This window comes from Pseudarthrobacter sp. HLT1-3, assembly GCF_059383535.1.
This window is the reverse complement of the sequence record NZ_JBWZCJ010000013.1, coordinates 56,001-113,671: the sequence shown is the minus strand read 5'-3', so window position 1 is coordinate 113,671 and position 57,671 is coordinate 56,001. Positions and strand designations below refer to the sequence as shown.

Annotated in this window: 44 protein-coding genes (2 of these 44 cut by a window edge); 29 read left to right on the top strand and 15 right to left on the bottom strand. The window is 68.3% G+C overall.

Going from position 1 to position 57,671, the window contains the following annotated elements; all coding sequences use genetic code 11:
• From AC50X9_RS12840 to AC50X9_RS12825, 4 genes are all read left to right on the top strand, one after another.
• Positions 1 to 391 carry the 3' portion of a proteasome assembly chaperone family protein gene (locus AC50X9_RS12840; protein WP_494894146.1) on the top strand. The gene continues 545 nt to the left of window position 1, outside the view, so the window shows 391 of its 936 coding nt (coding positions 546-936); its start codon lies off the left edge, out of view; it ends in the stop codon at positions 389 to 391.
• A 34-nt stretch (positions 392 to 425) separates the two neighbouring features.
• Positions 426 to 1,757: an MFS transporter gene (locus AC50X9_RS12835; RefSeq protein WP_494894145.1), complete on the top strand. Its 1,332-nt coding sequence runs from the start codon at positions 426 to 428 to the stop codon at positions 1,755 to 1,757.
• A 106-nt stretch (positions 1,758 to 1,863) separates the two neighbouring features.
• Complete coding sequence (locus AC50X9_RS12830; RefSeq protein ID WP_494894144.1) at positions 1,864 to 3,162, top strand: DUF4192 family protein; 1,299 nt, start codon at positions 1,864 to 1,866, stop codon at positions 3,160 to 3,162.
• Between the two features lie 394 nt (positions 3,163 to 3,556).
• Complete coding sequence (locus tag AC50X9_RS12825) at positions 3,557 to 4,891, top strand: RNA polymerase sigma factor (RefSeq protein WP_494894143.1); 1,335 nt, start codon at positions 3,557 to 3,559, stop codon at positions 4,889 to 4,891.
• 260 nt (positions 4,892 to 5,151) lie between these two features.
• Here the strand turns inward: AC50X9_RS12825 and AC50X9_RS12820 are convergent, their stop codons facing one another.
• Complete coding sequence (locus AC50X9_RS12820; RefSeq protein WP_494894142.1) at positions 5,152 to 5,373, bottom strand: DUF7455 domain-containing protein; 222 nt, start codon at positions 5,371 to 5,373, stop codon at positions 5,152 to 5,154.
• 237 nt (positions 5,374 to 5,610) lie between these two features.
• Between AC50X9_RS12820 and AC50X9_RS12815 the strand changes: the two genes are divergently transcribed.
• Entirely contained in the window at positions 5,611 to 7,719 is a 2,109-nt protein-coding gene (locus tag AC50X9_RS12815) for a DNA gyrase/topoisomerase IV subunit B (RefSeq protein ID WP_494894141.1), read from the top strand.
• Between the two features lie 162 nt (positions 7,720 to 7,881).
• Positions 7,882 to 9,399 (top strand): M28 family peptidase, encoded by a 1,518-nt coding sequence (locus AC50X9_RS12810; protein ID WP_494894140.1) that lies wholly within the window; start codon positions 7,882 to 7,884, stop codon positions 9,397 to 9,399.
• Positions 9,400 to 9,553: 154 nt separating this feature from the next.
• On the opposite strand, the gene AC50X9_RS12805 is transcribed toward AC50X9_RS12810, so the two are convergent.
• Positions 9,554 to 10,543 carry a M56 family metallopeptidase gene (locus AC50X9_RS12805; protein ID WP_494894139.1) on the bottom strand — a complete coding sequence of 330 codons (990 nt, stop codon included), beginning with the start codon at positions 10,541 to 10,543 and terminating at the stop codon, positions 9,554 to 9,556.
• A 6-nt stretch (positions 10,544 to 10,549) separates the two neighbouring features.
• The gene (locus AC50X9_RS12800; protein WP_494894138.1) at positions 10,550 to 10,936 is read right to left on the bottom strand and encodes a BlaI/MecI/CopY family transcriptional regulator; all 387 of its coding nucleotides are present in this window, start codon (positions 10,934 to 10,936) and stop codon (positions 10,550 to 10,552) included.
• Between the two features lie 336 nt (positions 10,937 to 11,272).
• Here AC50X9_RS12800 and AC50X9_RS12795 point away from each other — a divergent pair, with 336 nt between their 5' ends.
• From AC50X9_RS12795 to AC50X9_RS12780, 4 genes are read left to right on the top strand one after another with little or no spacing between them, the layout of a single operon-like run.
• The gene (locus AC50X9_RS12795) at positions 11,273 to 12,874 is read left to right on the top strand and encodes a cytochrome ubiquinol oxidase subunit I (protein WP_494894137.1); all 1,602 of its coding nucleotides are present in this window, start codon (positions 11,273 to 11,275) and stop codon (positions 12,872 to 12,874) included.
• Positions 12,875 to 12,905: 31 nt separating this feature from the next.
• Positions 12,906 to 13,955: a cytochrome d ubiquinol oxidase subunit II gene (gene cydB / locus AC50X9_RS12790; protein WP_494894136.1), complete on the top strand. Its 1,050-nt coding sequence runs from the start codon at positions 12,906 to 12,908 to the stop codon at positions 13,953 to 13,955.
• A 6-nt stretch (positions 13,956 to 13,961) separates the two neighbouring features.
• Entirely contained in the window at positions 13,962 to 17,552 is a 3,591-nt protein-coding gene (cydD, locus tag AC50X9_RS12785) for a thiol reductant ABC exporter subunit CydD (RefSeq protein WP_494894135.1), read from the top strand.
• Between the two features lie 21 nt (positions 17,553 to 17,573).
• Positions 17,574 to 18,566, top strand: a complete 993-nt coding sequence (locus AC50X9_RS12780; RefSeq protein ID WP_494894134.1) for a GNAT family N-acetyltransferase — start codon at positions 17,574 to 17,576, stop codon at positions 18,564 to 18,566.
• 88 nt (positions 18,567 to 18,654) lie between these two features.
• On the opposite strand, the gene AC50X9_RS12775 is transcribed toward AC50X9_RS12780, so the two are convergent.
• Both AC50X9_RS12775 and AC50X9_RS12770 read right to left on the bottom strand, forming a co-directional pair.
• On the bottom strand, positions 18,655 to 19,173 hold the full coding sequence (locus AC50X9_RS12775; protein ID WP_494894133.1) for a DinB family protein: 519 nt from the start codon (positions 19,171 to 19,173) through the stop codon (positions 18,655 to 18,657).
• A gap of 693 nt (positions 19,174 to 19,866) precedes the next feature.
• Positions 19,867 to 22,389, bottom strand: coding sequence for a DNA gyrase/topoisomerase IV subunit A (locus AC50X9_RS12770; protein ID WP_494894132.1), 2,523 nt, complete (start codon positions 22,387 to 22,389; stop codon positions 19,867 to 19,869).
• A 67-nt stretch (positions 22,390 to 22,456) separates the two neighbouring features.
• Here AC50X9_RS12770 and AC50X9_RS12765 point away from each other — a divergent pair, with 67 nt between their 5' ends.
• The 3 genes from AC50X9_RS12765 to AC50X9_RS12755 all read left to right on the top strand — a co-directional run bounded on the left by AC50X9_RS12765 (position 22,457) and on the right by AC50X9_RS12755 (position 27,204).
• On the top strand, positions 22,457 to 25,147 hold the full coding sequence (locus AC50X9_RS12765) for a bifunctional acetate--CoA ligase family protein/GNAT family N-acetyltransferase (protein WP_494894131.1): 2,691 nt from the start codon (positions 22,457 to 22,459) through the stop codon (positions 25,145 to 25,147).
• Between the two features lie 88 nt (positions 25,148 to 25,235).
• The gene (locus AC50X9_RS12760) at positions 25,236 to 25,982 is read left to right on the top strand and encodes a DUF5998 family protein (protein WP_494894130.1); all 747 of its coding nucleotides are present in this window, start codon (positions 25,236 to 25,238) and stop codon (positions 25,980 to 25,982) included.
• A gap of 1 nt (position 25,983) precedes the next feature.
• Positions 25,984 to 27,204 (top strand): alkaline phosphatase family protein, encoded by a 1,221-nt coding sequence (locus AC50X9_RS12755; RefSeq protein ID WP_494894161.1) that lies wholly within the window; start codon positions 25,984 to 25,986, stop codon positions 27,202 to 27,204.
• Positions 27,205 to 27,237: 33 nt separating this feature from the next.
• Here the strand turns inward: AC50X9_RS12755 and sepH are convergent, their stop codons facing one another.
• Complete coding sequence (gene sepH / locus AC50X9_RS12750) at positions 27,238 to 28,611, bottom strand: septation protein SepH (RefSeq protein ID WP_494894129.1); 1,374 nt, start codon at positions 28,609 to 28,611, stop codon at positions 27,238 to 27,240.
• Between the two features lie 320 nt (positions 28,612 to 28,931).
• On the opposite strand from sepH, the gene AC50X9_RS12745 reads away from it, so the two are divergent.
• Positions 28,932 to 29,231: a DUF4193 domain-containing protein gene (locus tag AC50X9_RS12745; protein ID WP_018772415.1), complete on the top strand. Its 300-nt coding sequence runs from the start codon at positions 28,932 to 28,934 to the stop codon at positions 29,229 to 29,231.
• 39 nt (positions 29,232 to 29,270) lie between these two features.
• Here AC50X9_RS12745 and AC50X9_RS12740 read toward each other — a convergent pair whose 3' ends face one another.
• The gene (locus AC50X9_RS12740) at positions 29,271 to 29,756 is read right to left on the bottom strand and encodes a DUF3093 domain-containing protein (RefSeq protein ID WP_494894128.1); all 486 of its coding nucleotides are present in this window, start codon (positions 29,754 to 29,756) and stop codon (positions 29,271 to 29,273) included.
• 122 nt (positions 29,757 to 29,878) lie between these two features.
• On the opposite strand from AC50X9_RS12740, the gene dut reads away from it, so the two are divergent.
• The 4 genes from dut to AC50X9_RS12720 all read left to right on the top strand — a co-directional run bounded on the left by dut (position 29,879) and on the right by AC50X9_RS12720 (position 32,334).
• On the top strand, positions 29,879 to 30,421 hold the full coding sequence (gene dut / locus AC50X9_RS12735; RefSeq protein WP_494894127.1) for a dUTP diphosphatase: 543 nt from the start codon (positions 29,879 to 29,881) through the stop codon (positions 30,419 to 30,421).
• Positions 30,422 to 30,504: 83 nt separating this feature from the next.
• Positions 30,505 to 31,224 (top strand): DUF3710 domain-containing protein, encoded by a 720-nt coding sequence (locus AC50X9_RS12730; protein WP_494894126.1) that lies wholly within the window; start codon positions 30,505 to 30,507, stop codon positions 31,222 to 31,224.
• Positions 31,217 to 31,633, top strand: coding sequence for a single stranded DNA-binding domain-containing protein (locus tag AC50X9_RS12725; protein ID WP_494894125.1), 417 nt, complete (start codon positions 31,217 to 31,219; stop codon positions 31,631 to 31,633). Before AC50X9_RS12730 ends, AC50X9_RS12725 begins: the two co-directional genes overlap by 8 nt.
• Positions 31,630 to 32,334 (top strand): DUF3159 domain-containing protein, encoded by a 705-nt coding sequence (locus tag AC50X9_RS12720; RefSeq protein ID WP_494894124.1) that lies wholly within the window; start codon positions 31,630 to 31,632, stop codon positions 32,332 to 32,334. The genes AC50X9_RS12725 and AC50X9_RS12720 overlap by 4 nt, the downstream gene beginning before the upstream one ends.
• A 17-nt stretch (positions 32,335 to 32,351) precedes the next feature.
• On the opposite strand, the gene AC50X9_RS12715 is transcribed toward AC50X9_RS12720, so the two are convergent.
• Positions 32,352 to 33,110, bottom strand: coding sequence for a potassium channel family protein (locus AC50X9_RS12715; RefSeq protein ID WP_494894123.1), 759 nt, complete (start codon positions 33,108 to 33,110; stop codon positions 32,352 to 32,354).
• Positions 33,111 to 33,782 carry a potassium channel family protein gene (locus tag AC50X9_RS12710; protein WP_494894122.1) on the bottom strand — a complete coding sequence of 224 codons (672 nt, stop codon included), beginning with the start codon at positions 33,780 to 33,782 and terminating at the stop codon, positions 33,111 to 33,113.
• Between the two features lie 315 nt (positions 33,783 to 34,097).
• Between AC50X9_RS12710 and AC50X9_RS12705 the strand changes: the two genes are divergently transcribed.
• The 8 genes from AC50X9_RS12705 to AC50X9_RS12670 all read left to right on the top strand — a co-directional run bounded on the left by AC50X9_RS12705 (position 34,098) and on the right by AC50X9_RS12670 (position 44,918).
• On the top strand, positions 34,098 to 36,074 hold the full coding sequence (locus tag AC50X9_RS12705) for an APC family permease (RefSeq protein WP_494894121.1): 1,977 nt from the start codon (positions 34,098 to 34,100) through the stop codon (positions 36,072 to 36,074).
• Complete coding sequence (locus AC50X9_RS12700) at positions 36,071 to 37,474, top strand: class I SAM-dependent RNA methyltransferase (RefSeq protein WP_494894120.1); 1,404 nt, start codon at positions 36,071 to 36,073, stop codon at positions 37,472 to 37,474. The genes AC50X9_RS12705 and AC50X9_RS12700 overlap by 4 nt, the downstream gene beginning before the upstream one ends.
• Positions 37,475 to 37,643: 169 nt before the next feature.
• Positions 37,644 to 40,457, top strand: coding sequence for an aconitate hydratase (locus AC50X9_RS12695; protein ID WP_494894119.1), 2,814 nt, complete (start codon positions 37,644 to 37,646; stop codon positions 40,455 to 40,457).
• A 230-nt stretch (positions 40,458 to 40,687) separates the two neighbouring features.
• Entirely contained in the window at positions 40,688 to 42,661 is a 1,974-nt protein-coding gene (gene dxs, locus AC50X9_RS12690) for a 1-deoxy-D-xylulose-5-phosphate synthase (protein WP_494894118.1), read from the top strand.
• 8 nt (positions 42,662 to 42,669) lie between these two features.
• Positions 42,670 to 43,215 carry a DUF402 domain-containing protein gene (locus AC50X9_RS12685; RefSeq protein ID WP_494894117.1) on the top strand — a complete coding sequence of 182 codons (546 nt, stop codon included), beginning with the start codon at positions 42,670 to 42,672 and terminating at the stop codon, positions 43,213 to 43,215.
• Complete coding sequence (locus AC50X9_RS12680) at positions 43,212 to 43,769, top strand: hypothetical protein (protein ID WP_494894116.1); 558 nt, start codon at positions 43,212 to 43,214, stop codon at positions 43,767 to 43,769. The genes AC50X9_RS12685 and AC50X9_RS12680 overlap by 4 nt, the downstream gene beginning before the upstream one ends.
• 68 nt (positions 43,770 to 43,837) lie before the next feature.
• Positions 43,838 to 44,056 (top strand): helix-hairpin-helix domain-containing protein, encoded by a 219-nt coding sequence (locus AC50X9_RS12675; protein ID WP_494894115.1) that lies wholly within the window; start codon positions 43,838 to 43,840, stop codon positions 44,054 to 44,056.
• A gap of 52 nt (positions 44,057 to 44,108) precedes the next feature.
• The gene (locus tag AC50X9_RS12670; RefSeq protein ID WP_494894114.1) at positions 44,109 to 44,918 is read left to right on the top strand and encodes a PaaX family transcriptional regulator; all 810 of its coding nucleotides are present in this window, start codon (positions 44,109 to 44,111) and stop codon (positions 44,916 to 44,918) included.
• Here the strand turns inward: AC50X9_RS12670 and AC50X9_RS12665 are convergent.
• The 4 genes from AC50X9_RS12665 to AC50X9_RS12650 form a co-directional block, all read right to left on the bottom strand.
• Positions 44,915 to 46,588: a (2,3-dihydroxybenzoyl)adenylate synthase gene (locus AC50X9_RS12665; RefSeq protein WP_494894113.1), complete on the bottom strand. Its 1,674-nt coding sequence runs from the start codon at positions 46,586 to 46,588 to the stop codon at positions 44,915 to 44,917. The two genes, AC50X9_RS12670 and AC50X9_RS12665, sit on opposite strands and share 4 nt — an antisense overlap.
• On the bottom strand, positions 46,585 to 48,621 hold the full coding sequence (locus tag AC50X9_RS12660) for an acetate--CoA ligase family protein (RefSeq protein ID WP_494894112.1): 2,037 nt from the start codon (positions 48,619 to 48,621) through the stop codon (positions 46,585 to 46,587). The genes AC50X9_RS12665 and AC50X9_RS12660 overlap by 4 nt, the downstream gene beginning before the upstream one ends.
• A complete protein-coding gene (locus AC50X9_RS12655; protein WP_494894111.1) occupies positions 48,614 to 50,185 on the bottom strand; it encodes an FAD-dependent monooxygenase in 1,572 nt (523 codons plus the stop codon). The genes AC50X9_RS12660 and AC50X9_RS12655 overlap by 8 nt, the downstream gene beginning before the upstream one ends.
• A gap of 88 nt (positions 50,186 to 50,273) precedes the next feature.
• On the bottom strand, positions 50,274 to 51,107 hold the full coding sequence (locus AC50X9_RS12650; RefSeq protein WP_494894110.1) for a PaaX family transcriptional regulator: 834 nt from the start codon (positions 51,105 to 51,107) through the stop codon (positions 50,274 to 50,276).
• A 164-nt stretch (positions 51,108 to 51,271) separates the two neighbouring features.
• Here AC50X9_RS12650 and AC50X9_RS12645 point away from each other — a divergent pair, with 164 nt between their 5' ends.
• The 3 genes from AC50X9_RS12645 (at position 51,272) to AC50X9_RS12635 (ending at position 54,867) form a co-directional block, all read left to right on the top strand.
• Positions 51,272 to 52,621 carry an MFS transporter gene (locus AC50X9_RS12645; protein WP_494894109.1) on the top strand — a complete coding sequence of 450 codons (1,350 nt, stop codon included), beginning with the start codon at positions 51,272 to 51,274 and terminating at the stop codon, positions 52,619 to 52,621.
• A 133-nt stretch (positions 52,622 to 52,754) separates the two neighbouring features.
• Entirely contained in the window at positions 52,755 to 53,732 is a 978-nt protein-coding gene (locus AC50X9_RS12640; RefSeq protein WP_494894108.1) for an aldo/keto reductase, read from the top strand.
• A gap of 112 nt (positions 53,733 to 53,844) precedes the next feature.
• Positions 53,845 to 54,867, top strand: coding sequence for a hypothetical protein (locus tag AC50X9_RS12635; RefSeq protein WP_494894107.1), 1,023 nt, complete (start codon positions 53,845 to 53,847; stop codon positions 54,865 to 54,867).
• Positions 54,868 to 54,920: 53 nt separating this feature from the next.
• Here the strand turns inward: AC50X9_RS12635 and AC50X9_RS12630 are convergent, their stop codons facing one another.
• Both AC50X9_RS12630 and AC50X9_RS12625 read right to left on the bottom strand, forming a co-directional pair.
• Positions 54,921 to 57,101, bottom strand: coding sequence for a 3-hydroxyacyl-CoA dehydrogenase NAD-binding domain-containing protein (locus AC50X9_RS12630; protein WP_494894106.1), 2,181 nt, complete (start codon positions 57,099 to 57,101; stop codon positions 54,921 to 54,923).
• Positions 57,098 to 57,671, bottom strand: the end of a protein-coding gene (locus AC50X9_RS12625; protein ID WP_494894105.1) for a thiolase family protein. 794 nt of this gene lie beyond the right edge of the window; only the last 574 of its 1,368 coding nucleotides appear in the window; its start codon lies off the right edge, out of view; the stop codon is at positions 57,098 to 57,100. Before AC50X9_RS12625 ends, AC50X9_RS12630 begins: the two co-directional genes overlap by 4 nt.

Here is a 57,671-nt window from a genome sequence, read left to right as displayed (position 1 = left end):
CGCCGTCGGACACATCCTCGAATTGCGGCTCACGGAAGCCGGGCGCAATGTTGCCGGCTATGTCATGCACGTGCCGCACTACCTGGCCGACGCCGAATACCCGACGGCCGCCGTCGCCGGCCTCGAATACCTCGGGGCGGCCACCTCGCTGATGCTGCCCACCGACCGGCTCCGCGAAGCCGGCCGGGAAGTCGGGCGCCAGATCGCCGAACAGATTGACGCCTCGGAAGAGGTGCAGCAGGTGGTTTCCCGGCTCGAGACCCGCTACGACGAGAACGCCGAAGGCACCGTACGCCGGTCGCTGCTCGCCGACGCGAACGACCAGCTGCCCAACGCGGACGCCCTGGGCGCCGCGGTGGAAGCGTACCTCCGCACGGAACCCCGGGAATAAGTAGTATTTGTCCGTCCGCTGGCATACTGGGCTGGTGACCTCACCCCGCGCCTGGCTGATCTGGATCATCGGGATCTTCGCGTACCTCGTGGCGGTCAGCCAGCGGACGTCGTTCGGTGTGGTGGGAATCGAAGCCACGGAACGCTTCCAGGCCAGCGCCGCGGAAATTTCCTTCTTCACCGTGCTGCAGCTGCTCGTCTACGCGGCCCTGCAGATTCCCGTCGGCATCCTCGTGGACCGCTTCGGCTCCCGGGCGATGATCGCCGGCGGGGGACTGCTGATGGGACTGGGCCAGCTCCAGCTCGCATTCGCCGACACCATCCCCGGAGGCGTGCTGGGCCGGGTGCTGGTGGGCGCCGGCGACGCCATGACCTTTATCGCCGTGATCCGGCTGATCCCGCTCTGGTTCGCCCCGGCCCGCGTCCCGCTGCTCACCCAGCTCACCGGGATGTCCGGCCAGCTGGGCCAGCTCATCAGCGTGGTGCCGTTCGCCATGGTCCTGCACCTCGCCGGCTGGACCCCCGCCTTCCTCACGCTGGCGGCCCTGTCCGCCCTTGCCCTGGTCCTCGTGCTGGTCCTGCTGCAGGACCGTCCACCCGGGCACCCAGCACCCGGACCGGCCCCGGGGCTGCGCGCCACCGGGGTCACGCTGGCCCAGGCCTGGCGGCAGCCCGGCACCAGGCTGGGACTGTGGAGCCACTTCACCGTCCAGTTCAGCGGCACCGTCTTCGCGATGACCTGGGGCTACCCGTTCCTGATTTCCGCCCAGGGCCTGGACACCGCAACCGTTTCGGCGCTGATGGCGCTGTATGTGGCCACGGCGATCGCTTCCGGGCCCCTGATGGGCAGCTTCGTCGCCCGGCATCCGCTGCGGCGTTCCACCATGGTGCTGCTGATCGCTGCCGCCACCGCCGCGGCCTGGGCGGCGGTTCTGCTGATCCCTGGCCGTTCGCCGCTGTGGCTGCTGGCCGGGCTCGTGGTGGTACTCGCCATCGGCGGGCCCGGATCCATGATCGGCTTCGACTTCGCCCGTACCTTTAACCCGGCGCACCGGATCGGCACCGCCACCGGCATCGTGAACGTTGGCGGCTTTATCGCCTCGCTCATCGCCATTTACCTGATCGGCCTGGTCCTGGACGTCCTGTACGCCACCGGCTTTTCCCAGGGCGTGCTCTACGGGCTGGATCCGTTCCGGATCGCCCTGAGTGTGCAGCTTCTGCTGCTGGCCGGGGGAGCGGGCGCCGTCATGGTCATCCGCCGGAAAGTGCGGAGGCAGATGGCGGCCCAAGGCGTCGTGGTGCCTCCGCTGCTGGCGACGCTTGCCGAACGGCGGCGGCTCAGCGCGGAGCGGCGCCGCACGCCCTGACCCCGGCGCCCCACACCCTGTGCTGGGCGCGGGCCGCCGGCCGGGGTTATCCACATAGCAGGAGCCGGCCCTGACGCGGGTCCGCACGGACCGGGAAGCTTGCTTCATGACAGCCCCCGAACATCTGAGAATCACCGGCCCGGAGGACATCCTCGGGTTCATCCCACATTCCCTGGGGTACTGGCCCGCCCACAGCCTCGTGGCCATGACCCTGCAGGGCAAACGGCTCGGAGCCACGCTCAGGGTCGACCTTCCCGGCGAAGGCGGCAATACGGACCCTCCCAGCCCCGCCGGACTCCCCGACTTTGCCCAGTCCATTGCGTCCTACCTGGAAGCCGACGAGGACGCGGACGGTTCGCTGCTTGCCCTGTTCACCGAAACTGACGGGGACGGCACGACGTGGGCGGGGCTCCTGTCCGAGCTTGAAAGCGCGCTTGCCGAGGCTGGGATGCCGGTGCGGGACGTCTGGCTCGTGGGGGCCGAGTACTGGCGCAATGCCCATTGCATCGACCCGTCGTGCTGCGCACCGCCGGGGCGCCCGATCGAGGAAATCAGGAACAGCAGGCTCAACGCTGAGATGGTCTTCCGCGGCAGCACCATCGGGGCGCCCCCGGGAACGACACCACTTACGCCGCCGGGGGCCGCGGATCCTGAGGTTCTGGAGGCCGAGCGTGACTGGGCCGAGCTGTTCGCCTCGTGCACGTGCGACAGGAACCAGTTTGGCCAGGTCATGGACGTCTGGGCCAGGGTCCTGCACGCCCCGACGCCGGAGCAGAAGTTTACGGCCGCACTGACGGGCTATCTGCGCGCGTCCCTGTGTGTGCCACCGTGGCGCGACGCGGTCCTCGTGATGGCGGCCGCCGGGGCGGAGGCAGCGGAGCGGGGAGCCGAGGACTTCGGCGTTTTCGACGGAAAGACTCCGATGGAGTCATGGTTCGGTTCGCTGCCTGACTCCGCGAGGCACTGGAGGTCTCTGGCGCCGTTGCCGCCGCTGGAAGGCTTCCCGCCACTGTCCCCGCCGCCGAAGCTTGGCTATGGCTCGGAGGGCAACAGCGGCCGCGCCGGCGACGCCCCGCCTCCAGAGGTGCCCGGCTATGGCGAAGTACTGCTGGGGCTGGCACCCCCGCTGCCGGACTGGACCTCATTGGCACGTCTGGAGCGGGTACTGGAGCAGTTGGGTGCCGGCGGCGAGGCAGCAGCCGCCGCGCTGACCGGGCGGGGCTGGATTGAGTGGTGCCGCGGCAAGGGATCCTTCGCACACGCATTGTTCAGCCGCGCCAGTGAGGAGCAGCCGGGCTACCGGCTGGCCGAGCTGCTCGGTGAGCTGGTCCGCCGCGGGACGCTCTGCGGCTGGGCGGGCAGAAGGGAGGCCGCCTGGCAACGGTTCGAACCGGACGTGGCCTGAGGCCTGCTGGCGCTGACCTGCATGCGCTGACCTGCATGCGCTGACCTGCCGCGGCGACTCCCCGGAAAAGGATGCCCGGCGGGAACACTCCGCCGGGCCGCGGCACGGACCACGGCAGCGGGGCGCGCCACCGGCGGCACGAGATTGCCGCCGGTGCCGCGGTTCGATGCCATTACCGAAAACCGTGAGACAATGGTTGCCGAGACCCGGTTGGGTCCGTGTATTAAGTGCTCGCAGTGGACCTTGGAAACAGGGAACATTTCGGTCGCGCCAGGAGTTCTACTTAGTGGCTCTGCTGGTCGTGATTGCACCTGATGTGAAACACGGACTTGACAGGGTCATAGTGGTGTTGCCCGTATGGTGATTCCACAGACCGCCGCTAGAAAGGTTTTCTGTGACCCCGTCTTCCGCGAAGAAGGAACCCGCCGACCAGGCCGTATTGTCCCCCGAGGAGAAGAAGGCGGCGACGAGCGCCAAGCGTGCTGCCACGCGTGCAGCCAACAAGGCTGTCAAAGACGCAGCCTTAGCCGAAGGTGGCGACACCGCATCGACGGCCGGCAAGCCCGAGCCCAAGAAGCGTGGGCCCAAGCCCGGCGCCAAGGCTGCGGCACAAGCCGCGGGCAAAGCCGCCAACGGTGACGACGACAACGACGATGACGTCGAGGTTGACCTCGACGATGTCGTAATCGAGGCCGTTGAGATCGGTGAAGACGGCGAGGAGATCCCCAAGGCCGCCGCCGCCACCACCGGCTCCGGTTTTGTCTACTCCGACGCCGACGATGACGACGCCCCCGTCCAGCAGGTGATGTCCGCCGGCGCCACCGCAGACCCCGTCAAGGACTACCTGAAGCAGATCGGCAAGGTCGCCCTGCTGAATGCCGAGCAGGAAGTCGACCTCGCCCTCCGCATCGAGGCTGGCCTCTTTGCCGAGGAAAAGATCAACGCCGACGACGGATCCATGGACCCGAAGCTCAAGCGTGAGCTCGAATTCGTCATCCACGACGGCAAGCGTGCCAAGAACCATCTGCTGGAGGCCAACCTCCGACTCGTGGTCTCCCTCGCCAAGCGCTACACCGGGCGCGGCATGCTGTTCCTGGACCTTATCCAGGAAGGAAACCTGGGCCTGATCCGTGCGGTCGAGAAGTTCGACTACACCAAGGGCTTCAAGTTCTCCACCTACGCCACCTGGTGGATCCGCCAGGCCATCACCCGGGCCATGGCTGACCAGGCACGCACCATCCGCATCCCGGTGCACATGGTGGAAGTCATCAACAAGCTCGCGCGCGTGCAGCGCCAGATGCTCCAGGACCTCGGCCGCGAACCCACCCCGGAAGAGCTGGCCCTCGAACTGGACATGACGCCCGAAAAGGTTGTCGAGGTCCAGAAGTACGGCCGAGAGCCGATCTCCCTGCACACCCCGCTGGGCGAGGACGGCGACTCCGAATTCGGTGACCTCATTGAGGACTCCGAGGCCGTGGTTCCGGCCGACGCGGTGAGCTTCACCCTGCTGCAGGAACAGCTGCACTCGGTGCTGGACACCCTCTCCGAACGCGAAGCCGGAGTCGTCGCGATGCGTTTCGGCCTGACCGACGGACAGCCGAAGACTTTAGACGAAATCGGCAAGGTCTACGGCGTCACGCGTGAGCGGATCCGCCAGATCGAATCCAAGACCATGTCCAAGCTGCGGCACCCGTCGCGCTCCCAGGTCCTGCGCGACTACCTGGACTAAACGCAGCACCAACCAACGCGGGGTCACTTCCGGCCCATTCCTCCGATGAGGATGGGCCGGAAGTGACCTCGCGTTGTTTGTTAATCACGGTGGTTAGCGGCGGTCTGGAACCGCGGTGCTACTACGGGTCTGGAACCGCGGTGCTACTGCGGGTTAGGTTCCCGGCTTGTGGGTTGGTTGCCCGCTCTGATCGTTAACGCCGAAAGGGTCCCTTCCGGATTCGGAAGGGACCCTTTCGCAGTGGTCTTGTACTTAGTGGTCTAGTCGACGGCAACCGGCGGCTTCTCGTGAAGCCGGCCCGTCTCGTCGTGCCAGTCAGAGCTGAGCGGCCGTAGCGTCGGTTCGACGGCGCGGGCATGGTGGCCGCAGAAAAGAAGCTCACCCCCGGAGGCGCCGAGAACAACCCGGACATATGCCTGTGCTCCGCAACGATCGCACCGGTCGACGGTGTTGAGTGTGCGGTCCGCAACTGCTGTTGTCATGTTCGGCCTCCTTAGTAGATCGGTATACCTATATAACCAGCATTCGCGGCAAAACCATGGCTTGGATGGCCCACTTTCGCTGTCCGCGTATCACGTCTCGGTAACGGGTTCCGGTGTGGCGGCGGCCGGGGAGTGGCAGCACACCGGAGGGCGGCACTCCGACTAGGCTAGGAAGAGCGCCAAATAGCTGTGCCCGTCTATTGCAGACGGCCCCGTTCCTGAAGGAGTTTCCGCCCCGTGGCACCAAGTTCTGATTACACTGCCCGGCATCTCTCCGTACTGGAAGGCCTCGAGGCCGTCCGAAAGCGGCCGGGCATGTACATCGGTTCCACCGACTCCCGCGGCCTCATGCACTGCCTCTGGGAAATCATCGACAACTCGGTCGACGAGGCCCTCGCCGGCTTTGGCCACGACATCAAAATCATCCTGCACGCGGACAACTCGGTGGAGATCCACGACGACGGCCGCGGCGTTCCGGTGGACATCGAACCGAAAACCGGGCTGAGCGGCGTCGAAGTCGTCTTCACGAAACTCCATGCCGGCGGCAAATTCGGCGGCGGTTCCTACACCGCCTCCGGCGGGCTGCACGGCGTCGGCGCGTCCGTTGTGAACGCCCTGTCCGCCCGGCTGGACGTCGAGGTGGACCGAGGCGGCAAGACCTACAAGATGTCCTTCCGCCGCGGTGAGCCCGGCCGCTTCAAGGACACCGGCCCCCGGCCCGACCCGGCCTCGGTCTTCGAGCCCTTCGTCGACGGTTCCGTTCTGGACATCGTGGGCAAGGCCAAACGTGGCGTCACCGGCACGCGGATCCGCTACTGGGCGGACCGGCAGATCTTCACCCCGGACGCCAAGTTCTCCCACGACGAACTTGCCGCCCGGGCCCGCCAGACCTCCTTTCTGGTCCCCGGACTGAAGCTCACCGTCCGGGACGAGCGCAAGGTCCCCGGCACCCCGGGCGAGTCCGGCCCGCACGAGGAAGTGTTCCACCACGACGGCGGCATCTCCGAGTTTGTCGAATACCTCGCCGCGGATCCGGCAGTCACGGACGTCTGGCGCCTGCACGGCGCGGGAAAATTCAAGGAGACCGTCCCGGTCCTGGACGACAAGGGGCACAGCCAGTTGACCGAGGTCGAGCGGGACTGCGAGGTCGACGTCGCCCTGCGCTGGGGCATCGGCTACGACAGTACGGTGCGCACCTTCGTCAACATTATTTCCACCCCCAAGGGCGGGACCCACCAGACCGGCTTCGAACAGGCGCTCCTCAAGACCTTCCGGAAAGCGGTCGAAACGAATGCCCGCAAGCTGAAGGCCGGCAACGACAAGATCGAGAAGGACGACATCTTCGCGGGACTCACCGCCGTTCTAACCGTCAGGCTCGCGGAACCACAGTTCGAGGGCCAGACCAAGGAAATCCTTGGCACGTCGGCCGTGCGGGCCATCGTCGCGAAGGTCGTGGAGCAGGAGATCAACGCGAAGCTGACGTCTTCCCACCGCAACGACAAGGCGCAGTCGGCGCTGCTGCTGGAAAAGGTCGTCAGCGAGATGAAGTCGCGCATCTCCGCCCGCGTCCACAAGGAGACCCAGCGCCGCAAGAACGCCCTCGAGACCTCCTCCATGCCCACCAAGCTCGCGGACTGCCGCACGGACGACGTCGCGCGTTCAGAGTTGTTCATCGTGGAAGGCGACTCGGCGCTCGGCACCGCCAAGCTGGCGCGATCTTCCGACTTCCAGGCGCTGCTGCCCATCCGCGGCAAGATCCTCAACGTGCAGAAGGCCTCGGTGGGTGACATGCTCTCGAACGCCGAATGCGCTGCCCTCATCCAGGTGGTGGGCGCCGGTTCCGGGCGGAGCTTCGACATCAGCGCCGCCCGGTACGGCAAGGTCATCCTGATGACCGACGCCGACGTCGACGGCGCCCACATCCGCACGCTCCTGCTGACGCTGTTCTTCCGCTATATGCGGCCAATGATCGAACAGGGCCGCGTGTTCGCCGCCGTCCCGCCGCTGCACCGTGTGGAGGTCATCAACGCCGGCCAGAAGGCCAACGAAATGATCTACACCTACTCCGAGGTGGAGCTGCATGTCCTGCTGGCCCGGCTCGCCAAGGACGGCAAAAGATACAAGGAACCGATCCAGCGCTACAAGGGCCTGGGCGAGATGGACGCGGAGCAGCTGGCCGAGACCACGATGGACCCGCGGCACCGCACCCTGCGCAAGGTCGGCATAGACAACGCAAAGCAGGCCGAAGAAACCTTTGACCTGTTAATGGGCTCCGACGTGGCGCCGCGCAAGGATTTCATCATCGCCGGAGCGGCGGGCCTGGACCGGGAACGCATCGACGCGTAGCCTCCCGGGGCTCTGCGGGGTGCATTTTTACCGACGCGACGGATTGCCGCCAGTGCCCAAGTACCCTCTGACCCGGTATCCCTCATTCCGATAGTGTCGTCTCACGGCCCCGGGCAATGACGCCCGGGGCCGCATTCCGCAGCATGAATCCAGGAGATCCCTATGAGGCAAACTCGGAATATCCAGCGCGCGGCCATCGCCGCCACGATCGGGCTGGCGGTCAGCTTTGCGCCGCCGGCCCTTGCAGCAACCGGAATCAGCTCAGCCACCCTGCGCTCCGCGGTGTCCGCGGGCAACATCATGAACCACCTCGAAGCTCTCCAGGAGATCGCCGACGCCAACGACGGCAACCGCGCGGCCGGGACCACAGGCTATGAAGCGTCCCTCCTGTACATCGAGGGACAGTTGGAGGCAGCCGGCTACGACGCGGTCCGCCAGCCCTTCACCTACGACCGCTACGACCTCTTGTCGGCGTCGCTGGAACGTATATCACCCAATCCGACGAGCTACACCTATGGCGAAGCCTTCCTGGACATGTCCTATTCGGGCGCGGGCGACGTCACCGCCCCGCTGACCGCCGTCGACCTTAACCTGACCGGTGACCACGCCTCAACCAGCGGCTGCGAAGCAGGCGATTTCGCCGGCTTCACGCCGGGAAACATCGCCCTGATCCAACGCGGCACCTGCACCTTCCGGATCAAGGCCGACAATGCCGCCGCCGCGGGGGCGTCGGGCGTCATCATCTTCAACCAGGGCAACGTCCTCGCGGGTGATGACCGCCTCGGCCTGTTCGGCGGCACCCTCGACCTGCCCCAGGCCACCATTCCCGTGGTCAGCACCAGCTACGCCAGCGGAGCCGAACTGGCCGGGCTGGGCAGCGTTTTGATGCATCTCGTAGTCGATGCCGGCGTGACTTCGATCGAGTCGTACAACCTCCTCGTCGATACACCTGCCGGACGTGCTGACCGCACCGTGGTGGTGGGCGCACACCTGGACTCTGTGGGTGTCGGTCCCGGCATCAATGACAACGGTTCGGGATCAGCAGCGATCCTGGAGACTGCAATCCAGCTGAAGGACGCTGCGCTGACCAACCGGATCCGTTTCGCCTTCTGGGGCGGGGAAGAGGACGGCCTGATCGGCTCCGAGTACTACGTCTCCCAGCTGACGGCGAAGCAGGTCAAGGAGCACGCTGTCAACCTCAACTTCGACATGGTCGGTTCGCCCAACTTCGTTCGCTACGTCTTCGACGGCGACGGCTCGGCATTCGGCGAAAAGGGCCCCAACGGCTCGGCACTGGTGGAGAAGGTCTTCCTGGACTACTTCAAGTCGCAAAACCTTCCTGTTGTGTCGACGGCGTTCGACGGGCGGTCCGACTACTTCGGCTTTATCAACAACGGCATTCCGGCCGGAGGACTGTTCACCGGTGCCGAAGACCTGAAGACCGCAGCAGAAGCGGCAGTCTTCGGCGGCGTTGCGGGTGCCCCGCTGGACCCCTGCTACCACCAGGCCTGCGACACCATCGACAACGTCAACAAGGTGGTACTGGAGCAGATGGCCGACGCGATCGCCCACAGCACGCTCACCTTTGGCATGACCACCTCGGCGATCAACGGCACATCCAAGGGCAACGGAACCGGCAACGTGGACCTGGAATACAAGGCGGACAAGCCGCTGAAGTAATCAGCCGGCCCAGTAAGGAACAGCGGCCCAGGCACCGGACGCCGGGCTGCACCGCCTGCGGGCGGGTGGCCCGGCGTCCGCGCTGTCAGCCTTGGCAGGCGGCCGCCGGCTCGGGACTCAGGCCCGCAGCCCGGGTACGATTAGCCCGCCGGAATCAGCCCAGCAGGCCGGGGACGATCAGCAGCGCAGTCGGCACCGCCAGCAGCAGCAGGCACGCCGCCAGCACAACACTGCGGAGGGGTTCCGGCAGGGGCGGCTGCGGGGTAAGCAGGCGGCTGACGCGGCTCGCCGTCGTCCGGGCCGAACCGGCGCCGCCGGTGGCGCCGGGCTGGCCGGGCCCGGCGTCGGACAGTTCCGGTTCGCCGAAGGCCATCCGGGCGCCCGCGGCGCCGGGGGAGCCGCTGGCCACAATCGCGATCGCCTTGATCAGGGTCACCCTGCTTTCGGTCTTCAGCGCGACGTCGTCGGCCAGCATCTCGATCAGGGAGCTGACGGCTTCCTGCGCCAGCCGCGTGGTGGGCAGCCAGGGCAGCGCCTGCCGCCAGGCCGCAAAGGCCCACAGCAGCAGGTGGTGGCGCTGGTCCAGGTGGGCGTTTTCGTGGTTCAGGACCGCGCGGAGTTCGGCCGGTTCCAGGGCCGCCATCAGCCCGTCGGAGAGGACGGTGACCGAGCGGGCGCCGCCGGGCAGGCAGTACGCGACGGGGGAGTCGACACTGATCACCATGGTCCGCGGGCCGCCGGCGGACGGGGAAGCAAGCAGTTCCAGCAGTTCACGGTGGCGCCGCCGCTGGCGCTGGATCTTGTAGTACGTGAGCAGCAGGGTGAACACGAGGTGGGCGGTCAGCAGGGCCGCGGCCGAGAGTGCGAAGATGTGCCAGAAGCCCAGCTCTGTGGTGGGCGCATTATGGAGGACCATCCCGGCCAGGGCCCGCAGGCCCGCCAGGAGGTTGTCACCGACCGGTTCCAGGCCATAGACCAGCATGGCGCCAATCATGGACAACCCGCCGGCCAAGGCGATCGCCTGCCACAGCAACATGGCCGTGAACGGCGACCGTGACGGCCACTGGGCACGGGAAAGCAGGATAGGCACCGGCCACGCCAGTACTATCGCCAGGACCGCCAGTAACCATGAGGTCCAGAACATCGGGCGCTAGCTGAGTCCCAGCAGCTTGCGCAACGTTTCTGCCTCGGTGTCTGTCACGGAACCAATAAAGCGTGCCAGTACGGCCTCCCGGTCCGGGGCGGATCCCAGGACCTCATGCATCAGCTCAGCGGTGTGTTCCTCCCGGCTGGAGACTGCCTGGTAGCGGTGCGGCCGCGTGCCGCGTTCGCGTTCCACCAAGCCCTTGCGCTCCAGGCGGGAGAGGACCGTCAGCACCGTAGTTACGGCCAGGTCCTTGCCCTCGTGGCCCGCGGCACCGTTCTCCGCGCGGGTACTCTTCGCGAGCAAATCCCGCAGGGTGTTCGCCGTTGCAGCCTCATGGCCCGCCCAGAGCAGGTCCATCACTGCCCGTTCCAGTTCGCCGAGACTTGCCATTGCATACATCCTTCGTGAGGGCCTTCCGGCGAATCGACTCTGCCGGAACTGCTGAATACTTCCTTTATAAATTTAGCGTGTTTTGCGAATAGTTTCTACATGAGGTAGAACACCGGGCGTCGGAGTGTCGCCCGGCGCGGCCCGGCACCACCCCGTCCGGGGCCCCGGCGGAAAAGCCCGGTGGCGGCCCCTCCGTTGCGGGCCGTTTCGCGGCGTGGGAGCCTGAGGGGTAGGAGACCATGGAAGGTGCAGGGGGCCGCGAAATTGTTCTACACTCTGTAGAAGAATCTTTCTACCGCTTGTAGAAGTTGTTTGCCTAGCAAAGTAGGGACTGCCTTGGAAGCCTTGGAAATCGCACGGTGGCAATTCGGAATCACCACCGTCTACCACTTCATGATGGTGCCGCTGACGATCGGCCTGGGCCTGGTCGTTGCCGTGATCCAGACGATGTGGCACCGCACCGGGAAGCCGGAATACCTCCGGATGACCAAGTTCTGGGGCAAGCTCTTCCTGATCAACTTCATCATGGGCGTTGCCACGGGCATTGTGCAGGAGTTCCAGTTCGGCATGGCGTGGAGCGAGTACAGCCGGTTCGTCGGCGATGTGTTCGGGGCGCCGCTTGCCATGGAAGCCCTGCTGGCGTTCTTCGTGGAGTCAACCTTCCTGGGGCTCTGGATCTTCGGCTGGAAGCAGCTCAAGCCGGCCATCCACCTCGCCTGCCTCTGGATCGCCGTGATCGGCTCGGTCTTTTCCGCCTACTTCATCATCGTGGCGAACAGCTGGATGCAGCACCCCGTCGGTGTCGAGATGATCGACGGCCGTCCCGTGATGACCGATGCCTGGGCGGTTTTCACCAACAACACCGCCCTCGTCGCCGTCCCGCACACGCTCTTCGGCTCCCTCGCCGTCGCCGGTTCCTTCCTGCTGGGCATTGCCTGGTACCACCTGTGGCGCCGCCGCCATGACGGGATCGACACGATCGGGGCCGACGGCAAGGTCGTCCCCGGCGAGGCCGCCATCCCGGGCCGGGACCGCGCCGACCACGCCGTCTGGATCCGCTCCCTGCGGATCGGCGCCGTCGTCGCGATGATTTCCTTCGCCGGCACCTCACTCACCGGTGACCTGCAGGGCAAACTCATGTTCGAACAGCAGCCGATGAAAATGGCGGCCGCCGAGGCGGCCTGCCACGACGGCACCGGATTCTCCATCCTGAGCATCGGCAACCTCGGCTCCAAGAACTGCGACGAAATCGTCGCCCTCATCGAAGTGCCCGGAATCCTGTCCTTCCTCGCCAAGGGAAACTTCACCACCGAGGTCCCGGGCGTCAATGGCCTGCTGGACCAGTACAAGGCCGACTACGGAACCCACCTGCCGGACAACCCCATCTACGGGGAACGGGCCGGCCAGGAGATCCAGTACGTCCCGGTCATGGAGGTCACCTACTGGGGCTTCCGGATGATGATCGGCTTCGGCGCACTGGCGGCAGCAGCGGCGCTGGTCGCGCTCTGGCTGACCCGGAAGGGAACCGTCCCCGCCTCCCGCGGCCTGATGCGGCTGGCCGTGTTCGGCATCCTGGCACCGTTCGGGGCCAATGCCGCCGGCTGGATCTTCACCGAGATGGGCCGCCAGCCGTTCGTCGTCGCCCCCAACCCGGACGCCAGCGGGATCGACCAGGTCTTTATGTTTACCGCCGCGGCCGTCTCACCCGGCGTCTCGGCCGGGGAACTGCTGACCTCCCTTGTGGTCCTCACCAGCGTGTACGCGGTGCTGCTGGTGGTCGAGGTCAAACTGCTGGTCAAGTACATCCGCGGCGGAGTAGTTTCGGCCATGCCGGAACTCGCACACGTCCCCGCCGATGAGAACGAGGACGGCACCCCCAAGGCCGGTGGTCCCGGCAAACCGGCGGGCGCCGACGACGTCCTGGCCTTCGCCTACTAAGCCTCCCCACGAAACGCAGAGGATACTCAGCATGGAACTGCTTCCCACCATCTGGTTCATCGCCATCGCGGTGCTGTGGACGGGCTATCTCTTTCTCGAGGGCTTTGACCTCGGCGTCGGGATGCTGATGAAGGGCTTCGCCCGGAACGACACCGAACGCCGGGTGCTGCTCAACACGGTCGGCCCGGTCTGGGACGGCAACGAGGTCTGGCTCCTGACCGCTGCCGGTGCCACCTTCGCGGCCTTCCCGCTCTGGTACGCCTCGCTGTTCTCCGCGCTCTACCTGCCGCTGCTGCTGGTCCTCGTCGCGCTGATCTTCCGCGCCGTGGCCTTCGAATACCGCGGCAAGGTGGACAACCCGCAGTGGCGCGCGCGGTGGGACTGGGCCATCTCCCTCGGCTCCCTCGTGGCGGCATTCGGCGTCGGTGCCACCCTGGCGCTGACCACCACCGGGCTGCCGCTGAACGCCAACGGCGACCGTGAAGGCGGCCCGTTCGCGTGGTTCAGCGCCTACGCCGTCCTGGGCGGCCTCGCCGTCGTCGGATTTTCGCTGCTGCACGGCCTCGCTTTCCTGGCGTTGAAGACCCACGGCGATGTCCGGCACCGCGCACGCCGGTGGTTCGTCCGGCTCCTGCCCGTGCTGCCACTGCCGATCGCGGGCTGGGCGGTGAGCCTGCAGCTGCTCAGCGGCGAGATCTGGACCGTTCTGGCCGTCGTCGCCGCCGTCGTGGCCGCCGTCGTGGCCTGGAATTTCGCCCGCCAGGGCTCCGAAGGCCGCGCGTTCTTCTCCCTGGGCCTCTTCCTGTTGTTTGGCAGCGCCTCGATTTTCGGTGCGGCGTTCCCCGTTGTGCTGCCGTCCACGCTGGGCGCGGAGTTCAACCTGACGGTCTCCAACGCCTCCTCGTCGGACTACACCCTGGGGCTGATGAGCATCGTCGCCTGCATCGGGCTTCCGCTCGTCCTCGCGTACCAGGCCTGGACGTACTGGGTGTTCCGGCGCCGGGTCAGCGCCGCGCACATCCCCGCGGCGCACGGCTTCCTGCCCGCCATCGCCGCCAAAGCCCTGGCACCCAAGGACTAGCAGCTGATGAGACCGCAGTTCCCCGCAGGCGCCGCCAACCGGGCCGCCCTCTACCTCCTGGGCCTGCTCGCGGCCCTGAAGGCCCTGTCCCTCGTGCTGATCGGGCAGGCCGTCGCCGCGATGCTTGCGGGGCTGATAGCCAATGACCCCGGCTGGAGCGGCCAGCTGTACTGGGGCGCTGCGGGGGTGGTGCTCCGATCCCTGACGGTCTGGGCGCAGGCCGTCGCGTCGCGCCGCTCGGCGCTCGGCGTGAAGGAGGAACTTCGCTCGCGGCTGCTCGAGCGCGCCCTGCGCGACGGCACCCGGTCCGCCGGACCGTCCGACGGCGGGCTCGCCATCCTCGCGACCCGGGGGCTGGATGCCCTGGACAGCTACTACACCCAGTTCCTGCCCGCCCTGGTGAACTGCGCGGCGATCCCGCTGCTGCTGGGCGCCCGTATCCTGTTCGCCGACTGGATCAGCGCCGTTGTGGTCGTGCTGACGGTGCCGCTGGTCCCGCTCTTTATGATCCTGATCGGCCGCTACACCGATGACCGCGTCCAGGAAGCCCAGTCGGCGCTGGCCCGGCTGTCCGGCCACATGCTGGAGCTGGCCAAGGGCCTGCCCGTCCTGGTGGGACTGGGCCGGGCCACCGCCCAGCGCAAGGCCCTCGAGGACCTCTCCGAGGACTACCGGCACCGGACCATGGGGACGTTGCGGACCGCGTTCCTGTCCGCGCTCGCCCTCGAACTCATCGCCACCATCTCCGTGGCCGTGGTGGCGGTATTCATTGGCGTCCGGCTGGTCCACGGCGACATGGCCCTGGAAGCGGGGCTGCTGGCCCTCATCCTCGCCCCGGACTGCTACCTCCCGCTCCGGGAACTGGGCACCGCCCACCACGCCAGCGACGACGGGCGGGCCGCTCTCGCCGAAACCACCGCCGTCCTTGAGGCGCCCGAGCAGACGCCGCTGCGGCCCGCCGCCGCCGCCGCTCGCGGAACGACGGAACCCGGAACGACGTCTGCCGGGTCCGGCCGTCCGCCCGCCGTGGCCGTGACCGGACTGACCGTCCGCTATGGCGGCAGGACCCACGCCGCCGTCGGCCCGCTCAGCTTCACCGCCGCCCCGGGCCGGATCACCGCCCTGGACGGCCCCAGCGGGGCCGGCAAGAGCACCGTCCTTGGCGTGCTTGCCGGCACCATCGGGACCGGCGGCAGTGCGGACCAGCAAACCACGGTCACCGGACGGCTCGCAGGATTCACGACGGCGGACGTCGCCTGGGTGCCGCAACACCCCGTGATGGTCGCCCCGACCGTGCTGGACGAGATCCTGCTTTACCTTGGGGCGGCAGCGGAAGGCACTGCGCTCACGGCCGGCGCCCCGGGCCAGGCCATGGGCCACGCCATGGCCCTGCGCTGCCTGACTGCCTGCGCCGCGCAGCACCTTGCCGCGAAGCATCCTGCCGAACTCAGCCCGGGGGAGCTGCGCCGCGTGGCTCTGGCCCGCGGCCTGGCCCGGATCGAAGCCGGAGCCACCGTGCTGCTGCTCGACGAACCCACCGCCCACCTGGACCGGGAATCCGCCACCGCGGTCAGCGCCGCCATCGCGGGGCAGCGCGGCAGGGTGACCGTCCTGCTGGTGGCCCACGACCGGCAGACCCGGGAACTCGCCGACGAGCTCGTGGCCGTGGCGCCCGGCGCCGGTCCCGTGTCCAGGTGCGCGGCCGTGCGCGCTGCGGCAGCCGGGGCGCCAGTGCTGTCGTCAGTGCCGGAAACCGTGCCTGAAACCGTGCCGGCACCACCGGCCGGTACCCGGGCCGCCGGGGCCTTCACAGTCGGCGCCCCCACCGCCGGAGACACTGCCAGCCAGTCCGAGCCGCCGGCCGGCGGCGCCGGACGTATCCGCCGCGGGTCAACAGCCGCCCAGCTGCGCCGACTGCTCGCACCGGTCCGGGGCAAGTACGCCGCCGCCGGCGCCGTCGGCACGCTGGCAGCCCTCTTCGCCGTCGCCCTCGCCGGCCTCTCCGGCTGGCTCATCATCCGCGCCAGCGAGCAGCCGCCCATCCTGTACCTGCTCACCGCCATTGTGGGTGTGCGCTTTTTCGGCATCGGACGCGCCGCCCTGCGCTACCTCGAACGCCTCCTGCTGCACGACGCCGTCTTCTCGGCCCTCACCCGGCTCCGCGGCCGGCTCTGGGGATCGCTGAGCCGGCGGGCCCTCTCGCTGCGCCGGCTGCTGCAGGGCGGCAACGTCCTGGGCACGGTGGTGGACGACGTCGACACGGTCCGGGAACTGCTGCCCCGCGTCGTCCTGCCGCCGCTGACCGCTGTGGCCGTCGCTGCCGCCGCCATCACCGGCATCACCCTGCTGCTGCCGGTCGCGCTGCCCGCGGTGATTGCCGCCGCGCTGCTGAGCCTCGTGGCAGCCCCCGCGCTGGCGCTGGCGGCCGACCGGATGTCGGCAGGCACCGAGCAGCGGTTGCGCTCCGGTGTCCTGCGCCAGGTTGCTGCGGCCCTCGACGCCCGCGCCGAACTGCACGCCAACGGTGTCTCCGCGCCGGTGCTGGCCGCGATCACCCGCGCCGACCGCTCCGCGACCGCCGCCTCCCAGCGTTCCGCGTGGGCCGAAGGACTCGGCCAGGGGCTGACGGTGCTGGCCTGCGGGACGGCAGCCCTGGCCAGCGCCGTACTCGCCGCACCGCTGGCCCTCAGCGGAGCCGTCGACGCCCCGACGGTCGCCGTCGTCGTGCTGCTGCAGCTCGCCCTCGTGGAGCCCTACGCGGCGATCACGACGGCGGTCCGGCAATACCCGGCGTTACGGGTCGTGCTGCGGCGCATCGGCGAAGCCGGGGTGCTCGACGGCGACAGCGACGGCGCCGAAGCATCCGACGCCGAGACCGACGGATCCGGAGGCCTGGTCCAGGTCGCCAGCAGGCCCGGCGGCAAACCCGGCATCGAGCTCCGGGACCTCGCGGCCGCCTGGCCCGGCGGCCCGGCGGTTTTCACCGGACTCACGGCCACCGCCGAACCCGGGCGCTGGCTGTCCGTCACCGGCGCTTCAGGCTCCGGGAAATCGACCCTGCTCGCCGTCATGCTGGGCTTCCTCCCGGCGGCCGGCGGACAGCTGCTGCTGAGCGGACGGGCCGCCTGGTGCCCGCAGGAGGCGCACCTCTTCGATTCGACCATCCGCGGCAACCTGCTGCTCGGGATTCCGGAAGACCAGCGCGGCGAAGCCGCCGAGCCGTCACTGCAGGACGCCCTGGCCGCCGTGGGCCTCGGGCCGCTGATCGGGCGGCTGGAGCGCGGCCTGGACACCCGGATCGGGCCCGGCGGGGCCTTCCTCAGCGGAGGGGAGCGCCAGCGACTCGCGGTCGCCCGCACGCTCCTGACCGGGGCGGACGTGATCCTGCTGGACGAACCCACGGCCCACCTGGATGCCGAGTCCGGCCGGGCGATGCTGGCCGAGCTGCGGCACGGGCTCAGGGACCGCACCGTCGTCCTCGTGACGCACAACCCGGAGGACATCACCGCGGAGGACAGCCGCCTCGACCTTGACCGCACGGCGGACGGGAACGCGGCTCGTCCGCAGCAGTCCTCGCCGTTGCTGGCGCGGGGGTAGCCCGGACGTTAGCCTGATGCCATGAACGCACACACCGACCCCCAGTCCAGCCTGGATCCCCGGCTGGACTGGCGGGCCGCCGGGACCGCGGACCTGGACGGCTGGGCGGCGCTGATCGCCCGGACCGCCGCCGTCGAACTGCCCGTCTGGTTCGAGCGCCGCGCCGACCTGGAACAGGTCCTCGAGTCGCAGAAGAACCCGGCCGCCGCGAATACGGTTCTCGGCTTCGACGCGCAGGGCGTCGCCAGGGCCTACGGGCGGATCACGAAGAACCCGGACGGCGAGAAGGCGATCGGTTTCGGCTGCGTTGATCCCGGCTGGCAGGGAACCGGGATCGGCACCGGGCTGCTGGGCTGGATGGAGGCCCGGACCCGGCAACGCTTTGCCGAGGACGAGGTGGAGGGCTCCGCGCCTAGGCTGCGGCTTTATATGGAACAGCAGCACACGCACCAGGCAGCCTTGTTCGCCGACGCCGGCTTCCGGATCGTCCGGTACTTCAACGAGATGCACCGGCCGCTTAAGGACGGCTTCCCCGAGCCGGTGCTGGCGGAAGGCCTCGAGCTCGTCGGCTTCGGCCCTGAGCTGCACGAGCCCGTGCGGCACGCGCACAACGAGGCATTCCGGGACCACTGGGGGAGTGAGCCCCGGGACGAGGAGGCCTGGGGCTTCGTGGTCAACGATCCGCAGGCCCGGCCCGACCTGAGCGCCGTCGTCGTCGAGCGCGCCAGCGGGAGGGTGGCCGGGTACCAGATCGCCAGCCACGACCGGGACAGCGCTGAAACGCGGGGGTACAAAGAGGGCTACACCGACCTGCTGGGCGTGCGGCGGGAGTTCCGTGGCCGCGGGGTCGCGCAAGCGCTCCTGGCCGATGCGATGCGCCGCTTCGCCGCGGCCGGGATGGACAGGGCCTCGCTCGACGTCGACTCGGAGAACCCCACCGGCGCCCTGGCCCTCTACGCCAAGATGGGCTACGTCGCCGTCAACAGCAGCATGGCCTGGGACAAGGAACTCTAGCTGGCCGGCCGGGCGTTATCCGTCCCCGCGCCGGCCGAACATACGCTGTCCGTCGACACGCTCCGTCGACACGCTAGCCGTCCACGCGCTAGCCGTCCACATCGTGGAGGTGATGGACGACGTCGTGCAGGAAATACTGCGCGAGCGTCAGCACGGTGAACTCGGAGCCGTTGCTGCGGATTCCCCGGCGGCCCCACTGCTCCTCCGGGACCCGCGCGAAGGCAGCGGCGATCTGCTCACCTTCAGCGGTGAGTTCCGCGCTGACCACGGCCGGGTCGGCGCCGGCATAGTCCTTCTCGATGGCGGTCGCGTCCTGGTCCCAGTCAGCGAACCGGGCGTCCTCCGCGTGCAGCATGAGATCCAGCCGGTGCTCGAAGAGGCTGAAGACGTCCCGGACGTGGCAGGCGTACTCCAGCACCGACCACGTGTTCCCGTCCGGGCGCTCGGCAACATCCGGCCGCCGCAGCGCCGCCCGCCAGCGCGGGAGCATGCTCTCCACGATCCCCGGAGCGGTCGCGGGAGTCGGCGCCGAGGCATCGAAACCGCACTCCGGGCAGGGCCGCTGCAGGACCCAGGTCCAATCCTTGATATCCGGGATGATAGGCATGCGAGCAGTCTAAACGCATTCCGGGGACAGTTGAGCGGGCCGTCGCGGACGACGCAGGCTTCCGCCGGTTGGGCGGGCATATCGAAATCGCTACCGCTGCTGCCCGAGCTACGAGGACGCAGCAGCCCGCCATTCGCTTCTGCAGGTCGGCGCCTTGCGCCCCAAACCAAGCGGGGGTTATGCTTCCCGCAAATGGAACTTGAAGGTATAAGCCTTCGGTTCCAGCCGTGGGCCAAGCATCGATAGAGGTGTGCACCCTCGAGCGGGGCACGACATAGAGCGTGCCGAGTTCGCCGCAATTCTGGACCAAAACCAATGTCCGTTTGCTCGAAAATCTCGTATCAATCACTCTGGTCTGCGAAGCTCGCCCTTCGGGCCATCCAAAAAATAGCTTCGACGCGGGGACTAAAACCGCCGACCGGTGCCTACTTTTGCAGCCCCTGCCATCGGTGGCACCTCACCTCGAAATCGAGGACACGGGTTCCCACGTGGGCCCGCAGTCGCATTTCCGCGTAGTCCAGCACCAGCAGACCGTGCCCTGGCCGGGAATCATCCACCGGCCCCGGTTTCGATAGCCGGCCATCCGTCACAAATGGTCGCTATGGCGGGTCCCATAGCGGCCATCTGCTGCGAATCGGTGACTCGACGGCGCCCCCCTGCCGCCCGCCGGCCAGCACAGCACCCGCGAGGGACCTAGGCGGTGGTCTCCTGGTCCGGCTGCCAGGACATGCTCGGACCAATCGCGTCGATCGCCTGGGACAGCGGAATGCCGGAGCCGTCGCGGCGGCCGTGTTCGCCTGGGAGGGAGCGGGCCACCCCGGCCGCGGACGACGCCTTCGCGGGGCCGTGGCCGGCCCACGCGAGCAGCAGGGTGTCTTCGCCCTTGAGGAACCGGTGCGCCCGGACCCCGGCGGTGGCGCGGCCCTTGGCCGGGTACTCGGACAGTGCGGTGACCTTGGCGGCCCCGGGAGCGGTGCCGGGCAGCGCCCCCTCCGTGCCGGCGATGGTCACGACGACGGCAGCGCTGTCGCCCGGGCTGGCGGCGCCGAAGAACATCACCCGGTCCCCGGCGGCGAGCTTGATGCCGGCCATGCCGCCGGCGGTCCTGCCCTGCGGACGGACGGCGGAGGCGGGGAAGCGCAGGAGTTGCGCCTGCTGCGTCACGAAGACGAGGTCGACGTCGTCGGAACCCGCCGGGGCCACCCCGAGCACGGTGTCCTTGTCCTTGAGCGCGATGGCCTCCCAGTCCTCGCGGTTCAGCGGGTAGTCGGGCTGGAGCCGCTTCACCACACCCTGGGCCGTGCCGATCGCCAGCACCTCGTCCAGCGGAGCGAACGCAACCAGGGATTCGCCCTTGAGCAGTGTGATGAAGTCCTTGGCCGGGACGCCGCCGGCCATGTTCGGTGTGCCGGAGGTCGGCGGCAGCACGGGCATGTCCATGACCTGGAGCCGGAGCATGCGGCCCAGCGAGGTGACGGCGGCAATCTCGCCGCGGGCTGAGGTCTGCACCACCGAGGTGAACACATCGTGCCGGGTCCGCGGGCCGGCCTCGGCGAGGTTGTCCTGGTTGGCGGTGCGCGCGATCTGTCCGGACGCGGTCAGGATCGCCCAGCAGGGGTCATCCGCGATCTCCAGGGCCAGCGGAGCTGCCCTGCCCTTGGCGCCCGGCGCGGCGGCCAGGGCGGAGGCGACCGTCGGGGAGACGGCCTCGGACTCAAGCAGCACGGTCCGGCGCGGCGTGCCGTATTTCTCCGCGATCTCGGCCAGTTCGGCGGACACCAGCGCGCGGAGCCGCTCACTGGAGCCGAGGATGGCCTCAAGCTCGGCGATCTCGCGGCGCAGCTCGTCCTGCTCCTTTTCGAGTTCGATCCGCGAAAACTTGGTCAGCTGCCGGAGCCGGAGTTCCAGGATGTGGTTGGCCTGGATCTCGGTGAGGTCGTAGATCGACATCAGCCGGGTCCTGGCCGCGGCCACCTCGTCCGAGGAACGGATGATCTGGATCACCTCATCGATGTCCACGATCGCGATCAGAAGGCCCTCGACCAGGTGCAGGCGGTCCTTCTTCCTGCCGAGCCGGAAGGCGGTCCGCCGCCGCACCACGTTGATGCGGTGCTCCACATAGACCGAGAGCAGCGGCAGCAGCCCGAGGGTCTGCGGCTGCCCGTCGACCAGCGTGACGTTGTTGATGCCGAAGGAGTCCTCCATGGGGGAGTACCGGTACAGCTGCTGGAGCACGGCGTTCGGGTTGAAGCCGTTCTTCAACTCGATCACCAGGCGCAGTCCGTGCTTGCGGTCGGTGAGGTCCACGATGTCGCTGATGCCGGTCAGCTTCTTGCCGTTGACGGCGTCCTTGATCTTCTCGATCACCTTTTCCGGGCCCACCATGTACGGCAGTTCCGTGACCACCAGTCCGGTGCGGCGGGCCGAGAGCTGCTCAACCTCCACCTTGGCCCGGGTCTTGAAGGAGCCGCGGCCGGTGGCGTACGCGTCGCGGATGCCGTCCAGGCCCACAATCCGCCCGCCGGTGGGCAGGTCCGGGCCGGGGACGAACTTCATGATGTCCTCGAGGGTGGCGTCCGGGTGCTCGATCAGATGCCGGGCCGCGGCAATCACTTCCACCAGGTTGTGCGGGGCCATGTTGGTGGCCATCCCGACGGCGATGCCGGTGGCGCCGTTGACCAAAAGGTTCGGGAACGCCGCCGGCAGCACATCGGGCTGGGTCAGCTGGTTGTCGTAGTTGGGGACGAAGTCGACGACGTCCTCGTCCAGGTGGTCCGTCAGGCTCAGCGCGGCGGCCGCGAGGCGGGCTTCGGTGTACCGCGGAGCTGCGGGGCCGTCGTCGAGCGAGCCGAAGTTGCCGTGGCCGTCGATGAGCGGCAGCCGCAGCGAGAAGTCCTGCGCCATCCGCACCATGGCGTCGTAGATCGCGGTGTCGCCGTGCGGATGCAGCTTGCCCATGACCTCGCCCACCACCCGGGCGCTCTTGACGTGGCCACGGTCCGGGCGGAGGCCCATCTCGCTCATCATGTACAGGATCCGCCGCTGCACGGGTTTCAGGCCATCCCGGGCGTCGGGAAGTGCCCGCGAGTAGATCACCGAATAGGCGTACTCGAGGAACGATCCCTCCATCTCGGAGGTGACGTCGATGTCGACGATATTCTCTACGAAATCCTGGCTGGCTTCCCCTGCCGGGGACGGGGTTTGGCGGCGGGCCATGAGGCTGGTGGGTCCTTCTGAGCGGTGCAGAACGAGTGCTGCGAAAGTTTATGACTAGGCTAAGCCTATGGTGGATCAGGCCGTGGACGGCGTATATCCGGAATATTGGGAAGCCGATGTTGTCCTGCGGGACGGTGGGACGGCTCATCTGCGCCCGATCCACGCGTCCGACGCGGACGCGGTTCAGACCTTCCATGTCGGGCAGTCGCAGAAGTCCACCTACATGAGGTTCTTCGCGTTCAAGTCCAAACTCTCCGCCAAGGAACTCAAGCGCTTTACCGAGGTCGACCACAAGGACCGTGTCGCGTTCGTGATCACCATCGGCGGGGAAATCCTGGGCATCGGCCGCTACGACCGGCTCGATGACCCCGAGGAAGCCGAGGTCGCGTTCAATATCGCCGACGCGCACCAGGGCCGCGGCATCGGCTCCATCCTGCTTGAACACCTCGCCGCCGCCGCCCGTGAAAACGGCATCAGCAAATTCAGTGCCGAGGTCCTTCCGGAAAACCGGAAGATGCTGATGGTCTTTTCCGACGCCGGCTACGACGTCAAGCGCCACTTCGACGACGGCATCGTCAGCCTGGAATTCAACATTGACCCCACGGACAAGTCCCGCGCCGTGATGGAGTCCAGGGAACACCGCGCCGAGGCCCGCAGCATCCAGGAACTGCTCGCCCCGTCCTCCGTGGCCGTGATCGGGGCCAGCCGCAAATGGGGCACCATTGGCTACCAGCTGCTCGAGCACATCATCGAGGGCGGCTTTACCGGCCCGGTCTACGCGATCAACCCGGAGGCCCTCGAACTCGCCGGCATGATCTCGTTCGCCCGGCTGTCCGAAGTGCCGGGGCCGGTCAAGCTCGCGATCGTCGCGGTCCCGTACGCCGAAGTCCCCAAGGTGGTGGAGGAATGCGGCGCCGCCGGGGTCAAAGGAATTGTGGTCGCCACCGCCGGTTATGCGGACGACGGCGATCGCGGCCTCAGCAGGCAGCGCGAACTCGTCCGGCAGGCCCGCGCCAACGGCATGCGCGTCATCGGCCCCGCCTCGCTGGGCATCATGAACACGAACCCTGCCGTGTCCCTGAACGCCTCCATGGCGCCCGCGCTGGGCCGCCGCGGCGGACTGGGCCTGTTCAGCCAGTCGGCCGCGATCGGCGTCTCGCTCTACGCGGCCTCCAGCCGGCGCCGGGTGGGGATCTCCACTTTCCTCTCCGCCGGGAACCGCGCCGACGTCTCCGGCAACGACATGATGCAGTTCTGGGAGGACGACGCCGACACCACCGCCGTCGGGCTCTACCTGGAATCGATCGGCAACCCGCGCAAGTTTTCCCGCCTCGCCCGGCGTCTGGCCCGCACCAAGCCGGTCATCGTGGCGAAGTCCGGCGCGATGGGTCTGGGGTTGCCTCCCGGCCACGCCGTGCGCACCACCCAGGCCCCGCCGGAGGCCCTCGACGCGATGATGCGCCAGGCCGGCGTGATCGGCGTCGAGACCATCGAGCAACTGATGGACGTCGCCCAGATCGTCTCGAGCCAGCCCCTGCCGAAGGGCCCGGGGATCGCCGTGTTCAGCAACTCCCAGGCCCTCGGCAAGGTCGTCGCGGACAGCGCGGCCGCGCAGGGACTTGGGGTGGAACGGATCGTCACCAACGTTGACCTGGACGCCGGCATGTCCGTGGCGCTCCCCGCGCTGCGGCACAGCCTGCAGGAAGTCCTGACCGCCGAGACCGTGCACGCCGTCGTGGTGGCCCTGCTGCCGGCGCATGGCCTCACGGTGGAAAAGATCGCCGGCGTGCTGGCCGAGTGTTCGGTTGCGGCCGGCAAGCCCGTGGTGGCGGCGTTCAGCGGACTGCTGGACCCGTCCATCTACGTTGAAGGCATGGTCGGCGACGACGCAGGAGGAACTGTTGTTCCCTGCTACTCGAACCCCGGCGCGGCAGTGGCCGCGCTGGCTGCCGTGGTCCGCTACGCCCAGTGGCTGGGCCGGGACCAGGGCCTGTTTGTGGAACCCGAGGGCTGTGACCCGGACGGCACCCATGACGAGCTGGAACGCCTGCTGGAGAATGTCGGCGGCGAGCACCTCATCCGGCTGGACCCGGACACCGCAGCGGGGCTGCTGGCCCGCTACGGCATCAGGGTGGTCCCATCGGTCGGCTTTGACACCGCCGAAGAAGCCGTCGCGGCCGCGGACCGGCTCGGCTGGCCGGTGGCGTTGAAGACCACCGACCCTGCGCTGCGGCACCGCCTGGACCTCGGCGGGGTGCGCCTGGACATCCAGGATGCCGAGTCGCTGCGGCGCAATGTCCTGGAAATGCGCAAGTCGCTGGAACGCTACGGCTCGCCGTCGCTGGAAGTGCAGTCGATGGCCCCGGTGGGTCAGGCCTGCACCTTCCGCGCCATCGAGGACCCGTTGCTGGGACCGGTGGTTTCCTTCGGCCTGGCCGGTGACGCGGTCAACCTGCTGGGCGACTGGGCGCATCGCGTGCCGCCGCTGTCCGGCTCGGACCTGCATGACTTCATCCGGGCCCCGAAGGCCTCGCGGAAACTTTTCGGCTACCAGGGGCTGCCGGCCGTGGACGCCAAGGCGCTGGAGGACCTCGCCGCCCGGCTGACCCGGCTCAAGGACAACCACCCCGAAATCGCGCTCGTCGACTTCAACCCCGTGCTCGCCGGGCCGGAGGGGGCGGCCATCCTCGCGGCCGATGTGCGGATCGCCAACGCGGCCCAGCGCACCGACAGTGCCCGCCGTGCCATGCGCAGCTGACGTCCGGGGGGTCGGCGGGGCGGCGGCCGAGCACGCCGCGGCCCGCTGCAGTTAGCATGTCCCCAGCTGATCTGTGAAAATGGAGACCATGAGCTTTCAGTCTCCGACACCCAAGCCCCAGGCGACCGTCTCCGGACGCCCGGGCGGCGCGCAACATCACGGCCTGCATGACCACAGTGCGCAGGGACACAGCCTGGAAGCGGCCCTCCAGCAGGCCGGTTTCTACCCGCGGCTGGTGGCCGACGTCGTCGCCGACGCCCTCGACGGGCGCGACTGCGTGGCCCACCTGGTGCACCTGGAGACGCATTTCGACCGCGCCGAGGTCCGCCGCCACATCACCGTGCTGGTCCTCACCGACGACATGCTGGTGATCACCCACGTGGATGACCAGCAGCTCGACGAGGCAGGGGAGCAGACCGTCGCGCAGGTCTCCACCGAATCCGTCCCGGTCACGCAGATCCGCTCCGTGGTCCTCAGCTACGTGTACGCGCAGCCCCAGGAATACAAGTCCTCGGATCCGGTCCGCGAGCTGACCCTGTCCATCGCCTGGTCGGGCGGCCAGCGGCTCGACATGGGGCCGGCCAGTTGCGGGGACCCGCAGTGCGAGGCCGACCATGGCTACAGCGGCACCATCGCGCAGGAGGACATCGTCATCCGGATCAGCGCCGAAGCCGACGGGCTGCAGGCCGTCCAGGACGCCAAGCTGTTCGCCCGTGCCCTCCGCGCCGTGAACACCGGATCCACCGCCCCGGTGCCGCACACCGGCCCCGGGCTCCCGCCCCGCCCGCGGATGGGTGTTTTCGGAAGCCGCGCCAGCCGCGGCCACCAGCGCTGAGATGGTGCCGGTCCGCGTGCCAGAACCCCTCGCCCCGGCCCTGGCCCGGATGCTGCCCGCAGCCCCGGCGTTCGGGGACCGCTCCGTCGCGGAGGTGCTCACGAGCGCCGCGGCCAGTGTGGGCGTGCCGGGCTTCGAGAACCGGCTGAACCTGCCCGCGGCGAAGCGCGTTTGCGTGGTCCTCGCCGACGGGCTGGGGCGCAACCTGCTGAAGCAGAAGTCGGCCCACACGCCGTTCCTGCGCTCCGTGATGCAGTCCGGCCAGGGGCGCGTGCCGGTGTCGCTGGACTCGGCGTTCCCCTCCACCACGGCGGCGTCGCTGGCCAGCTTCGGCACGGGACTCCCGGCCGGACAGCACGGCATGGTGGGATACGACGTCCTGGACCCGGACCAGGACCGGGTGGTGAACATGCTCGGCGGCTGGGACGCCGGGGTCGACCCGCACCGGTGGCAGCCGTTCCCGACCGTGTTCGACCGGGCCGCGGAACACGTGGACGTCACCACCGTGAGCCTCCCGCAGTTCAGCGACTCCGCCATGACCCGTGCCGCGCTCCGCGGTGGCCGCTACGTCACGGCCACCACCTCACACGCCAGGACGGCCGCGGCCGCAGAAACGATGGCCGGGGCCGGACGCTCGCTGATGTACTTCTACGTCAACGAACTCGACAAGGCCGGCCACCGCCACGGCTGCCAGTCACCCCAGTGGGAGCACCAGCTCGAGGAACTCGACGCCACGGTGAAACGGCTGAGCGCCACCCTTCCGGCGGGCACCACCATTCTGCTGACTGCCGATCACGGCATGCTCGACGTGCCGGAATCCCAGCGGATTGACTACTCCGCCGACCCCGCCCTGATCGCCGGCGTCCGCCACACCGCGGGCGAGCCGCGGATGGTCCACCTCTACCTTGAAGAGTCCGAGGGTGGCGCCGGCAGCGCGCGGCTGGTCGATGCCTGGCGGGCACGGTTCGGCGACAGGATCTGGGCGTTCACCCGTGAGGAAGCCACCGCCGCGGGGCTGTTCGGCGCGGTCCGGGCCGAGGTCGCCCCGCGGATCGGCGACGTGATGATCGCTGCTCGGGACGCCCTGGCCTTCTATGACACGCGGCGGGTCCGTCCGACGGCGCTAGAGGTCGTGGGCCAGCACGGTTCGCTGACGAAAGCCGAACGCGAAGTCCCGCTGCTGTCGTTCCAGGCCGACGGAAAAAAGGCCCCCCGCGCCTGAGTGCGTGAGGGGCCTTGCCGTACGAGGCTTCCGCTAGTCCCCGCGGGCTCCGAAAACGATGTCATCCCAGCTCGGGATGCTGGAGCGCTTCGGCTTGGCCGGCTGGCGCTCCGGCTGCTCCGCGTCACGGTCATTCTGGGCAGCGGCCGGTGACTCACGCTGCTGGCGCCTTGGGGTTCCGCCGCCCAGAAGCTCGTCCAGCCCCGGGCTGGACGTGGGCCCCTGCTGGCCGGCCGGCCGCAGCTGCGACGCCACGATGGTGATTTCCCGGGTGTCAGTACTGACGCCGTCATGCAGTTTCAGCGCGTCGTCGGGTTCGTCCTGGTGACGCGGCGCCAGCGTGAGCCGGGACATGATTGAGGGCCTCCCGTCACGGCGGCGTTCCCACGGATTGTTGGACGGCCGCGCTTCGGTCTCCGCTGCGGGTGCCACCGCGGGCACCGGCTCGGTGGCACCGGACTCAGTGGCTTCCTGCCCAGGGGTTTCCTGCCCGCCGGGTGCCTCGGCAGGGACCTCTGAGGGCCGCGGGTGGGCGGCGGGGACGCCGTTGGTCAGGAGTACCGCCAGGGCGTCGTCGGCGTCCTCGTCCACGCCGAGGCGCTGCCCGCGGCGGGAACGCAGCATGTCGAGCAGCCCGTCGGATTCCTGTTCCTGCTGCGACTGGAGCTGCTGGACGACCTGGAGCTGGGCGGTCGCGGTGCGGGCGGCGGCATCGGCGTCGGTTTCAAAATTAAAGGGACGGTCAGAGACGGCCGTGAGCCGGCGGGCCGGGACGGGACCGTCGAGGGGCTCAAGCTCGCTGAGCTGCTGCGCCCAGCGGTTGGCGTTCTGCAGTGATTTCCGGGCCGGACTGAACGTCCACCTGGCCGGCGGTTCCTCGCCGATGCCGGCGGGGCCGCCTGGTTTCGCCTCGAATCGGGCCACCACATTCCAGCTGCCGTCCGGGCGCCGCCAGGAGTCCCACTCCACGGTGGAAGCTTCAATTCCGTGGGCGCTAAGACGGTGTGCCACCATCTCGCCCAGCGAAGCGGGCTGGTCGCCGAACACCGAGCGGTAGACGTCGTGTCCCGGGGCCGGCGAAGCGACCTCCACCCTGCGCGCCTGCTGGGCGACGTACTCGCGCTCGGCGAGGACCGGACCCTCATAGCGCTGGACTTTCGCGAGCGGAATTCCGGAGAGCTCCGCCACCTCTGCCGCCGTCGCACCGCTGCGGATCCGCGCCTGGATATCACGCGGGGACAACGCAATGGGCGCCGTGCCCGCTCCGGACGCGGCTTTGGCCGGCGTCCGGCTGGCCGCCGCCCGAAGTGCTTCATCGATTGGCAGCTGGAACATCTCGCCGCCGGTGCCGCTCAACAGGAGATGCTCCCCGTCGTCGTGGACGCCTACAAGCCGTAGATCCTGCATACAAATCCTCCACCCTGGCATTACTAACAATCGAAACTCTGCCACCGATGCGTACCAATTCCGGTGAGGACGGAGGGCGCGCCGTCATTTTCCGCGAATTTACGCCACTTTCGGGCTCATCACCGTGCGCGGAGCCGGTACGGACCGCAGGACTCTGGTGTTCACCGGACGCTTAAGCAAAGATGACCCGACATCGGGCACAAAAACCGCGTGGCCGGCGTTGACAACGGAGAACCTTACCGGGGCCCGGGGCCTCAGCCTGCAGGGCAGTCCGGGCAGGGCAATCCACCCGAACGAATGCGGAATGCGAGCGACACACAATGGCGACTGACTACGATGCGCCGCGCAAGACCGAAGAGGATCTCAGCGAGGATTCGATTGAGGCGTTAAAGGCGCGGCGTACGGAAAAACCTTCCGCAGTGGTCGACGAAGACGAATCGGACCTTGCAGAGGGTTACGAACTCCCCGGCGCGGACCTGTCCGGGGAGGAACTGCTGGTCCGTGTGCTGCCAGCCCAGGCCGACGAATTCACCTGTGCCTCCTGCTTCCTCGTCCGGCACCGTTCGCAGATTGCCCGCGAAAAGGACGGCCTGAAATACTGCAAGGACTGCGAGGGGTAGGAACGCGGGCTGGGAATCGTGGGCCAGGAATAACGAGGGCTAGGAATTCAGGGCGGCGAGCAGCTCGTCCGGCCGCCGGGTGGACGTGAGCCAGTACGGCGTGCGGTCGGAGGGGTCGGTGATCTCGATGCGGACCACCGGATCGATCCAGCCGCGGATGCACAGGAAAGCCAGGCCGTTGAGCCGGGTCCCGCGTTCGGCCGTCGCCTCCTGGCCCCGGAACCCCGAGGCGGCGCCCACGAACCGCCGCTCGATAGTGGCGCGGCCGACACTGAGCGTGGAGCCGGTGACCGTGATGGCGGGGGTCGAGAGGACCAGCAGCACGGCGATGATCACGAACAGGACAACCGCAGCGGTCAGCCCGGCGGAAATGCTGATGGGGGCGAACACGAGGATCCCGGCGCCCGACAGTCCTGCCGCCACCAGCCAGATCCAGAAATTCGGCGAGAGCTTCTCGCTGTACAAGACGGTGGCGTCGCCGGGGGTGCTGTTGGAGGCAGGCACGGCTGCACTGGATTCGGGCATAACCCCAGCTTTCCACTTTTGCCGGGCTATTTCACCTTGGCGGCAGAACCGGAGGCGGACCGCCGCGGTCGCCGCCGCCGCCGCTAGGCCGTTCTTCCCCGCTGGCGTTAGAGTGAGGGACTGTGACTGAAGAAACGACGGCAGCAGCCCCCGCCGGTACGGCAGAGCCGCAAGCGGAGCCAGCGGCAGAGCCCGCTGCTGAGTACGGACCCCCCACCCTGACGGTGCAGCTGAAGATGCTCGACGACGGCCTGGAACCGCCGTCGTACGCGCATCCGGGCGACGCCGGAGCGGACCTGCGCGCCCGCGAGGACGTGGTGCTGGAACCGGGGGAGCGCCGGCTGGTCCCCACCGGTGTTTCCATTGCCCTTCCCGATGGATTCGTGGCCCTGATCCACCCCCGCTCCGGGCTCGCGACCAAGCACGGGCTGACCGTGGTGAATGCCCCCGGCACCGTAGACGCCGGCTACCGCGGGGAAATTGCGGTGACGCTGCTGAATACCGACCGCCACCAGGCGATTGAACTCAAACGCGGCGATAGAATTGCACAAATGGTTATTCAGCGCGTGGAGCACGCCCGGTTCCTGCCGGTCCAGGAACTCGGCGGCTCGGTTCGCGGCGGCGGAGGCTTCGGATCCACCGGCGGCTTCGGCGCGCCGGTCTGACCGGCGGCAGGCAAGGCGCCAGTATTTACGCAGGCCGCCACGCGGACGCGGCCTCACAGGATCACAACTAAGGAGACAACCCCATGGTTTTTGGGCGTGGCAGGAAAGCCAAGCAGGAACAGCTGACAGACCCCGGGGAAACCCAGGAGGCCGTGGCTGACGCTGCCGCCGGCCAGTCCGCCGCTGCCCCCGTCCGCGGCGCTACGGGCCCCTTCGACGTCTCGGAAATCGAGGACCAGGACGGTTACGTGGACCTTGGTGCGCTCCTGATCGCTCCCGCGGACGGCCTGCAGCTCCGGCTCGAGGTCGAGGAGGCGACGCAGCGCGTCGTCGCCGTGACCATGGACCTGAACGGCTCAAGCCTCCAGCTCCAGGCCTTCGCGGCGCCCCGTTCGGAGGGCCTCTGGGAAGAAATCCGTGAACAGATCGGCCAGTCGGTGGGCAGCCAGGGCGGCCAGGTCGAGGAAATCCAGGGAAGTTTCGGCACCGAACTGCTCGCCAAGCTCCCGGCCAGTGGCGCCGACGCCAGTCAGGGCTACCGTGTCGCCCGCTTCATCGGCGTCGACGGTCCGCGCTGGTTCCTCCGCGGCGTGCTCGGCGGCGAGGCCGCTGTGGACCGCGACGCGGCCGCCGGGCTGGAGGGGCTGTTCCGGCAGATCGTTGTGGTCCGCGGCGAGAACCCGATGCCGCCGCGGGATCTGCTGCAGCTCCGTCTGCCGAAGGAAAACGCCGCACCCGCACCGCAGTCCGCCCCGGACCTCGGGCAGCCCGAACGTGGACCGGAGACTACCCAGATTGGTTGATGCCCCCAGCCAGGATCCGACCTCCTCCGTTTCCGTGCGGGGGCTGCCGGTCCGCGGCCGCGTGGTGTGCCACGGCTACATCGAGGCGGTCACCTACCCACCGGCCAGCCAGGTGGCAGCCTTCACCGCGGTCGTCGTCGACCATGAGGCGGCCCCGGCCAAGTCCCGCGGGACGAGTCCGGGCCCGGCAGCACCCGCCGCCGCCGCCGCCCCGCCCGCCGGCAGCCGGCGGCAGCGGCCCTCCGTTCCCTCGGACCGGCTCCGGGTGGTCTGGCTGGGACGGCGCCGCATCCCCGGGATCGACGCCGGCACCGAACTCCGGCTGCAGGGCATGGTCACCGTGCGCGACGGCCTGCCGACCATGTTCAATCCCCGCTACGAGATACTCTCCCGCCAGGAGGACCAATGACCCAGCCCGAGAAACCCGAGCCCGCAGCGCAGCCCACGGTGGCGCAGCTCGCCGAAGACTACGCGGCCAAGGCGGGGCTGCACCGCTCCGGCAACGGCAACATCGACGTGCTTAAAAGCGCCGGCGGCATCCAGGGCATTGCCGAGAGCATCCTCCCCGGCCTGCTTTTCCTGGTCGCCTTTACGATCACGCGTGAGCTGCCGCTGGCCCTGGTGGCCGCGCTGGCCGTCGCCGCGGCGTTCACCATCGTCCGGCTGGTCCAGCGCAAGCCGCTGACACAGGCCCTGGCGGGGATCGCCGGCGTCGGGATCTCCGCCTGGCTGGCCAACACCACCGGCAAGGCCGAGGACTTCTACGTTCCGGGGTTCTTCGCCAACGCCGCCTACATCGTGGGGATGGGGATTTCGATTGCGGTCCGCTGGCCGTTCGCCGGGCTGATCTTTGGCTTCATCCGGAACGAAGGACTGGACTGGCGGAAAAACCCGGCCCGGGTCAAGGGCTACCAGATCGGCACCTCGGTGATCATCGGCGTGCTGGTCCTGCGGCTCCTGGTTCAGGTTCCGCTGTACTTCATGGGCGAACCCGGCTTCGCGGCCCTCGCCACCACACGCCTCCTGATGGGGGTACCGCTGTACATTCTCGGCATCTGGGTGGCTTGGCTGCTGACCCGTCCCGCCCCCGCCGCAACGCAACCGGGGTAGCGGACAGCGCAACCGGGCTAGCCGTCGAAGCCGTCGTCCTCGGCCGCCGGTATGGCTTGGCCGTGACCGGCGGCGGTGACCGGTTGCTGGCCGGGGACCAACTCGTCCTCGCCCTGCGACTCCGGCGACAGCAGGGCGCGCAGCTCATCCTCCGCCGCGATCGTGGTCACGAAGAACAGCTCGTCCCCGCCGTCGATCACGTCATCACGGCTCGGTGTGATCGGAGCCTGGTCCCGCAGGATCGCGACCAGGGTGGAATCCTCGGGCCAATCGATGTCGCCGACAGTCAGGCCAATCACGTGCGAATCGTGGGGGACAGTGAACTCAACCAGCGACGACACGCCGGTTTGCAGGGTCAGCAGGCGGACCAGGTCGCCGATTTCCACCGCCTCCTCGACGAGGGCGGTCATCAGCTGCGGGGTGTTCACCGCGACGTCGACGCCCCAGGAATCGTCGAACATCCAGTCGTTCTTGGGGTTGTTGACCCTTCCGACCGTCCGTCCGACGCCGAACTCGGTTTTGGCCAGCAGCGAGACCACCAGGTTGACCTTGTCGTCACCGGTGGCGGAGACCACGACGTCGGCGTCCTCCAGCTTCGCGTCCTGCAGGGTGCTCAGTTCGCAGGCGTCGCCGACCAGCCAGTGGGCGCCGCGCAGGCCGCTGCGGCCGATCACCTCGGGCTTCAGGTCGATGAGCAGGATCTCGTGTTTGTGGGCCAGCAGTTCGCGCGCGATCGAGGAACCGACGCTTCCCGCCCCGACAATGACGACTTTCACTTAGGACTCCTTGGCGGGGGACTTGGCAAGAATGTGGGCGACTTCGCTGCTGCGGTCCACGCCGAGCATGGCGTGCACCGTATCGCCGTCCTGGTACAGCGTGCCGGCCAGGGGCAACATACCCTCGCCGAACCGGGTCAGGTACGCGACGCGGATGCCGGCGGCCTTTTCGATCGAGGTGACCGGGTGGCCGATCCATTCCGGATTCAGATCCACCTCGGCGAGCACGAGCCGGCCGGAGGGATCCCGGAAGTCGCCGGCCAGGTGCTGCTCGGGCAGGATGCGCCGGAGCACCTGGTCCGCGCTCCAGCGCACGGCGGCGACCGTGGGGATGCCCAGCCGCTGGTAGATTTCCGCCCGGCCCGGATCGTAGATCCTGGCGACAACGTGGGGGACGTGGAACGTCTCGCGCGCCACCCGGGTGGCCAGGATGTTGGAATTGTCGCCGCTGGATACGGCGGCGAAGGCGTAGGCCTCCGCGACGCCGGCCTGCTTGAGGGTCTCCCGGTCAAAGCCGACGCCGGTGACCTTGCGGCCGGTGAAACCGGTGCGGAGCCGCCGAAAGGCACGGTCGTCCTGGTCGATGATGGCCACGGAATGGCCGGCGTCCTCGAGCGTGTGCGCCAGGGTTGCCCCCACACGTCCGCAACCCATGATCACGAAGTGCGCCACACGTGCCTCCTCAAGCGTTGATGTCTGCTGCTGGATAAAACTCTACCGGCCCCGATGGCGCGCGCAGCCAGCCGGGGCGGCCCACGCAGCCAGCCGTCGGCGGCCTGCACGGCCAGCCGTCGGCGGCCTGCACGGCCAGCCCGGGCGGCCCACGCAGCCAATCCCGTAACCGGCGCCAGAACACGCGCCAGAACACGCGCCGGAACAACCGCCGCAACCGGCCGGCCCGCCGCCGGCAGCGCTACCGGGCGGCGCCGGAACGGCGGGGATCGCCGCCGTCATGACATCGCGTCCGAATCGGACTAGCTTTGTGTGGTGCCGACAATTTTCAATGCCGTGAAGCGGGTGCTGGTAGGCAGGCCGTTCCGGAACGACAGCTTGGCTCACACCCTCCTTCCCAAGCGGATCGCCCTGCCCGTTTTCGCCTCCGACGCGCTGTCCTCCGTGGCGTACGCACCGGACGAAATCCTCCTGACGCTGGCGCTGGCCGGGGTCAGCGCCGTGGCGTTCTCGCCGTGGGTGGGATTGGCCGTCATGGTGGTGCTGCTGACCGTTGTCGCGTCCTACCGGCAAAACGTGCACGCGTACCCGTCCGGTGGCGGCGACTACGAGATCGCCAACGAGAACCTGGGCAAGCACGCCGGGCTCACCGTCGCCTCCGCGCTGCTGGTCGACTACGTGCTGACCGTCGCGGTGTCGATGTCCTCCGCCGCGACCTACCTGACCACGGCGGTGCCCTCGCTGCATGGCCAGCAGACAATCATCGCCACGGTCGGCGTCGTGATCCTGGCCCTCGTGAACCTGCGCGGCATCAAGGAAGCCGGCCGCGCCTTCGCCGTGCCGACCTACATCTTTATGGCGTCCATCCTCGGCATGACGGCCATCGGGGTCTTCCAGGCCGCGACCGGCCAGCTGGGGGTGGCGCCGTCCGCGGCGTTCACGATCATTCCCGCGCCGGGCTTCGACGAAGGACTGGTCGGACTTGCGGGTGCCTTCCTGCTGCTCCGCGCCTTCTCCTCCGGCGCCGCGGCCCTGACCGGCGTGGAAGCGATCAGCAACGGCGTGCCGAACTTCCAGAAGCCCAAAAGCAAAAACGCCGCCACCACGCTGCTGCTGCTTGGCGTGATCGCGGCCTCCATGCTGGCCGGCATCATCTACCTGGCCAACGCCACCAAGGTGCACATCGTGCTGGACCCGGCAACCGAATTCCTGCTGGACGGCAAGCCGCTGCCCGAGGGCTACATCCAGAGCCCGGCGATCAGCCAGATCGCCCAGACCATCTTCGGCGCGGGCTCCATCCTCTTTTTCATCGTGGTTGCGGCCACCGGCGTGATCCTCGTCTTTGCGTCCAACACGGCATTCAACGGGTTCCCGGTGCTCGGCTCGATCCTGGCCCAGGACGGTTACCTGCCCCGCCAACTGCGCACCCGCGGCGACCGGCTCGCCTTCAGCAACGGCGTCCTGGCCCTCGCCGCCGGCGCCCTGGTGCTGGTCATCGCGTTCAACGCCGACGTCACCAAACTGATCCAGCTCTACATCGTGGGCGTCTTCATCTCCTTCACCCTCAGCCAGCTCGGTATGGTCCGGCACTGGGGCCGGGAGCTGAAACTCGCCAAGGACCCCGCCGTGAAACTGCGGATGCTGAAATCCCGCACCATCAACATGGTCGGTTTCGGCATGACCGCTCTGGTCCTGGTGATCGTCCTGATCACGAAATTCCAGCAGGGCGCCTGGATCGCACTGCTGGCCATGTTCGTCCTGTACCTGATCATGTGGAGCATCCGGGCGCACTACGACAACGTGGCCAAGGAACTCGCCGTCGACGAGGACTCCTCGCCCCGGGCCCTGCCCTCCCGGGTGCACGCCGTGCTGCTCGTCTCACACGTCCGCAAGCCGGTGCTCCGGGCGCTGGCCTACGCCCGCGCATCCAGGCCCTCCCGGCTGGACGCCATCACGGTGGACATCAGCAACGAGGAGACCGAGCAGACGGTCGCGGACTGGGAGAAGCTGGAAATCCCGGTACCGTTGACAGTGCTGGCCAGTCCGTACCGCGAAACGGTGACGCCCATCATGGAGTACATCAAGAACATGCGCCGCGATTCGCCCCGCGACCTGATTGTCGTCTATATCCCCGAGTACGTCGTGGGTAAGTGGTGGGAGCAACTGGTGCACAACCAGACCGCACTGCGCATTAAGACCCGGCTGCACTTCGAGCCGGGCGTCATGGTGGCCAGTGTGCCGTGGCAACTGAAATCATCCGAAGAAGCCAAGAGACTGCAGGACACCCAATGAGTTCCGACACCCAAACGCAAGCCCATACCGAGTTAATCGTCGACGTCGGGCCGGTCGCCCACGGCGGGCACTGCGTTGCCCGGCATGAGGGGCGTGTGGTGTTCGTCCGCCACGGCATCCCCGGCGAGAAGGTCCGCGTCCGGCTCACCGAGTCCGGCGCCGACGCCAAGTTCTGGCGCGGCGACGTCGTGGAAGTCCTCACGGCCTCCCCGGACCGGGTGGGGCACTTCTGGGACCTGGCCGATTCCGCGCGCTCCTGGTCGCACCGCCACCCTCCAGTAGGAGGCGCCGAACTCGGCCACATCACCCTCGGGCGCCAGCGCAGCCTCAAGGCCGAGGTGCTGGCCGAACAGCTGCGCCGCCTGGCCGGCGTCGACTTCCCGCTAACGGTGGAGGGCCCCGCCGAAGCGCCGGTGGAGGGCGCCACTGTCGGGGACGCCACTGTCCAGGACGCCGCGGGGGAGTCCGGAGCCCGTCCGGCGGCGGGCCTCGCCTGGCGGACCCGCGCCGGCTTCGCGGTGACCCCGGCCGGGAAGCTCGGCATGCACGCGCACCGCTCCGACCTCGTCCTCCCGGTCCGGGAAATGCCCCTGGCCGTGGACGCCATCAACGACCTCCGGCTCTGGGACATCGACCTTCAGGGCATCGAACGTATCGAGGTCGCCGCGCCGGCGAACGGTTCCCGCCCGCTCGTGCTTCTGGTCCCAGCCCCCGGAACCCGGGCCAAGCGGCTCAGCGCGGTCCTCGCCGAACTGCCCGAAGACGTCTCCGTCGCCAGCTTCGATCCGGTCAAGGGCGAGGTGCTGCGGCTGCGCGGCCGCACCTACGTGCAGGAGACGGCGTCCGGGCACGACTTCCGTGTCACCGGCGACGGTTTCTGGCAGATCCACCGGGACGCCCCGGACACCCTCGTGGGGGCCGTGACCGGTTTCCTGCGCGACGGCGGCTTCCTGACACCTGGCGCCGTGGTGGCGGACCTCTACGCCGGGGCCGGGCTGTTCACCGCGCCGCTGGCCGATGCCGTCGGGGAGACCGGGTCCGTGCTGTCCGTCGAGGGATCACCCGGCACCAGCCGTGACGCGCGGAAGAACCTGCATGACGCAGCCCAGGTGGAGATCGTCCAGGGCAAGGTGGAACGGGTGCTGCGCGAGAAAGCGCGGAAATTCGACGCCATCCTGCTGGATCCGCCCCGGGCCGGCGCCGGCAAAGCCGTCGTGAACCAGCTGGTCGGGACCGGCCCCCGGGCCGTCGCCTACGTGTCCTGCGATCCGGCGTCCTTCGCCCGCGATGTGGGCTACTTCCAGCAGTCCGGCTGGGAACTGGCGGGGCTGCGTGCCTTTGACCTCTATCCGCATACTCATCACATGGAGACTGTGGCGCTACTGACTCCCCGGGGCTGAGACCACTAGGATGGGCGAGTAGTCCGACGTCGCGCTCCGTAATCACGGCTGACCTCCTGCACCCTGTACCGATCCTTGGATGACAAGGCCCGGTTCTAGTTAGGATGACCTAACTAGCAAGGGGTCTGCGGCGCGACAAAGATGAAACTGTTGCGAGAGGAGTCCTGCGATGAGCATTGTGGACAGCTTCGGTTCAAAAGGCAAACTTAATGTAGCCGGTACCGAATACGAAATTTTCCGGTTGAACTCCGTTGAAGGTGCAGAAAACCTTCCGTTCAGCCTCAAGGTATTGCTTGAAAATCTGTTGAGGACCGAGGACGGCGCCAACATTACGGCCGATCACGTCCGAGCACTGGCCGGCTGGGACCCCAGCGCCGAGCCCGACACTGAAATCCAGTTCACGCCGGCGCGCGTGATCATGCAGGACTTCACTGGCGTGCCCTGCGTTGTGGACCTTGCCACCATGCGTGAGGCAGTCAAGGAACTCGGCGGGGACCCCAAGCGGGTCAACCCGCTGGCACCCGCCGAAATGGTGATCGACCACTCCGTGCAGATCGACGCCTTCGGCAACTCCGGCGCACTGGAGCGCAACATGGAGATCGAGTACCAGCGCAACGGCGAGCGGTACCAGTTCTTGCGGTGGGGCCAGACCGCGTTCGATGACTTCAAGGTCGTCCCGCCCGGAACCGGCATCGTGCACCAGGTCAACATCGAGTACCTGGCCCGCACCGTCATGACCCGCGAAATCGACGGTGTCGTCCGGGCCTACCCGGATACCTGCGTCGGCACCGACTCGCACACAACCATGGTCAATGGCATGGGTGTGCTGGGCTGGGGCGTCGGCGGCATCGAAGCCGAGGCAGCCATGCTCGGCCAGCCCGTCTCCATGCTCATCCCGCGCGTCGTGGGCTTCAAGCTGACCGGGTCCATCCCGGCCGGCGCGACCGCCACCGACGTCGTCCTGACCATCACCGAGCAGCTGCGCAAGCACGGCGTCGTCGGCAAGTTCGTGGAGTTCTACGGCGAAGGCGTCGCGGCTGTGCCGCTGGCCAACCGCGCCACGATCGGCAACATGAGCCCGGAGTTCGGCTCCACGGCTGCGATGTTCCCGATCGACGACGTCACCCTCGACTACCTGCGCCTCACCGGCCGGTCGGACGAGAATGTTGCCCTGGTCGAGTCCTACGCGAAGGAACAGGGCCTCTGGCACGATCCTTCCAAGGAGATCAAGTTCTCCGAGTACCTCGAGCTGGACCTGTCGACGGTTGTTCCATCGATCTCCGGCCCGAAGCGCCCGCAGGACCGCATCATCCTCACGGAGTCCAAGGACCAGTTCCGCCAGGACCTCCGCAACTACGTGAAGGAAGAGCTGGCCGGCGGCAGCGTGGACGAGGCAATCGACGAGAGCTTCCCCGCGTCCGATGCGCCGTCGTTCTCCGCCTCGGGTACGCACCTGACCGACGAGGCCCCGCACGCGCACGGCCCGGCGTCGGACGGCCGCCAGTCCAACCCGGTGAGCGTCAAAACCGCGGACGGCCGCGAGTTCGAACTGGACCACGGCGCGGTGTCAATCGCCTCGATCACGTCCTGCACCAACACGTCCAACCCGTCCGTGATGCTGGCCGCCGCACTGCTGGCCCGCAACGCCGTCGACAAGGGCCTGACCTCGAAGCCGTGGGTCAAGACCTCCGTGGCTCCCGGATCCAAGGTCGTCACCGACTACTACAACAAGTCGGGCCTGACCCCGTACCTGGAGAAGCTCGGCTTCTACATTGTCGGCTACGGCTGCGCGACCTGCATCGGCAACTCCGGCCCGCTCGACGCTGAAATCTCCGAGGCCATCCAGGCCAACGACCTTTCCGTCACCGCCGTGCTGTCCGGTAACCGCAACTTCGAGGGCCGGATCAACCCGGACGTGAAGATGAACTACCTGGCCTCCCCGCCGCTGGTCATCGCCTACGCCCTGGCCGGGACCATGGACTTCGATTTCGAAGCCGATGCCCTGGGCCAGGACGAGGCCGGCAACGACATCTTCCTGAAGGACATCTGGCCGAACCCGGTCGAGGTCCAGCAGGTCATCGATTCCTCGATCGACAAGGAGATGTTCGCCCGCGGCTACGAGGGCGTCTTCGAAGGCGACGACCGCTGGAAGGCTCTCTCCACCCCGGCCGGCGACACCTTCGCCTGGGATCCGAAGTCCACCTATGTCCGGAAGCCGCCGTACTTCGACGGCATGAAGGCCACGCCGGACCCCGTCAAGGACATCACCGGCGCGCGCGTGCTGTTGAAGCTTGGCGACTCCGTCACCACGGACCACATCTCGCCGGCAGGTTCCTTTAAGTCGGACACCCCGGCGGGACAGTACCTGCTGGCCAACGGTGTGGAGCGCAAGGATTTCAACTCCTATGGCTCACGCCGTGGCAACCACGAGGTCATGATCCGCGGAACGTTCGCGAACATCCGGATCAAGAACCAGCTCCTGGACGGCGTCGAGGGTGGCTTCACCCGCGACTTCTCCCAGGCGGACGGCCCGCAGGCCTACGTCTACGATGCCGCGCAGAACTACGAGGCCGCCGGCACCCCGCTGGTCGTCCTGGCCGGCAAGGAGTACGGCTCCGGCTCGTCCCGTGACTGGGCAGCCAAGGGCACCGCACTGCTGGGCGTCAAGGCGGTTGTGGCCGAAAGCTACGAACGCATCCACCGCTCCAACCTGATCGGCATGGGCGTCCTGCCGCTGCAGTACCCGGCCGGCCAGAACGCTGCCAGCCTCGGGCTGACCGGCACGGAGACCTTCGCGGTTGAGGGCGTCACCGCCCTGAACGAGGGCACCACGCCGAAGACGCTCAAGGTCACCGCCACAGCCGAAGACGGCACCGTCACGTCCTTCGATGCGGTCCTGCGCATCGATACCCCGGGCGAGGCTGACTACTACCGCAACGGCGGCATCCTGCAGTACGTGCTGCGCCAGATCTCCGCTAACTAGCGGAGCACTCCTCCCGGAAGAGAGGAGTGCCAGGCGTGAAGGCCCCGGCCGGTCCCTGACCGACCGGGGCCTTTTGCGTGCCGGACGCGCGCCGGACGCGTGCCGCCAGCGTGCCGGACCTGTGCCGGCTGCCTGCAAGGCCGCCGTCCGGGCGCGACGCGTTCCGGCGCCGGTTACATTCCGGAGGCGTTAGAGTTAATAGGCATGTCTACCACCCGAAGGAGGGGCCGTTGGGAATCTTGGAGACCATCCGGAACCCGCAGGACCTGAGCAAGTTGTCCGAGGCGCAGCTGGATCAGCTGGCAGCCGAGGTCAGGGAGTTCCTGATCGGCAACGTCTCCCAGACGGGCGGACACCTGGGCCCGAACCTCGGCGTCGTCGAACTCACCGTGGCGGTCCACCGGATCTTCGATTCCCCCCGGGACAGCATTGTCTTTGACACCGGCCACCAGTCCTATGTGCACAAGCTCCTGACCGGGCGCCAGGACTTCAGCACCCTGCGCCAGCAGGGCGGTATGTCCGGCTACCCGGACCGGGCCGAATCCGAGCACGACATCGTCGAAAGCTCGCACGCCTCCTCATCACTGTCCTGGGCGGACGGGATCTCCCGTGCCCGGCAGTTGACCGGCGACGGCGACCGCTACGTCATCGCCGTCGTGGGTGACGGCGCCCTGACCGGCGGGATGGCTTGGGAAGCCATCAACAACATCGCCGCGGACAAGAAGCGCCGCGTCGTGATCGTTGTGAACGACAACGGCCGCTCCTACGCCCCGACCGTGGGCGGTTTCGCGGATTACCTCGCCTCGCTGCGCCCCACCATCGACTCCTTCCGCGCGGCCCCCGCCTACGAAGGCACCCTGGACTGGTGGCGGCGGAAGCTGCAGAACGGCGGACCCGCGGGCCAGTTCACTTACCGCAGCCTGCACGCCATGAAGAAGGGCGTCAAGGACTGGTGGGCCCCGCAGGGCATGTTCGAGGATCTGGGCATGAAGTACATCGGCCCGGTGGACGGCCACGACCTGCAGGCCATGGAGCACGCCCTGTCCACCGCGAAAAACTACGCCGGTCCCGTGATTGTCCATGCCATGACCGAAAAGGGCCACGGTTACGCGCCCGCCCGCGCCCACGAAGCGGACCAGTTCCACGCCGTCGGGATCATCGACCCGGAAACCGGCGAACCCACCGAGGCCGGCGGCGCCAAGTCCTGGACCGCGGTCTTCGCCGACGAGATCGCCGACATCGCGGACGAACGCAAGGACATCGTCGGGATCACCGGCGCCATGCTCATCCCCGTCGGGCTGCACAAGTTCGCCGCGCGGCACCCGGAGCGGGTGTTCGACGTCGGCATCGCCGAACAGCACGCCCTCACCTCGGCAGCCGGCATGGCATTCGGGGGACTGCACCCCGTCGTCGCGGTCTACGCGACCTTCCTGAACCGCGCCTTCGACCAGTTGCTGATGGATGTCGCGCTGCACAAGGCCGGCGTCACCATCGTGCTGGACCGTGCCGGCGTCACCGGACCCGACGGCGCCAGCCACCACGGGATGTGGGACATGGCGATGGTCCAGATCGTTCCCGGGCTGCACCTCGCGGCGCCCCGCGACGCCACCCGGCTGCGCGAGGAACTGCGCGAAGCGGTCGCCATCGAGGACGCCCCCAGCGTGATCCGTTACTCCAAGGGCAGCGTGGGGGCCGAGGTCGAGGCCCTCGAACGGCTCAGCGACGGCGTGGATGTGCTGGCCCGCCGCCCGGCCGGCTCAACCGAAAACGACGTGCTGATCGTCAGCGTCGGATCGATGTCCGAACTCGCGCTGGACGTGTCCAACCGGCTCGGCGCGCAGGGCATCAGTTCCACCGTCGTGGATCCCCGTTGGCTGCTCCCGGTCCGGAAATCGATCATCGCCCTCGCCTCCCACCACCGCCTTGTCATCTGCATCGAGGACGGGGTCCGCGCCGGCGGCGTCGGGTCCCGGATCCGCCAGGAAATGCGGGCCGCAGGGGTGGACACCGCACTCAACGAAGTCGGCCTCCCGGTGGAGTTCCTGGACCACGGATCCCGCAAGCAGGTGCTGGAGCGGGTTGGTTTGACCGCGCAGCAGATCACCCACGATGTGGTGGCGCAGGTCCTGGGGACCAAGGTGCCGTTCGCACGGCCGCTCCCCGGCCAGGCGCACCCCAGCACGGGCAGCCTGCCGATTCTGTGAGAATTCCTGTGAGGATTCCCCAGGGACTGGCACCGGGAGACCTTGTGGTTTCCCGGAACCGGAAATGGAACGGCAAGGCCCACTGGGTGGTGCCCGGAACCTATCTGGGCGAGGACGCCCACGGGTGGTGGATTTTCCAGGGAACCAACGAGTTCTGCTCCCGCCCGGGTGCGGCGTTCTACGCCGAATCCGACGCCGTGCTGCTGGTCCCGCGCTCCGGCGAGTACGTGGCCACCTTCTACGACGCGGCCCATCCGGCGGGCGTCCAGGTCTACGTGGATCTCGCGACCGGCCACGGCTGGACGACAATCCGGCCGGGCGTCACCGAATTCCACCTGATCGACATGGACCTGGACGTGATCCGGACCGTGGACCGCGGCGTGTACGTGGACGATGAGGACGAGTTTGCGGAGCACCGGGTCGAGATGGACTACCCCGCAGACGTGGTGGACCGGATCAGTGCGGCATCGGACCAGCTTTACCAGGCCGTCAAGGCACAACAGCCACCGTTCGACGGCGCAGACCGCGAATGGTTCAGGAGAGGACGGGCATGAGCGGGATTATCCGGGTTTACAAACGCAACGACGAAGGGTTGCTCGAATTCCGGGAGGCCTGGTTTGACGAGGACTACAGCCAGTTCGTGATGAACCACGGAGTGGTCGGGCACCAGAGCAAGACCGACGAGACCGACGTCGCCGATGCGGCAGCCGCCGAAGGGCTGATGGACGCCTTCGCCGTGCAGTGCGCCGAAGACGGCTTCGCCGAAATCCCGGACGACGAGCAGTTCTGGGTCGTGGCCCAGTACGCACTGAAGACCAAAGACGGCACGGACCGCGACCGTTACCTCGAGGAAAAGGCCAAGGACGCCCTGATCAGCCACCTGGCCTGGCGCGGGCTCGGCATCGTGGACCGCTCGGAGTTCTCCGATTCCAAGCTCAACATTTTTATCCTCACCCCGGACGTCAACAAGACAGTCAACGCGGTCAAGGTCTGCATCCGCGGCGAGGACCTCGATTTCACCAAACTGAGCATCGGCGCCGCAGCCTACGGCGAGACGTCCTTCAAGCTCAAGCACTCACCCAAGCCGGCCAACAGCTTAACCCTGTAGTTCCCGGGCTGGTTCCACCGGCACGAAAAACCAAGTTCTTGGGGGACATCGACGCGAAGGGATTCCACATGGCACCACAATCCGTTGAACCAGGCCGTACCCCGCTGCCGCGGGGGATTGCGGCTCCCGCCCGCCGGGCCCTCGCCCACGCCGGAGTCGAGACCCTCGAACAGGTCGTGGCGCTTGGCGGCCGGGCCCTCGGCCGGATGCACGGCATGGGCCCGCGGACCCTGGCCCAGCTCGAGGATGCCCTGGACGAACACGGGCTGGAACTGCCCGCGGGATAGGCGGCGCGCGGGTTAGGCTACGGATGCCACCAACCGGAAGGACCCTGCGTCCATGAAACCGCGTTCCATCATCCTCGACTTGTTCGGGGACTACCTCCGCTACGCGGGCGCCGAAATCAAGCTCGGCGACATGACCAGGCTCCTGGCGGTCTTCGGCGTGGAACCCGCCACCGTGCGCGTCAGCATGTCCCGGCTGAAGAAGGAAGGCTGGTTCACGACGCGCCGGCTGCAGCGGGAGACCGTCTACGAACTGACGGAGAAAATGCTCCACGTCCTGAACGAGGGCCGGGTGCGGATCTTCGACCGGCGGCAGGAGCCCTGGCAAGGGCGGTGGACCATGGTGATCTACCAGGTGCCCGAAGCGGAAAGGTCCCTGCGCGAGCAGCTCCGCAAGGACCTTTCCTGGCACGGCTTCGGACAGCTGTCCACCTCGACCTGGGTGGCCCCCCATGACCTCCTCGACGCGGCCCACCAACTCGCCGCCGACTACCCGTCCGCCACCATCGACGTTCTCTGGTGCGGGACCGGGAATCCGGACGCGGACCGCAATCTGGCGGCGCGCTGCTGGGACCTTTCGCAGCTCGCCGCCGACTACAAGCTCTTCATCGCCAGCTGCTCGCCCCTCAATGACCCCGCCGCCAATGCCGCCAAACCGGGCAGCCAGGCCCTGGCCGAACGGATCCAGCTGATCTCGGACTTCCGGCGCTTCCCGTTCCGGGACCCGTTCCTTCCCGCCGAACTGCAGCCCGCAGGCTGGCCGGGCGACGCTGCCTTCACGCTCTTCAAGGAAATCCACCGGCAGCTCGCCGTGCCCTCGAACGCGTTCGTCTCGGACCTCATCGGGCGCGAGATCCTTAGCTAGCCGGCGTGGGCCCCGGTGCCGGCAAGGCGCCGGGCAATGTCGGCCCGCAGGTCCTTCTTGTTGATCTTGCCCACCTTGGTGACCGGGATCTCATCGACCACGACAAGGCGCTCCGGGATCTTGAACGCTGCCACACCTGTCTCCCGCAGGAGCTCCTGGATGTGTTCCAGCGTGACGTCACTTCCCGGCTTCACCGTGATGTAGAGGCAGAGCCGTTCGCCGAGGGTGGGGTCGGGCATGGAGACCGCGGCCACCATGGTGACATCCTCGATCCGGTAGACCAGGCTTTCGATTTCCTCTGCCGAGATCTTCTCGCCGCCGCGGTTGATCATGTCCTTGTCGCGGCCCTGGACGATCAGGTTTCCGTCCGGACGGCGTTCGACGATGTCGCCGCTGGCGTACCACCCGTCGGGAGTGAACGCACGCGCATTGGCCTCGTGCGCACGGTAGTAGCCCCGCGGCGTATACGGTCCGCGGGTCAGGATGGAGCCGGGAACGCCGTCGGGAAGATCCACACCGGCTTCGTCCACGATCCGGACCTCGTCAGCCTCGGACACGGGACGGCCCTGGGTGGTGCAGATGACCTCCTCGGGATCGTCCAGGCGGGTGGTGTTGATCAGACCCTCCGCCATCCCGAAGACCTGCTGCAGGGTGGCGCCGAGGACGGGCTTGACCTTCCGGGCGATTTCGTCCGGCAGGCGGGAGCCGCCGACCTGCAGCACCTCGAGGCTGGCGAGCTGCCCGGATCCGGTCTCCTGCGCGTATTCGATCCAGCGCTGGGCCACGGCGGGGACAGCAGTGGACAGCGTGACCCGTTCGCGTTCAATGGTGGCGAACGCCCTTCGCGGCTCGGGGCTGGGCAACATCACGACCCGTCCGCCGGCGTACAGGATGCCGAGGATGCCAGGGCATGCCAGCGGGAAATTGTGGCTTGCCGGCAGCGTGCCAAGGTAGACGGTGTCCTCGGTGACTGCCGTGACGCGGGAGGTTTCCCTGATGTTGTAGGCGTAATCGTTGTGCGTCCGGGTGATGAGTTTGGGCAGGCCGGTGGTGCCGCCGGAAAGGAGGAACAGGGCCGGGCTGTCCGCTGAAGGCGCCGCCGCATCCAGCCGCGCGCGGGCAGCCGCGATCGCTGTTCCGGGGGCGAGGACGTCCTCGAGCCGGGTGTTGCCGGTGTTCGCCGCCCCGGATACCAGGATGAGCTCCAGAGAGGGGATCGTGGCAGCAAGCTCCTCGGCCAGGGCCTGGTGGTCAAAGTCCTTGATGGCGTCCGGAACGGCGATGGCCCGGGCCTCGGAGAGCTCGGTCAGGAAGGACAGCTCGTACCTGCGGTGTGCCGGAAGTGCCATCACCGGGATGATGCCGGCCCTGAAGCAGGCCAGGGTGAGCACCGTGAACTGCCAGCCGTTGGGCAGCTGGACCATGATCCGGTCGTCGGCCTTCAGGCCCAGCTGCAGGAGCCGTTCGGCGGCGGCATCCACCCGGTTGGCGAGTTCGGCATAGCTCAGCCGGACGTCGCCGTCGACGACAGCGGTTTTCTCCGGCAGCCGGTCCCCTGCGTCGTGCAGAAGGGCCCCCAACGGGCGGTCTTCCCAGTAGCCTTTGCGGCGGAACCCGGCCGCGAGATCTGCCGGCCAGGCGACGGTGCCCGCACTTGTGTGGCTGGTCATTGAATGTCCTCCTCGACATTGATCACGACTGCATCCAGCGCCAGGAGACCGTTGTGGGTCAGGCGCAGAGGGTTGATTTCGATTTCGGCTATCTCCTCATTGGAGCACAAAGCGTCACCGAGCCGGGCCAGGATGACCGCCAGTTCGGTGGTTTGCAGCACCGGTCCGGAGCGGAAACCGTACAGCAGCTCACGGGCCTGCAGCTCACCGGGCATACCCTCGGCCCCGCGGACGGACAGCGGCGCGGAGCGGATGGAGATGTCGGCGAAAACTTCAGCGGCTGTCCCGCCCAGGCCCAGGACGATGATCGGGCCGAAGACCGGGTCGCGGCGTGCGCCGACCACCAGGTCGACACCGGCGGCGGCCATCGATTCGAGCAGGAACTCGCGGGCGCCGGCGGCCTCGAGCCCGTCGAGCGCACGGTCCAGGGCAGCGGGGGAGTCGACGCCGAGGTAGACCCCGCCAATGTCCGTCTTGTGCAGCACAGCGGCGTCGAGCAGCTTGACCGCAACCGGGCCACCGAGCTCAGCGAGGGCCTCGTGGGCGGCGGCGCGGGTGCCGCAGCGCCGGCGCGGCGGCGTGGCGATGCCCAGGGCGCCGAGAAGTTCCTTGGACCGGGCCTCATCCCACGGGCCCCGCAGTTCCGGCCACGGACAGGTTCCGGCGGGAGCCTGCGCCCGCTGGAACTGCCCGCGCGCGTCCTCAACCAGGGCGGTGAGGCCGTGGGCGAGGGCGGTCGGTCCGCTGATCAGAGGCAGTCCGTGCTGCCGGGCGGATTTTGCGGCGCGCTCCAGGTCGCTGTCCGGTCCGTCCACTCCGATCAGGACCGGCATGGTCCCGGCGGCGCCGGAGGCGGCCACGGACTGGGGAAGGTCGGCGACCGGTTCGGTCAGCCCGTAGACCGCGACGACGTCGATGGACGGGTCGGCGGCCACGGCCGCCACGATCTTCTCGTAGCCGGGGCCGGGACGGCCGGTGTCCACGGGGTTGGCCTGGAACGTCAGCGGCGGCAGCAGCGCACCGATGGTGTCCTGGCTGGTCCGGGCCAGGCGGGGGAGGGCCACGCCGGCGCTGTGCAGCGCATCGGCGATCAGCAGCCCGGGGCCGGCCTGCCCGGTGATGAGCCCGACACCGGGGTCGGCGGCCGGGGCAAGGCGGCGGCCGGCCAGGGCGGTGACGGCGGCAACCAGCTGGTTTTCGTCGTCAACGATCACGGCGCCGGCCTGCTTCAGGACCGCCCGGGTGGTCCGCCAGGACGTGGCCAGGGCACCGGTGTGCGACTGGGCGAACTCGGAGACGTCGTTGCGGCCGACCACCAGGGCGACGACCGGCTTAACGGCACTCAGCCGGGCGACCGCGTCGACCAGCGCCGGGCCGTCGGCGACGGTTTCCAGGTGCAGGGCCACTGCGTTGGTGTGCGGATCGGAGATCAGGTAGTCCAGGACGTCGGGTGCGGCGATGTCCATGCCCGCGCCGATGCCCACGGCGAGGCTGACGCCCACCCCGGCCCGCTGCAGGTGGAAGGCCAGGACGTGGTTGACGCCGCCGCTGGCTGCCACGACGGCGACCGGTCCCGGCTCCAGGGTGGCGACGCCGGGCACGAAGCTGGCACGCAGGCTCCGGTGCGGCACAAAGAAGCCGGAGGTGTTGGGGCCGAGCAGCCGGATTCCGGTGTCCCGGACGGCGTCCGCGACCTGGCGGGCGAACTCGACGCCGGGGCCGCCGGCCTCGGCGAAACCTCCGGCACAGACGAGCGCGGCGGTGGCCCCGGCGGCGGCGCTGTCGCGCAGTGCCTGGGCGGTGGCGGCGGCCGGCACACACAGCACGGCCAGGTCCGGGCCGCCGGGGATGGCTGCTGCGGCGCCGGCGATGCTGGTGTGCATGCCGTCCCCGCCGCGGCCGTTGACCAGGGCCAGTGGCGCCGGGTAGCTCGCGAGCGACTGGGACATGACGGCGCCGAGCTTCTCCGGGCTGGCGGAGGCGCCGACGACGATGATGCCGCGGGGCGCGAAGAGCGGGGCGAGGCTATGCATCGGTTTGCTCCTGCGCTGCGGTGGCCACGGCGTCGGTCCGGCCGGACAGCACCTGGGTCAGGGCGGACACGGCGCCGCGGTCGTCCACCACACTGGTGAGGCCCCGGCCGAGCCGGACTTCCTCGGAGAGCAGGGTGCGGGTGAACGGCGTTCCGCCCCGGATCACGACGGCGGCGGCGCGGGCCGGCAGGTCGCGGAAGCACACTGCGAGGCCATCCTCGGTGTCGGGCGCGGTGACCAGCAGGCCGGTGTTGTCGCCGGCGGCGGCCGGGTCGGTGGTCAGGGCGATGCTGCCGCCGGGCCCGCTCAGGGCCGGGTGTCCACCGACATTGCTCAGGGACAGCAGCCGTCCGGTGAACCGGACGTTTCCGGCGGTCAGCGGTGTCTCCAGCGGCTCGGAGCCGTGGCGCTGCAGCCAGTCGGCCTCGACGGCGGCGACGAGGCCGGCGTCGCGCTGGCGGATCTTGTCGATGTCGATGCTGCGGGAGAAGAAGTGGAAGGTGAACTGGGTGGGTTCGAAGGAGTCGTAGTACCGGGCGAAGTGTTCCCACCAGCTCAGGCCGCCGCGGGCCTGGTTCTGGATCTTGGCGACCTGCGGCTGGCGCTCGGCCTCGTAATTGGTGAAGGCGAGCTCGAGGTCGTCCTGGTGGTCGGCAATTTCGCGGACCAGGGAGATGGCGTCCTCCATCGCCATTTTGGTGCCGGAACCGACGGAGAAGTGCGCGGTGTGGACGGCATCGCCGAGCAGGACGACGTTGCCCTTGTGCCAGGAGCGGGTGCGGCGGGTGCGGAAATTGGCCCAGCGGGAGTTGTTGGCCACCAGCGGCTCGCCCGCGATGTCCTCGGCGAAGAGCTTCTCAAGGAACCGCTGGGTCTTCAGGTCGGACGGCCCCGGAGGCTGGCTGACATCGAATTCGTCGAGCCCGGCGCGGCGCCAGGTGTCTTCGTCAGTTTCGACGATGAAGGTGCTGAGCTCATCGCTGATCGGGTAGCCGTGCACTGCGAAGTTGCCGAACTCGCTCTTGCGGTGGACAAAGGTCATGCCCTTGAACCGGTGGCTTGTGCCGAACCAGATGAACTTGGCCGTGGCGGTTTCCGCTGTGTGGCCCAGGCCATCGCCCAGCTGCTCTCGGGTCGAGGAGTTTGCGCCGTCCGCGCCGACGATCACATCAAATCCCTCGAGGGCGGCCAGGTCCGGCACGTACTCGCCAAAGCGCAGGTCGACGCCGGCGTCCGTTGCGCGGTGCTGCATCAGCTGGAGCAGGGTTTTGCGGTTGATGGCCGCCATGCCGTTGCCGGTAAAGGACTTCTGTTCGCCTTTGAGCCAGACCTCGATGTCATCCCAGTGCGTGCCGTAGTCCCGGAGCCCGTTCAGAACGACGGGATCCGCGTCGTTGATCCGGCGCAGCGTTGCGTCGGAAAAGACGACGCCGAAGCCGAAGGCGTCCGTGGCCTGGTTGCGCTCAAAGAGCACGACGTCGGCGTCGGGAACGGTTTGCTTGAACAAAGTTGAGAAGAACAGTCCGCCGGGACCGCCGCCAATGCAGGCTACGCGAAGTGCCATCGATGCCACCTTCTAGAGATTTGGGGAGGACGTGTGCTACGTCTCACAACTATTATGTTGCTTGAAATTGGGGAACGTCAAGTTTTTGTTACATGTATAGCGTGGCGGGCAGGTGTAGTGGCTTTCCGATCACGCCCGCCACGTAGGCGTTTGCCTGCGGGCCGAGTTGCTCGTGGACCCGCCGGAAGAGGCTGAAGGCCGCCGGCGCCGGCCAGTTCTCCGGCTGCAGTTGTTCCGGCAGTTCGGGGTCCCGGAAGGGGAAGCGCCGGAAATCGTTGATCAGCCGGGTGCGTTCCAACAGGGCCTGGCGTCCGTCCTTGTTGAGGTTTCCCCGCGCATTGTCCAGATGTCCATAGGTGCTGAGGAAGGCCCGGTAGTCCCGGCCGAGGGATTCCAGGTCCCAGCACCGCAGGGCCAGGTCCCGGGCCGCGTCGGCGTCGTCCGAGCCGCACCAGAGGACATCAACCCGCGCACACTCATGCCCGGCGGCGAGCTCCTTCGCCTCGACGGAGAGGTCGTGCGGAGCCAGCCAGGTCGATGGGGAGAGCTGCCCGAAGCCCGTCCAGGCCAGCTGTTTGCGGAGCTGTTCGCGGACGGCACGTTCGGACTCCGGCACTTGGTAGATCACCATGGTCCAGCGGCCGGTCCAGGCGTCCTGCCGGCGGCGGAAAATCCGCGCACGGCCCTCGGTGAGCACTTCCAGCATGTGGCCGCTGAGGGTGTAGACCGTCTCCCGGCCGTCCTTCCGTGTGGAGAACCAGCCTTCTTTTCTGAGCCGCGACATGCTGACCCTGATGGTGGCCGGCTCCAGGCCGAAGGCGGTCATAAGTTCGGTCAGCTCGCCGAGCTTGGCCTCGCCGCCGGCGTAGCGGAGATAGTCGCCGAACAGGTTCAGGACGAGTGAACGCGGGGTCTCCGCCATATGGACTCCTGGGCTACTGGAACGATATGTAACAATAATCTTGACGAACAACAAGACTATGTTACATTGAATTGTGGGTTGCGTCACACGCCCATCAGCTTCCTGCTTCCTCTCCCGCACCCATCAGCCGCCACAAAGCAGTGGCGTAACCGCTTGGAGTTCCCATGCTTGGTCAATCCCCGCCCGCAGTATCCCGGCCCCGGAAATCCGCCGCCGCTGTCATCTTCCTGTGCTTCGTTGCCATTGTTTTTGACGGCTATGACCTCGTGGTTTACGGGGCGATCGTCCCCAAGCTGCTGGCCTACCAGGACTGGGGCCTGACCCCGGTCCAGACGGGCGCCATCGGCAGCTACGCGCTGGCGGGAATGTTCATCGGCGCCATCCTGATCGGCTACCTCACCGACATCCTCGGCCGCCGACGGGTCCTGATGGGCTCCATCGCCTTCTTCTCGCTCCTGATGCTGCTCACCGCCTGGGCGCCCACGCCGGAACTCTTCGGTACCTTCCGCTTCCTCGCCGGACTCGGCCTCGGCGGCGTCATTCCGACGGCGATCGCCCTCACCGTCGAGTTCTCCAAGTCCCACCGGCGCAACTTCAACAACGCCCTGATGTTCTCGGGCTACGCCGTGGGCGGCATTATGGCGGCACTGCTGGCCCTGGCCCTGATGTCGTCCATCGGCTTCCGCGGCATGCTCGCCATCGGCGGCCTTCCCCTGATCCTCGTCCTGCCGTTCCTGTTCAAGTTCCTGCCGGAGTCTCCCGCCTTCCTGGCTGCCCGCGGCCGCCGCGCCGAGGCTGAAGTGCTGATCGCCGACTATGGCCTGGAACCGCTGGCACCGGCCGTGGCCGACAGCGTCCGGGTCAAGGAGCACGGCCGGTTCCGGACCCTGCTCACCGGCCGGCTGCTGGCTGCAACCGTGCTGTTCTCGCTGGCAGGGATCTGCGGCCAGATCCTCGTGTACGGACTGAACACCTGGCTCCCGCAGCTGATGGTGCTCGCCAACTACTCCCTCGCCTCCTCCCTGAGCTTCCTGCTGACCGTGAACATCGGGGCCGTCGTCGGCGTCATCGTGTCTTCCCGGCTGGCTGACAGGTTCGGGCCCCGCATCATCACCGCGGTTTCCTTCGTCTGCTCCGGCACCGCGCTGCTCATCATGGGCTCGGGCATCGCGCCTCTTCCGGCGATGTACCTGCTGGTCGCTGTGGTCGGCTTCGGTTCCGTCGGTGCGCAGATCCTGATCAACGGCTTCGTGGCCACCTACTATTCCGCAGCGACCCGTGCCACGGCCCTGGGCATCACGCTGGGCGTGGGACGGATCGGCGCCGTCCTTGCCATCTCCGGCGGCGGCATTCTGGTCGCGGCGTCGCTGGGCAACTTCGTCAACTTCTCCATCTGGGCCATTGCCGCCGCCGTCGGTGTCGTGGCGGTCCTCGCCGTTCCGGCAGCCAGGGCGGCCGGACCCGTTTCCGCCGCCCAGGACAGCACGGCCGACGTCGTCGAGCCGGTGCGCTGACCCGTTCATACATGGGTTCCCGGTCGCCTCGATGCGACACCTGCCCCCGTCACCGCCGCAGCGGTGACGGGGGCAGTCCTATGCCCGCAGATCCTGCCCGGGAGCCGCTGCCAGCCGTTATAGGCTGAATCCCATGACTGAATACCGCCGCGTAGGAAATTCCGGACTGACCGTATCCGTCGTCGGGCTGGGCTGCAACAACCTGGGCCGGGCCAATACGGCGACCGAGTCGCAGCAGGGCACCGACGCCGTCGTGCATGCCGCCTTGGACGCCGGGATCACCTTCTTCGACGTTGCCGACGCGTACGGCCGGGAGCGCGGCCTCAGCGAGACGATGCTGGGCAAGGCCCTGCAGGGCCGCCGCGGCGACGCCGTCGTCGCCACGAAGTTCGGTATGGATATGAGCGGTGCCAACGGCAACGACTTCGGCGCCCGCGGCTCCCGCCGCTACATCATCAGGGCCGCAGAAGCCTCGCTGCGACGGCTCGGGACGGACTGGATCGACCTCTACCAGTTCCACACCCCCGACCCGCTCACCCCGATCGAGGAAACCCTCGCCGCCCTGGACGAGCTCATCACCAGCGGCAAGGTCCGCTACATCGGCCACTCCAACCGTGCCGGCTGGCAGATCGCCGAGGCCGAATTCGTGGCCCGAGCACGCGGCGGAGCGCGCTTCGTCTCCAGCCAGAACCACTACAACCTGCTGGACCGCCGCGCCGAACTCGAGGTCACACCCGCCGCCGAAGCCTACGGGCTGGGCGTGCTGCCGTACTTCCCGCTCGCCAACGGCCTGCTGACCGGCAAATACGCCAAGGACACCGCTCCCGAGGGCTCGCGCCTCAGCCACACCCGCACCAACCTGGTCCACGACGCCGACTGGGAACAGCTGGCCGGCTTCAGCGCCTTCGCCGCGGCGCGGGGCCTGAACGAGATCCAGGTGGCGTTTTCCTGGCTCGCGGCCCAGCCCTCGGTCAGCAGCGTCATCGCCGGAGCCACCCGGCCCGAACAGGTTAGGCAGAACGCCGCGGCAGTGGCCTGGATCCCCAGCGCCGCGGACCTCGCCGAACTCGACGGGCTGTTCCCGCGTACCCCGAAGGTAGCCCTGTTCTAGCCGGGGCTCCTTCCGCCGGATATCCATCCCCTGGTCCCGCAGCGCCACGAGGTCGTGGCAGGGGAGGCTTGTGACCCTACCGGGACACCGCCGGGCACCCGAGCATGGGGCCATGGGGACCACAGCAGACACCCACCCGGCCACCGATGTTCCTGCCGTCCTGACGGTTTCGTCCGGGATATGGCTGCTGCTCGGCGCCCTCGGCACCCTCTGGACGCTGATGGGGCTCCTCATGGTCCTGGCCTTCGGCGGGATGGTGCCTCCGCAGACCTATCTTCCGGCCCTGGTGCTGTACCTGGCCAGTGGGGCCGTGTTCGTGGCCGGTGGTGTGTTCTCCCGGCTCCTGAGGCGCGGGCGGCAGCTGGCACGCATTGTCCTGTCCGCGTATGTGGTGATCCTTCCGGCACTCCTCGTCTTCCGCGGCGGTCCGCCCCCCGGCGAGCTGCCCTGGCGGGACGTGCTGCTCTCTCCCGCCGGCGCGGTCGGCGCGCTTGCGGTCGCCGCCACGGTGCTGATGTGGCTGCCGCCGGCCAACGCCTATTTCGCCCGCCGCGCCGCGCACCCGCCTGAAACGACAGTCGGTTCGGAGCCCCCGTCCGGCCGGCCGCCACGGGCTCTGACGGCAGCGGTCTGGATCCTGGCGGTCGCCGGCGTTGTCGCCGCGCTCCAGGCGGTGCTGGGGCTGCTCCTCCTTGCGGGAACTCTTGGTTCCGGCGGAAACACGACTCCGGCGCTGGTGCTTTGGCTCACGCTTGCCTCAGTAGCGGCAGCAGACCTGGCCTGTGCCCAGGCGGTCCGCCGGGGAAAACCATTCGTCCGGCCAATCGTGGCCGTCGTCCCGCTGGCCGGACTCATCCTCGTTGTGCTGGCCACCGTCGCATCCTTTTCGTCCCCATCCGCGGGGAGCACGACGTTCGCGGGCGGGTTGCCGTCGGCGATCATCCTGACGGTCCTCTCCCAGGGCCTGCCGCTGATCGGCGGCCTGGTCGCCGCGGTCCTCGTCTGGCTGCCCTCGGCCCGGCGTCACTTCCCCCGCGGCGCGGCGGCGCCGCCGGCGCCAACGGTCCCTGACACAGCGGCGCCGCCGGCACCAACGGTCCCTGGCGCGGCGGCACCGCCGCCCGCACCGAGCTAAGGTGCGGACGGCGGCGCCGTGTGTTGAAATGCCGTGTGGCGAAGCCGGGTTGCTCAGGCGGCGGGAGCGGACGCCACGCCGGGCGCCAGGAACTTCCTGCCGTTGACCCGCTCGGAGGCGCCCACCCGGTCCAGGTACGGGGTGATGCCGCCGAGGAACATCGGCCAGCCTGCGCCCAGGATCATGCAGAGATCGATGTCCTCCGGGCCTGCCACGACTCCTTCGTCCAGCATGAGTCCGATTTCCTCGGCCAGTGCGTCCTGCGTGCGGCGCAGCACCTCCTCGCCGGTGGAGGGTGTGCTGCCGAAGGACAGCAACGCCAGGGTTTCGGCGGGGATGAACGGTTTGCCGTCCGGGCCCGTCGCCGGCACGCCGTTCTGCAGGGCCCAGATGGATTTCGCACCGTTGTCGATGAGTTTCTGCAGGTTCTGCGATACGGTGAAACGGTCCGGGAACGCCGTATGCAGGGATTCCTGGACGTGCTGCGCCACCGGCAGCCCCACCATGGCGCCCAGCACAAACGGCGTCATCGGCAGGCCCATCGGGCGCAGCGCGTTGTCCGCGACCCCGGCCGGGGTGCCCTCGTCGAACGCTGCCGTCACTTCGCCCATCAGGCGCAGCAGGAGGCGGTTGACCACGAACGCGGGGGCGTCCTTGACCAGCACGGCGGACTTCCTCAGGCCCTTGGCGAGCTCGAACGCGGTGGCGAGCACGGCGTCGTCGGTCTTCGGGGCGCGCACGATTTCCAGCAGCGGCATCACGGCCACGGGGTTGAAGAAGTGGAAGCCGACGAGGCGCTCCGGATGCTCCAGGTCTTCGGCCATTGCCGTGACAGACAGCGAGGAGGTGTTGGTGGCGAGGATGCACTCGGGTGAAACGATGGCCTCGACCTCCTTGAAGACCTGCTTCTTGACGTTGAGCTCCTCGAAGACGGCCTCAATGACGAAGTCGGCGTCGGCGAAGGCTTCCTTGGACACCGATCCGGTGACCAGCGCCCGGGTCCGGTTGGCGGCGTCGGGGCTGATCCGGCCCTTTGCCAGCAGCTTGTCCACCTCGGCGTGCACGTAGCCTACGCCCTTGTCCACGCGGGCCTGGTCGATGTCGGTCATCACCACCGGCACCTTGAGCTGGCGGGCGAAAAGCAGGGCGAGCTGGCCGGCCATCAGACCGGCGCCCACGACGCCGATCTTGGTCACCGGGCGGGCCAGCTTGCGGTCCGGGGCGCCGGCGGGCCGCTTGGAGCGGCGCTGCACGAGGTCGAGGAAGGCATAGACGGTGGAGCGGAACTCGTCGGTCTGCATCAGGTCCGCGAGCGTCTCGCATTCCAGCTCCGCGGACTGCGCCTGCGTCAGCGTCCGGTTGGCTTCCATCACGTCCAGGACCTTGGCCGGCGCCGGGGAGGCATTGGAGGTCTTCGCCTCCACGAAGGCCCGGCCGGCGGCGACGGCCGCGGCCCAGCGGGCCGCGACCTCCGGGGCGGAGGGATCGACGGCGTTGGCGCGTTCCGGGGTGACGGCGCCGGCGATGACCCGCGCGGCCCAGGCGACGGACTGCTCGACGAAATCGGCCGGCTCGAACAGGGCGTCCGCGACGCCCAGCCCGAACGCCTGCGGCCCGGTGAGGGTGCGGTTGTTGCTCAGCGGGTTTTCAATCATCACCTTGACGGCGTTTTCCGGACCGATCAGCCGCGGCAGGATGTACACGCCGCCCCAGCCCGGGATGAGGCCCAGGAACGCCTCGGGCAGGGCCAGCGCACCGGCGCCGGTGGACACCGTGCGGTAGGTGGACTGCAGCGCGATCTCCAGCCCGCCGCCCAGGGCGAGGCCGTTGATGAAGGCGAAGCTGGGGACGCCCAGGTCCGCCAGGGTGCCGTAGACGTCGTGGCCCAGCTGGGCCATCCAGAGCCCGTGCTCGCGGCCGCTGATGGACTTGACCGTGGACAGGTCGGCGCCGGCGACCAGGAAGTAGGGCTTGCCGGTGACGCCGACCCCGACGATCTCGCCGCGGGCGGCGCGCTCCTTGAGTCCTTCAAGGACGGTGCCGAGTTCGACCAGGGTATTGGGTCCCAGGGTGGTGGGCTTTGAGTGGTCCAGGCCGTTGTCGAGCGTGACCAGAGCGAAGGTGCCGGGACTCCTGCCGTCAACTGGCGGCAGCTCGAAGTCCTGGACATACGAGTGGGTGACCGTCTCGTTGGGGAAGAGGTCGGCAAGCTTGCGGAAATCGGCGGCGCTCATGCTGCGGCTCCAGTCTCGGTGGTGGTGGCGGTGCCAGTGGCGGCCGGGGCGGTGGCGTGATCGGTGGTTTGGCCGGTGGCCGGGTCAAACGCGAGGCCGTAGTCGGCGTGGTGCGGGTTCTCCCAGATAACGGTGGCGCCCATGCCCAAGCCGATGCACATTGTGGTCATGCCGAAGCGGACCGCGGGGTCCTCCTCAAACTGCCGGGCGAGCTGGTTCATCAGCCGCACGCCGGAAGATGCCAGGGGGTGCCCGACGGCGATTGCCCCGCCGTAGCGGTTGACCCGGGGGTCGTTGTCGGCGATGCCGAAATGGTCCAGGAAGCTGAGCACCTGCACGGCGAAGGCCTCGTTGATTTCGAACAGGCCGATGTCGTCGATGCCCAGGCCCGCGTTCCTGAGGGCCTTTTCGGTGGCCGGAACCGGTCCGATGCCCATGACTTCGGGTTCGACGCCGGCGAAGGCGTAGCTGACCAGGCGCATTCTGACCGGCAGGCCAAGTTCCTCGGCGGCTTCGGCGGAGGCCAGCAGGGCGGCGGTGGCGCCGTCGTTGAGGCCGGCGGCGTTGCCG

Coding starts and splice junctions, on each gene's coding strand:
- AC50X9_RS12665 (WP_494894113.1), bottom strand. CDS start 46,588: ATGACCAGCCACACAAGTGCGGGCACCGTCGCCTGGCCGGCAGATCTC.
- AC50X9_RS12765 (WP_494894131.1), top strand. CDS start 22,457: ATGGTGGATCAGGCCGTGGACGGCGTATATCCGGAATATTGGGAAGCC.
- AC50X9_RS12660 (WP_494894112.1), bottom strand. CDS start 48,621: ATGCATAGCCTCGCCCCGCTCTTCGCGCCCCGCGGCATCATCGTCGTC.
- AC50X9_RS12655 (WP_494894111.1), bottom strand. CDS start 50,185: ATGGCACTTCGCGTAGCCTGCATTGGCGGCGGTCCCGGCGGACTGTTC.
- AC50X9_RS12720 (WP_494894124.1), top strand. CDS start 31,630: ATGACCCAGCCCGAGAAACCCGAGCCCGCAGCGCAGCCCACGGTGGCG.
- AC50X9_RS12635 (WP_494894107.1), top strand. CDS start 53,845: ATGGGGACCACAGCAGACACCCACCCGGCCACCGATGTTCCTGCCGTC.
- AC50X9_RS12700 (WP_494894120.1), top strand. CDS start 36,071: ATGAGTTCCGACACCCAAACGCAAGCCCATACCGAGTTAATCGTCGAC.
- AC50X9_RS12755 (WP_494894161.1), top strand. CDS start 25,984: ATGGTGCCGGTCCGCGTGCCAGAACCCCTCGCCCCGGCCCTGGCCCGG.
- AC50X9_RS12630 (WP_494894106.1), bottom strand. CDS start 57,101: ATGAGCGCCGCCGATTTCCGCAAGCTTGCCGACCTCTTCCCCAACGAG.
- AC50X9_RS12670 (WP_494894114.1), top strand. CDS start 44,109: ATGAAACCGCGTTCCATCATCCTCGACTTGTTCGGGGACTACCTCCGC.
- AC50X9_RS12805 (WP_494894139.1), bottom strand. CDS start 10,543: ATGTTCTGGACCTCATGGTTACTGGCGGTCCTGGCGATAGTACTGGCG.
- AC50X9_RS12680 (WP_494894116.1), top strand. CDS start 43,212: ATGAGCGGGATTATCCGGGTTTACAAACGCAACGACGAAGGGTTGCTC.
- AC50X9_RS12645 (WP_494894109.1), top strand. CDS start 51,272: ATGCTTGGTCAATCCCCGCCCGCAGTATCCCGGCCCCGGAAATCCGCC.
- sepH (WP_494894129.1), bottom strand. CDS start 28,611: ATGCAGGATCTACGGCTTGTAGGCGTCCACGACGACGGGGAGCATCTC.
- AC50X9_RS12695 (WP_494894119.1), top strand. CDS start 37,644: ATGAGCATTGTGGACAGCTTCGGTTCAAAAGGCAAACTTAATGTAGCC.
- AC50X9_RS12745 (WP_018772415.1), top strand. CDS start 28,932: ATGGCGACTGACTACGATGCGCCGCGCAAGACCGAAGAGGATCTCAGC.
- AC50X9_RS12640 (WP_494894108.1), top strand. CDS start 52,755: ATGACTGAATACCGCCGCGTAGGAAATTCCGGACTGACCGTATCCGTC.
- AC50X9_RS12650 (WP_494894110.1), bottom strand. CDS start 51,107: ATGGCGGAGACCCCGCGTTCACTCGTCCTGAACCTGTTCGGCGACTAT.
- cydB (WP_494894136.1), top strand. CDS start 12,906: ATGGAACTGCTTCCCACCATCTGGTTCATCGCCATCGCGGTGCTGTGG.
- AC50X9_RS12775 (WP_494894133.1), bottom strand. CDS start 19,173: ATGCCTATCATCCCGGATATCAAGGATTGGACCTGGGTCCTGCAGCGG.
- AC50X9_RS12675 (WP_494894115.1), top strand. CDS start 43,838: ATGGCACCACAATCCGTTGAACCAGGCCGTACCCCGCTGCCGCGGGGG.
- AC50X9_RS12760 (WP_494894130.1), top strand. CDS start 25,236: ATGAGCTTTCAGTCTCCGACACCCAAGCCCCAGGCGACCGTCTCCGGA.
- AC50X9_RS12770 (WP_494894132.1), bottom strand. CDS start 22,389: ATGGCCCGCCGCCAAACCCCGTCCCCGGCAGGGGAAGCCAGCCAGGAT.
- AC50X9_RS12800 (WP_494894138.1), bottom strand. CDS start 10,936: ATGGCAAGTCTCGGCGAACTGGAACGGGCAGTGATGGACCTGCTCTGG.
- cydD (WP_494894135.1), top strand. CDS start 13,962: ATGAGACCGCAGTTCCCCGCAGGCGCCGCCAACCGGGCCGCCCTCTAC.
- AC50X9_RS12830 (WP_494894144.1), top strand. CDS start 1,864: ATGACAGCCCCCGAACATCTGAGAATCACCGGCCCGGAGGACATCCTC.
- AC50X9_RS12730 (WP_494894126.1), top strand. CDS start 30,505: ATGGTTTTTGGGCGTGGCAGGAAAGCCAAGCAGGAACAGCTGACAGAC.
- AC50X9_RS12820 (WP_494894142.1), bottom strand. CDS start 5,373: ATGACAACAGCAGTTGCGGACCGCACACTCAACACCGTCGACCGGTGC.
- AC50X9_RS12810 (WP_494894140.1), top strand. CDS start 7,882: ATGAGGCAAACTCGGAATATCCAGCGCGCGGCCATCGCCGCCACGATC.
- AC50X9_RS12780 (WP_494894134.1), top strand. CDS start 17,574: ATGAACGCACACACCGACCCCCAGTCCAGCCTGGATCCCCGGCTGGAC.
- AC50X9_RS12740 (WP_494894128.1), bottom strand. CDS start 29,756: ATGCCCGAATCCAGTGCAGCCGTGCCTGCCTCCAACAGCACCCCCGGC.